This window comes from Bacillus sp. Bwzl_19 (genome assembly GCF_054900515.1).
In genome coordinates this window covers 2,140,483-2,194,603 of record NZ_CM142729.1, presented here as the reverse complement: position 1 = coordinate 2,194,603, position 54,121 = coordinate 2,140,483, and the positions used below count along the sequence as shown (strand labels likewise).

Here is a 54,121-nt window from a genome sequence, read left to right as displayed (position 1 = left end):
TACACGAACCCTTTACTCTATACGTGTAGGACAAATTACACATTAAACGCAGGGGGAATTCAGGAAATGAAAAAAAACAAATGGATGCTTACGCTTCTGATGGCTGCTGTTATGATCGTTGCTGCAGCATGCGGAAATGCAAAGGAAAGCGGCAAGACGGACGGCCAATCTGCAAGTGAGGATAAAAAAGCATCAGGTTCTTTAACCATTTCTGGTTCATCAGCCATGCAGCCGTTAGTACTGGCAGCGGCGGAAAAGTTTATGGAAAAACATCCGGATGCTGATGTGCAGGTACAAGCGGGAGGTTCAGGAACAGGTCTTTCGCAAGTGTCTGAAGGCGCAGTGCAAATCGGCAACTCAGATGTCTTTGCCGAAGAAAAAGAAGGCATTGATGCGAAAGCCCTAAAAGATCACCGTGTAGCGGTAGTAGCGATGGCAGCTGCGGTTAACCCGGGTGCGGGTGTGAAGGATATAACCAAAAAACAGCTGGCAGACGTCTTTACAGGCAAAATCAAAAACTGGAAAGAGCTTGGCGGGAAAGATCAAAAGATTACTCTCGTGAACCGTCCTGATTCATCAGGAACACGCGCTACATTCGTCAAATACGCTCTTGACGGAGCAGAGCCGGCTGAGGGCATCACGGAGGATTCCTCCAATACAGTCAAAAAAATCATTGCGGAAACACCGGGAGCAATCGGTTATCTGGCATTCTCTTATATAAACGATGATAAAGTAACGCCTTTATCGATCGGCGGCATCAAACCGGAAGAGAAAAATGTCGTCACAGGCGAATATCCGATTTGGGCTTACGAGCACTCTTATACGAAAGGTGACGCGTCAGGCCTGGCAAAAACATTTCTTGACTATTTGAACAGTGATGATGTTCAGAAAAGTATCGTAAAAGATCAGGGCTACATTCCGATCTCTGATATGAAAGTCACACGTGACGCAAACGGCAAGCAAAGCTGAGGGGAGGGCGGGCTCCCCGCCTCTTCTTCTTTATAGGAGTGTAAACAAATGATAAATCACAGAGAAAAAGAGTCTGTAAGCGAACGCTTAATAAGCTCAAAACAAAACAGGCAATTGGATGAAGTCCGCGGAAGAGTGATTGTGTCTGTCTGTGCGGCGATTATCATTGCGGCATCAGCGGCGATCACAATCTTTCTCGGCATTAAGGGGCTGCAATCTTTTTTTGTAAATGGTGTAAGCCCGATTGAGTTCTTAACAAGTCTGAATTGGAATCCAACCCAGGCAAAGCCTGAGTTCGGCGCGCTGCCTTTTATTTTCGGATCATTTGCGGTCACGGTTCTTTCCGCTTTGATCGCAGCACCCCTCGGTATCGCGGGTGCTGTGTTTATGACGGAAATTGCGCCGACTTGGGGGAAAAAGGTACTGCAGCCGGTAATTGAGCTGCTTGTCGGCATTCCGTCCGTCGTTTATGGATTCATAGGTCTTACAGTATTGGTTCCGTTTATTGGCTCTTTTAAATCAAGCGGAACGGGTCACAGCCTTCTGGCGGGAACGATCGTGCTATCGGTTATGATTCTGCCGACCATTACGTCGATTTCCGCTGATGCGCTTGCGTCACTTCCGAAACACCTTCGCGACGGTTCATATGCGCTTGGTGCGACGAGATGGCAGACAATCAGGAAGGTGCTCATCCCGGCGGCGTTTCCGACATTGCTGACCGCTGTCGTGCTCGGGATGGCAAGAGCGTTCGGAGAAGCTCTCGCCGTACAGATGGTTATCGGAAATACAAAGCTTCTGCCGGAAAGCTTGCTTGATACGGCGGGAACATTAACGACGATTATCACCTTAAACATGGGCCATACCACATACGGCAGTATTGAAAATAATACGTTATGGTCGATGGGGCTTGTTCTTCTCATTATGTCGTTTCTGTTTATATTGCTCATACGCTACTTGTCATCTAGGAGGAAAGTGTAATGAACCGGAAAATAACGGATAAATTGGCCACCGGTGTATTCGGTTTATGCGCCGCTGTGATCGCGGCGATTTTGGCAGGATTGTTTTTGTATATTCTGATTCACGGCGTCTCTGAAATCACCTTGCATTTTCTTACGTCAAAATCGAGCGCCATCGCGTCCGGCGGCGGGATACGGGATCAGCTTTTTAACTCCTTTTACATTCTGTTTATCACCATGCTGATCACGATACCGCTTGGTGTGGGGGGCGGCGTCTTTATGGCTGAATATGCGCCGCAAAATAAAGTCACAGATTTTATCAGAACGTGTATTGAAGTTCTGTCGTCGCTTCCGTCGATTGTTATCGGGATGTTCGGCATGCTGATGTTTGTGAACCTGACCGGATGGGGCTACACGATTATCGGGGGCGCGCTCGCATTAACGGTCTTTAATCTTCCCGTAATGGTCCGGGTGACAGAAGGCGCGCTCACCGCAGTTCCTAAGGAGCTGAAAGAAGCTTCTCTCGCTTTAGGCGTATCGAGATGGTATACCGTCAAAACCGTGCTGATTCCGAGTGCGATTCCTTCGATTTTAACCGGCGCCATTTTGGCATCAGGAAGAGTATTCGGAGAAGCGGCGGCATTGTTATTTACAGCGGGGCTGACAACGCCGCGGCTGAACTTTACGGATTTGAACCCGTTTTCGGAAGCCTCTCCTTTAAACATTTTCAGGCCGGCTGAAACGCTGGCGGTTCATATATGGAGTGTCAATACGCAGGGAATCATTCCCGATGCAGAAGCGATTGCAAACGGCGGCTCGGCAGTGCTGGTGATCTCGGTGCTCTTGTTTAACCTTTGTGCAAGATGGCTCGGATCTGCCATTTATAAAAAGCTTACGGCAAATTAATCGAAAAGAGGCGAAAACATGATAGATCACATCGTCAGGGAACAATCCGAACAGACAAAGCGATCGCCGGAGTCTTCGATTTTGGAAGTGAATGATTTATCAATTTATTACGGTGACAAACAAGCGGTTAAACATGTAAACATGGATATTGAAAAACATGCGGTGACGGCTCTGATCGGTCCGTCCGGCTGCGGAAAATCAACATTTCTGAGACAGATTAACAGAATGAATGATGCCATCCCTTCTGCGAGAAGCGAGGGGGACATCCTTTATGAAGGACTGAATATTCTGGGAGATGAGATTAATGTCGTGTCTCTCAGAAGGGAGATCGGTATGGTGTTTCAAAAACCGAATCCGTTCCCGAAATCCATTTACAATAACATCACACATGCGCTCAAGTATGCGGGTGAACGCAGAAAAGCCGTTTTGGACGAAGCGGTAGAAGAAAGTTTAACGAAGGCGGCGCTTTGGGATGAAGTCAAAGACCGGCTTCATTCATCGGCTCTTTCGTTATCAGGCGGCCAGCAGCAGCGTCTATGCATCGCCCGTACGCTTGCGATGAAACCCGCCGTGCTTCTTTTAGATGAGCCGGCCTCAGCTCTGGACCCCATTTCAAACGCCAGAATCGAGACGCTGCTGACAGAACTGAAGAAAGATTATTCTATTATTATCGTTACGCATAACATGCAGCAGGCCCTGAGGGTGTCTGACCGCACGGCATTCTTTTTAAACGGAGAAGTAGTGGAATACGGGCAGACAGAACAGATTTTTACGAGTCCCAAGGAGCAAAAGACAGATGACTACATTAACGGAAAGTTCGGATAGGGGGAAGGACCGTGAGCGTTGTGAAAGAAGCGGTGCACACACAGAATTTATTTGATATTCACGGCATGAACGTATGGTACGGGGCTCATCAAGCTTTAAAAGACATCACGATCGGATTTGAGGAGCGGAAAGTAACTGCCATCATCGGTCCGTCCGGCTGCGGTAAATCCACTTTTATTAAAACATTAAACTTAATGCTGCAAATGGCTCCGAATGTCAAAGTGACAGGTGACATGATCTATAACGGACGCAATCTGCTGAAGGAGAAGACGGATGCGGCAGAATTAAGAAAACAGATCGGTATGGTGTTTCAAAAAGGCAATCCGTTTCCGCAGTCCATATTTGAAAATGTCGTCTACGGCCCGAGAATACATGGCGAAAAAAATAAAAAGAAACTGCTTGAAATCGCCGAGGAATCTTTAAAGGCCGCGGCGCTCTGGGATGAAGTGAAGGATCGTCTTCACCAGCAGGCGCTTTCACTGTCGGGCGGCCAGCAGCAGCGGCTGTGCATCGCAAGGGCGCTCGCCACAAAACCGGACGTCCTTCTGATGGATGAACCGACGTCTGCCCTCGACCCCGTGTCCACCCGGAAAATAGAAGAGCTTATTTTGACTTTGAAAGAAAAGTACACGATTGTCATTGTGACGCACAATATGCAGCAGGCTGCAAGGGTCTCTGACCAAACCGCGTTTTTCTATATGGGCGAACTGGTAGAGTGGGGTGATACGGGAAAAATCTTTTCACAGCCGGATCACCAAAAAACGCATGACTATATCAGCGGAAAATTCGGATAAAAAAACGGGCCCGGCCATAGACCGGGTCCGTTTTATATTGCTCATTAAAAAAGCCTGCCGGCCGTATCCATCTGAATGGACGATGCCTGCAAGCTTTTTTAGCGGGTTAATGTTTTGACGATTTTCTTAAAGCTCATATCTGAGTCGACTTTGAAATGGCCGGCACGGATTTCTTTGTGGTAGCCAGCGTCAATTACGTAATCATTAAAGTCCTTCGCTGAAGGAATAATCCCTTCTTTTTCAAGAATGGATGACACATCAGCAGTGCTCATTCCGTCTTTAATCGTCAGTTTATATGTTACCTTTTTCTTTTTGGCGTCTGAGTTTTGATCGTTGCTCAGCGATTTTTCTTTAGAGTCAAGCAGTTTTTGATAGTCATCCCGTTTGACGGAGACTTTTTGCTGGGAGTCGAGGTAGCTGTTTACTTCTTTTTCTGTTAATGCTGTTTTTTCAGTTTTAACGGCAGCTGCCTGGTCATGGTCAGTCAAATAAAAGACAGCGGCGAGGACGGCCGTCGCTAAAATCATGCCTGCTGCAAAAGCCTGAATGCCCCGTTTTGTCATACGAGCACCTTCTCATTATCTTTAATAATGGTATTGACGTCCTCGACAGACACGTGCTCTGCTTTTGCGATGGCTTCGGCAGACATCCCGTTGTTATATTTTGAAATGATTTGTTTGGCGATTTTTTGGTTAATGCCGCTGCTTTTGGCTTTGCGGATCACGAGGTTGGTTTCCAGCAATTCTTCTTCAAGCACCGTCATTTTCTTTTTTAACTTGTAAATTTCCTGCATGGCGGAAAGCTGAAGCGTTTCAAGCTCCTGTTCCACGTCTTTCATCGGATCTCTTTGAGAATATGAGAATGCAATAAGCGCTATACTGACGATAAACAACGCAATAATAGCAATTTCCACGTTTCATCACCTTCTATTATTAATTTGCCCTTCTTTTTTATACCATAAAACGCCGCCATTCTAAAGGAAATAGAGAAAAAAACGGAATTTTGTCGGGAAATCTTGTTTATTCGGGGAGCAAACGGATATTTCTCTATAGATTTCGCATGAGAATGTCCTTTTTTGTCCTGTTTCGTCATATTTTGTATCTGTCTTGCGCAAGCTCATTCAGGCGATCAGAAGCATAAACTGATGTTTTCTGCACTTAAACAACATTTCATGTAAATCAGCTCTAGCATTCCGTCCATTATAGTGGTATTATATATAAGTCTGAATAAGTAAATGATATTTAGTTTGGAGGGAAAATAATGCGCGTTAATATTACTTTGGCTTGCACTGAATGTGGTGAGCGTAACTATATTTCTAAAAAGAACAAACGCAACAATCCGGACCGCGTTGAATTTAAAAAATATTGCCCACGTGATAAAAAATCTACGTTACACCGTGAAACAAAATAAGCTGTTTAAAACGGCGGAAAAAAGCTGGAGCTTTCAATAAAGTTCTGGCTTTTTTGTCTTTCAGGGAGGTTTGAGGAACGTGAAAGCACAAATCAGAACCGATATAAAAGCAAAGCTTTCTGCTATAACAGAAAGTGAATGGGAGGCAAAATGCCGCAGCATGCGTGAAACGCTGTTTTCTTTAAAGGAATGGAAACAAGCCCGCATGATCGCCGTTACCGTCTCGAAACGCTTGGAAATCCCGACACGGCCGATTATTGAACAAGCTTGGAAAGAGGGAAAACAAGTCTGTATCCCGAAATGCTTCCCGAAAACGGGCGCAATGGAGTTCCGTACATTTTCTGGGGATGATCAACTGGAAACCGTATATGCTGGCCTTAGTGAACCGATCGAAAGCCTGACGGAAAAAGTGGCCCAAAAAGACATTGATCTTGTACTTGTGCCAGGTGTAGCTTTTGACCGGGAAGGCTTCAGAATCGGATACGGCGGAGGATATTATGACAGGTTCCTGACCGGCTATGCCGGCCGTACCGTGTCGCTTCTCTTTGACTGCCAGCTGACGGACCGCATTCCCCGCATGCCCCACGATATTCCGGTCGATACGATCGTGACTGAATCTGAAATCATCGCTTAATCGCATAAAAAACGTCTTGCACCGGAATAATTTTCGCTGTTTGACAAACGATAGGGGCAGGAGGGATAAGATGAAAAAATTGTTGATCTACTCACTATGCGCCGTATCTGTTTTAGCCGTTTACCAAAACCGCTACCGTCTGATGAACAGCGTGCTCAGCCAGCCGGGGATCAGACGGTCGTTTATTCATTTCTTTTTAAAAATACCGTTTATCAGAAATAAGTTCATTCAGCAGGCATTTTAAACAAATCCCGTTTCTTCAGCGGGATTTTTTGCATGAAAAAACCTGCCGGGAAAAAGACGGCAGGTGTCTTCGGATTGTCAGTTTTTTTTCAGGAAACCAAGCAGGATTGAGATCATCGGAGAAATGTACAGGAAAAAGGTAAACGGCAGGTAGTCGATGACGGGAACCCCTAATGCGCTTGCCATAAAAGCGCCGCTTACTCCCCATGGAATCAGCGGATTGATCAATGTTCCGCCGTCCTCCAGCGACCGCGCAAGGTGAATCCGCTTAATGCTGAGCCTGTCATATAAAGGTTTATAGGACTGACCAGGAATTAAAATTGACAAGTACTGCTCGCCTGTCGCGAGATTTACGCCTATGCTTGAGAAGACGGTCGCCAAGACAAGACGTCCTTTCGTATGCACACCTTTTATCAATCCTTGAAGCAGCGCTGCGATCAGTCCTGTTTTTTCCATCAGGCCGCCGAGCGCAAAGGCAATCATGATCAGAGAGACGGAACCCATCATGGATTGGAGCCCGCCTCTGTTGATAATGCTGGCTACAGCCTCATCGCCGGTTTTAAATGCCGTGCCGCTTTGCAGGGCAGAAATAAATCCTTGAACGCTGCTGCCAGGAATGAAAAAAGCCGTCAGAATCCCTGCGGAAATAATCCCGGCGGTAAGCACCGGAATAACGGAAACCCGTCTGACCGCCAGAATGATTACCAACAGAGGTGAAAGAAGCGACCAAGGCGTAACGTGTACGGCCTGTTTAATTCCGGAAATGACCGCCTCAATATTTTGCGTTGAAGCGGCATTTATTGAAACGGATGAACCGAGAATATAAAAGAGAACGATTGTAATCAGCAGTGCCGGAACGGTCGTGCCCATCATATGGCGGATATGTTTAAAAATCGGAATTTCGCCGATTCCGGCGGCAAAATTCGTCGTGTCGGACATCGGTGACATTTTATCACCGAAACAAGCCCCGCAAATGACTGCTCCCGCCGTCCATTCGAGCGGAACACCCGCCGCGCTTGCTACCCCTAACAGCGCGACGCCGATTGTACTGACAGTTGTCAGACTTGAGCCGACAAGCGTGCTGATGATCATGCAGGAAAATAATGCGGTCAAAAGAAGCTGGCTCGGCTGTATAATCGATAAAGCGTAAACGGTGACGGCGGGAATGGCACCGCTGTACATCCAGGCGCCGATCAGCACACCGATCAAAGCCAGCACGATAATCGGCTGTACTCCGTTTTTCAAACCGTTGACAATTCCTTTTTCAAGACTGTCCCACGAGAAACCGAGCCACAAACCTGCCAGAGCCAGAATAATGACGCAAAAAAACAGTGGCATATGCGGTTCCGTATGAAAGAAAAACAGGCAGGAAATAATGACTGCTAACATCAAGACAAATAAACTGATGGCTGAGATGAACGTCAGCCTTTTTTCTTGTTTCAAAACAACACCCCATCAAACTTTAATCCTTTTGTGCTTTTGGGCACGAAAGTATTGTAACAGAAAAACGCATAAATGAGAGTTTTTTTACAATTATGAATATACATTTTATCAAAATGCCGCTAGGATATTTTCTCCAATCGTTTTTTGCTTGACTCCCGCTTCAGAGATGAAATACTCTTATACTCATAAGAAGAGTAGAAATGGTGAAGAAGATGAATTCATTTTATGACGTGCAGCAGCTGTTTAAGTCATTCGGCCATATCGTTTATTTCGGTGACAGACAAGCCGAAATTGACTTTATGAAAGATGAATTAAAGGAGATGTACTTGTCAAACGTGATTGAAAGAGAATTATGGCTGAAAGCCGCCGGAGTTCTTCAACAGGAATCAGAGCGGATTAAAGGAAGGTCCAACAGCAGGATTTAATAAGAAAAGGAGATCATTATGGAAGAGACATGGTTTGCGGGGATTGATCTTGGCGGAACAACCATCAAGCTGGCCTTTATCAACATGTACGGTGAAATTCAGCACAAATGGGAGGTTCCGACCGATAAATCAGGAAACACAATTACGGTCACGATCGCTAAAGCACTTGACCAGAAACTCGAAGAATTGAATAAGCCGAAACGGATCGTAAAATGGATCGGCATGGGAGCGCCCGGACCCGTGGAAATGGCGACGGGGATGGTTTATGAGACGACAAATCTGGGGTGGAAAAACTATCCCTTGAAAGACCATCTCGAGGCGGAAACGGGTATTCCGGCCGTCATTGAAAACGATGCCAATATCGCGGCGCTCGGAGAAATGTGGAAAGGTGCAGGCGACGGAGCTAAAGATGTCATTTTAGTGACGCTTGGAACCGGAGTCGGCGGGGGCATCATCGTCAACGGAGAAATCGTTCACGGTAAAAACGGGGCAGGCGGAGAAATCGGTCATATTTGCAGTATCCCGGAAGGCGGGGCTCCGTGCAACTGCGGAAAATCCGGCTGTATTGAAACGATTGCGTCAGCAACCGGCATCGTCCGCATCGCGAAAGAAAAGCTTGCAGCGGTTTCCGACTCTTCGCTCCTGCAAGTGCGCGATCTCACGGCACGTGACGTGTTCGAAGCGGCAAAACAGCAGGATAAGACAGCGCTGGAAGTCGTCGATTATGTCGCAAAACATTTAGGCCTTGTGCTCGGAAACCTGGCAAGCGCCATGAACCCGACTAAAATCGTGCTCGGCGGAGGCGTCTCGAAAGCAGGAGAAATACTGCGGTCAAAAGTGGAAGAGACCTTCAAAATCACCGCGTTCCCGCGTTCTGCGGAAGCGGCCGATATTTCGATTGCGGCACTTGGAAATGACGCCGGAGTCATCGGCGGGGCGTGGATTGCCAAAAATGAATGGCTTAAATATCAAAACTGCTAGAGAAAGTCTGCCTGCCCATATAGCGGGCGGCTTTCTTTTTTTACCTCCCATGTCATATAGTTTTTTAAAAAGGGGGATGAACATGGCGGGAATTCGTGTCACACCTGAAATGAAACAGCATATGAAAGCTGTCGCAAAGGTGCTTTCAATTGATGAAAAACTGTTGAAAGACGCCAATAAAACGGCGAAAAGCGAGGAATTATTTTGTCCCGGCTTTGTCGTGAGCGGGCAGTCAGAGGGTCCGATCGGGACGCTGAGCGGGCTTTCGCAATACATCCGGCGCTGTAAAAGCGTTCTTTCCAGTGATCAATGGGTGAAGGAAGAAAAAGTGTACGGCGCTCAATCGGTTTTTGAAGAAATTGAGAAAATAACGGATGTCTTTCCATTTGTCATGTGCCGTAAAATCGGCAGTTCCGTGTTGGGAAAACCGCTTTATGAGCTGACAATAGGTGAGGATACAGCCGAAAGAAAAGTGCATGTAAACGCCTCTTTTCATGCCAATGAATGGATCACCACCTCGGTTGCGCTAAAATGGTGTAAAGAATATTGCGCGGCGTTATGCAAAAATAAGACGGTTTTTGGGTATTCCGCGCTTGATATATTCAGCCGGACATCACTGTCATTCGTTCCGCTCGTAAATCCCGACGGTGTTGATCTCGTCCTTTACGGATGTGAAGATTTATCAGAAAAAAGTGAATTTCTCAATGAATTAAATGAGTACCGCCCGGATTTCCGCGAATGGAAGGCGAATATAAACGGCGTTGATTTAAATAAACATTTCCCGTCCAATTGGGACATTGAACAGAGGCGCAAACCGAAAGCCCCTTCGTACCGGGATTTTCCGGGCATGGCGCCGCTCACTGAACCGGAAGCGCAGGCGATGCACCGGCTGATAACCGAACAGCCGCCTGACAGGGTGATCGCTCTTCATACGCAGGGACAAGAGATTTATTGGGGATATGAAGGATATGAACCGGAACAATCCGCTCAGGTCATCCGGGAGTTTGAAGAGATAAGCGGAAACCGCTATCAAGGTGTAAAAACCATTGACAGCCATGCCGGTTTTAGGGATTGGTTTATACAGCAATACGGAAAAGAGGGCTATACCGTTGAACTTGGAAAGGGAAAAAACCCTTTGCCTTTTCATCAGTTTGCTGATATTTATCAAGCGACGGAAGGCATTTTGTGGAGGTCGCTCGTTTTTTGAGACATCTGTGAAATTTCTCATTTGTTTACATAAACAAATATGGGACAATAGAAAAGAATGGGGGGAAGGCTGGTGAGATACTTGTTTTGTGTTCTGCTGTCCGCATTCGTTCTGTGTTTAGCGGCCTGTGAACCATCTCATCAGCAGCATGACACAGGCGTTTCGGCAAAATCAGCAGAACAGAAAATCGTTCCGCTCAGTAAAAATGAAGCGGAGAAAGCGGAAGGATGGCTGGATAACAGAACCATTCTGTATACAGCGCATCATCAGCTGATGAAATATGATCTTTTCAGCGGAAAATCCGAACGGCTCTATGAAACAAGGGGCCATATTGTCAATGTAAAGATCAGCCCGAAAAAACAGCTGATTCTCGTTCAGGTGACAAACAGCGGGCAGACGGAGCTTGAGCTTATGAACAAGGAGGGGAAAAGACTTTATCACAAAGCCTTTAACTCTTATGAGCTGGAGACGGCTTGGAATCCGTATGACCCGTATCAAATGATGATTACCGTTTTTACTGAAACATGGGACTTCACAACCTATACGGCCGATATGAAAAACGGCATTTTAAACATGAGTCCGGTTCAGACACCTTTTGTCCATTGGACGTCTTCTGATGAATTTCAATATATCAAGCAAGGGAAAACGGAAGAAGAGGGTCCTTTATATTCTTATGACTTGCAGACGAAAAAAGAAAAAAGAGTGCTTCATCACGTCATCTGGGCCGATTCCCGCCCGGGTATGACGATTGCCGTCAGACAAACTGATCAATCGGACGGCGACGGCGAGTTTTTTTTCCAAAAACCGGCATCCGTGACACACCGCTTTCCTCTTCAAAAAAAGTATGAGAGCTTTGCGCCGATGGAATATGATTACGATCAGACGCACAAGCGGTTTTACATATTTAAGCCGGAGGGCCGTTTATACAGGCTGATCAGCTTTGACTTAGGGGACGAACGGGAGCGGACGGTGCTCACGAATACGGAAATGGAGCCGATTCAGATCTCACCGGACGGGGAATACGCTTTATACGGCTTTACGTATGACCGTCTGATTTCACTGAAAACAGGTATGACAGAACCAATCATAACAAATGAAAAAGGAGTTTGAATCAAATGGCAATTGCAGATGTGACAATTATCCCGATCGGAACAAAAACACCGAGCGTCAGCGAGTATGTAGCGGACGTGCAAAAGATTTTGGAGGGCTACAAAGCTGCCGGCAAAATCAAATTTCAGCTCACACCGATGAACACTTTGATTGAAGGTGAGCTGAGCGACTTGTTTGCAGTCATTCAGGACATTCACGAAGCCCCGTTCCATAAAGGGCTGCACAGAGTGGCGACCAATATCCGCATTGATGACAGACGTGATAAAGAAACGACGCTTGAGAGCAAAATCAAAAGTGTCAGCAAACATTTGCAGCAATAAAAAATAAGCCTGTATCCTAATGGATACAGGCTTTTAATGTGCAGTCGGATAGCCGCTGGTTATAACGGTCATTACGGTAAACCAGCCAAACACGCCGAGCGTGGCGGCGGCTAACAAAAATCCCAGGATATTTCTCTGTCTGACAGCCCGCAGGACTCCTAATACAGCTAATAATGCGACAAGGCCGAAGATTACAACAAGTAACATCATGCTCCCCCTTTGTCATTGGAACCTGAAAATCTTTCCATTTCATTTTAACCGTTTTCATTTTATTTGTCGATAGCGTTTTCCCGGCCGCATTCATTGAATCTTCCGCAGAAAACCTTCATAATAAGGGCATATACATAAAGAGGTGATGAAAGTGAAATGGAGACGAATGCCGGCCGGTCCGATTCAGGCAAACGCGTATTTTCTCGTCAGTGAGGATCAGTCCTGTCTTATTTTTGATCCGGGCGGGGAAGCGGACAAAATCAACAATTACATAAAAGAAAACAATCTGAAGCCGCTTGCCGTCTTGCTGACGCACGCCCATTTTGACCATATCGGCGCGCTTGATGAGGTAAGAGACAGATGGGATGTTCCCGTGTATCTTCACAAAAATGAAGAAAAGTGGCTGGAGGACTCTTCCTTAAACGGATCAGGCATATTGCGGGGCATCGCCGTCACGGCACGGCCCGCTGATCGGCTGATTGAAGGCGACGGCGTTTTGGACATCGGACCGTTCCATTTGGAGACGCTGTTTACGCCGGGTCATTCACCTGGAAGCGTTTCTTATTATGTAAAGGACGCCGATCTTGTGATTTCAGGCGATGTGCTTTTTCAGGGGGGCATCGGCCGCACGGATTTACATGGAGGAAGTCAGGACGTATTGCTTGATTCCATCCATCAAAAATTGCTCACACTGCCCGGGCATACACTTGTGTTAAGCGGGCACGGCCCGGAAACGGACATCCAGACAGAGCAGGAAAGAAACCCGTTTATCAATGGTTTTTCACTGTAAATGAAAAAAGACAGACCGTAATCGGTCTGTCTTTTTTAGTCAGTGGGTTCCGCCGCCCGGTGTCATAATAAAAATAGAGTAATATGTAAATCCGGCGAAAAATACGGTTAAGTAAGCTCCGAAAATATAAATATACATCCGCTCAGTCAGATTCAAATAAGAAAGAAATACGAAAAAGATCGTCTGTCCAAAAAACAAAAGAGATGCGTCCTTCATGCCGCCTAAAAAAAACATTACTGCAAAAATCCCCGTCCAAAATCCTAACACCCGGAACATGCGATTCATTCCTTATCCCCTCCCGAGAGTCTATCTGAAGTTAATTATAATGGATCGGCAGTCGAAATGTAAACATTTTCATGATTATATTTATTGTGGAATTTATGTCTTTCCCCGTGTTTTATATCTTATGCCGCTCTGAACAAAAGATCCGAAAATTTTTTTGAAATACGTTTAGTGAAAAAAAGTTCAGGGTACTTATGTTTACAAAGAGACGGATTATCCGAGGGAGGAATTTTTAAAAATGAAAGAACTTATTTTTTATTCATACCCGAGCTGCACATCATGCCGAAAGACGAAACATTGGTTAAAAGCCCACAACATTGATTTTCATGAGCGCCATTTATTCAGGGAGACACCGACAATTGATGAATTGAAGCAAATCTTATCCTTAACGACCGAAGGAATTGATGAAATATTAGCGACGAGAAGCCAAACATTTAAAAACCTCAACCTGAATCTTGAAGAAATGACTGTAAATGAAGTGCTGAAGCTTCTGACTGAAAAACCGAAGCTGCTGCGGCGTCCGATCCTGATCGATCACAAAAAACTCGTTATCGGATATAATCCCGGAGAATTAATGAAACTGACGAAGAAAAAAACGGTACATCAATCCGTATCATAAGAGAAAAACGAAGATCCGCTGATCAAACATTATCAGCTAATCTTCGTTTTTTGCGGTTACAGGACTGGGCTAGCTGGATTCGAACCAACGATCACGGAGTCAAAGTCCATTGCCTTACCGCTTGGCTATAGCCCATCGGATGTAATTACAGTATGTGCGTCCGGCGGCAATTTATACATACAAAGTAATTTTGATTTGAATGGAGGAAACCCGTGAAACATTTAAATGAAGTGTTATCTGAAGCATTAATTGAAGAATCAGGTGAAATCACACGCCAATGGCTGCTCATACCCGAATCGGGGCGGCCTTCAGATGATCAGAGAGCAGAAACGCAGCACCGCCTGTTAATTGAAATCGTTGCCAGGATTATATCGGAAAAAGACGGTGGGGACGAGGAACTGACAAAGTGGGCGCTGCAGTTCGCAAGAGACCGGGCCGTGCATGAAGTCCCGGTCTATGAAAGCGTCGCGCGCTTTAAAGAATTCCGGAGATTGGTCTGGAATCGCATACAGACATGCAGTGAAACGATGTCCGAGAAGCCCGGGACGCCTGCGGTATTTCAATGGGGAGAGAAGCTGAACAAAGCAATTGACCATATGATTGAAGTCTTTACAGAGGAATATTATAAAGTGACGATTAGGCAATTAAACGCCCAAAAAGAAATGATTAATGAATTAAGCGCGCCGATTATGCCGATTGCCGGTATTGGGATTATGCCGCTTGTCGGCGAAATTGACACATACAGGGCAAAGATCATTTTGGAATCGGTGCTTGACCAATGTTCTTCGCTCCGGCTTTCCTATTTATTTTTAGATATCTCAGGTGTGCCGATTGTAGACACAATGGTCGCTTATCAAATTTTTAAAGTGATTGACAGCACAAAACTTCTTGGCATAGAAACGACAATCTCAGGCATCCGGCCGGAAATCGCGCAAACCGTCGTGAAGCTCGGCATCGACTTTTCTCAAGTGAAAACAGAACAGAGCCTGACGAAGGCGCTGGCGAAAAACGGATTTGTCGTAAAAGAATCATTAAGATGATAAAAAGCTGAATGGCAGAGAGGGATTTCTCCCTCAGCTATTCAGCTTTTTCAGCTTCAATCGTCCTGATATGATGGCTGTCGATTTCTTTTACCGTGAATGTGTATCCTTCAAAATCAATCACGCTCCCTGGCTTTGCATCAATATGCTGAGTCAGAAACCAGCCCCCGAGTGTATCGACTTGATCAGCCGTAATCTCTGTTCCGAGTACATCATTGACGTCACTGATCAGCAATTTGGCGTTTAGGAGATAGCGGCTGTCCCCAAGCTTTTGAACGGAGGGTGTCTCATCCGTGTCAAATTCGTCCCGGATCTCGCCGACGATCTCTTCGATGATGTCTTCCGCCGTTACCAATCCTGCGGTTCCGCCGTACTCATCAATGAGAATGGCCATATGAGCATGTTCCCGCTGCATTTTAACGAACAATTGATAAATCGGGATCGTCTCAATCACATGGATCGCCGGCTGAATGTAAGGACTGAGCTCGTGTTTTGTAAACGGAGCTCCTTCTGATAGGAATCTGAATAAAACTTCTTTTATATTGATAATGCCGACAACATGATCTTTGTCTCCCTTTACTACGGGATACCGGGTATATTTATTTGTTTTGATAATATCCCGGAGCATATTTCCCGATCCGCTGTCCAGCGGCAGGCTCACCATTTCATTCCGGGGCACCATGATTTCTTTTGCAGTGCGCTTATCAAATGTGAAAATGTTATTTACGTAATGAAGCTCGCTTTTTTTGATCATGCCGCTTCGATAGCTTTCGGCCAGGAGCACCCGCAATTCCTCTTCCGTATAGGCCATTTCATGTTCGGAAGCCGGCTTCAAGCCGAACAGGGCTGTAATCAGGCGTGCGGAATGATTAAGCAGCCAGATGAACGGAAACATTAACTTATAAAACAAAATCATCGGTCTGGCAAACAAAAGTGTAATCCGCTCAGCTTTTTGGATAGCAAAACTTTTCGGTGCGAGTTCACCGATGACGACATTCACATATGTAACCAGCAGAAATGCAATGATGAGTGACAGGACATGGGCAACCGCTTCATGAAGTCCGGTTTTTAAAAATAACGGCTGAAGCATTGCTTTGACTGTCGGTTCACCCAGCCAGCCGAGTCCCAAGGCGGTTACGGTGATACCCAATTGGCACGCCGATAAATATTCATCAAGGTGTGTAATGACATGCTTGGCAGCTTTTGCCCCTTTCATCTCTTCCTGAATGAGCTGATTGATGCGGGAGCGCCTTGCTTTAACGATTGAAAACTCTATAGCGACAAAACATGCCGTTAATAAAATAAATAGTACGATGGCAGACAGTTTGATGATATACAATGGAACGCCTTCCGAGAAGGAAGGCTTGCACCTCCCTTTTTTCGGAATAATACCACTCTGGAAAGCTGGTCAAACATCAAACCTGGTTTAGCCCGCTGCAATTACGGTAATTAAAAGAAGAAAGCGATACTGGAGGCTGACAAGAGATGAAGGTACATTCGGGAGCGGACTGGGTTTGGTACCAGCTCGGTCCGCATGAAAAAACAGAAGCGAAAAAAATGATCCGCCACAATCACTGGCCGCAATGTGAAAAGTGGTTTGAACATGAAAACCATATAAACTTTCTGCGCTCAGATACAAATGATCAGAATAATGAAGCGGTTTTCGGTTCTTTAATCTATCATCAAGGATTAGATGATGAAAAAAATCATACCGTATTTCACTTTTATATTACGAGAGACTTCTTTTTTACGATTAATTTTGATTTTTCGCTGCTGCGCGGCATAAAAGAAAAGCACGCCACACAGCAGATCCAAACATGCGAGAATGCGATAGAAGGCTTTTTTGTTCTGCTCGGCGAGCTGATGAATTCCTATCTTATCGGATTAGATGAATTTGAAGTCAAGCAGCGGACGCTGAAATGGCAGATTCATGATGACAACAGTAAAGGAATCTTGGAAAATGTGCATAAACTGCGCCATGAACTGTTCATTTGGAAAGGGCTGACGCTGGGAGCTAAAAAAGTGGAAATGGCTTTAAAAGAAGCTTTTCTCCCGAAAAATGACAAGCAGAAAGATTACCTCAGGGCTCATCAAAAGATGGAAAGAGGCATTACATATATCAATGAATTTGATCAGGAACTGAGCAATCTGCTGCACGCAGAGGAAGTCATTACCTCCCAAAGAGGAAATGAAATTGTGAAAGCATTGACGATCTTTACAACTCTCTTTACACCGATGACGGCGCTCGGAGCTCTCTGGGGGATGAACTTTGATAACATGCCGGAGCTTCATTGGAAATATGCGTATATCGGTTCCATTGTGCTTATAATCGTATCAACCCTGCTGATTTATATTTATCTGCGGCAGAAGGGCTGGACAGGGGATATTCTGAAGGAGAATCAAAAGAAATATCTGCGGAAAGAAAAGAAACGCTAAGCAGAGCAGGCGCACGCCTGCTTTTTTTATGGCCGAAAATTGCTGAATGGAGCCGGGTTTCCTTCAGTAAATCAATATTTAAGCGGCTTATTTTTGCTTTTTTTACGATTTACACTGTGCAAAAAGCATTATTTCTCCTTTGATCACTTTTGTGTATTTGATTTACAATACGTGTCGGAAGGAGGGAAGTCTTATGGAGAATATTGAAACATACAGCAGGAACATCATCAACGAGGCCTATATGGCAAGGGCTTCAGATATACACATTGTGCCGAGGGAAAGGGATGCTTTCATTCATTTTCGCATCGGTCATGCTCTTGTGAAAAAAAGAGTCTTAAAAAAAGAGGAATGCGTAAGGCTTATTTCTCATTTTAAATTTTTATCAGCCATGGATATAGGAGAAAGACGAAAGCCGCAAAACGGATCACTGTCTCTGCCGCTTCCAACGGAAACCGTTCATTTGAGGATGTCAACCTTGCCGACAATGAATGATGAAAGTCTTGTCATCAGGCTATTGCCTAAAAGGCAGATTCCCCCTCTGGATAAACTGTCCTTATTTCCGGGGGCAGGCGCCGCATTATTATCCTTTCTGAAGCATTCGCACGGCCTGCTTCTTTTTACCGGCCCGACCGGATCTGGAAAAACAACCACCCTTTACTCGCTTGTCAACTATGCAAAACGGCATTTCAACCGGCGGATTGTCACGCTGGAAGATCCCGTAGAAACGAGAGATGAAGATGTTTTGCAAGTTCAGGTGAATGAAAAAGCCGGAGTCACATATTCCACCGGTTTAAAAGCGATTTTAAGACATGACCCCGATATGATCATCTTAGGGGAAATCAGAGATGCCGAGACGGCTGAAATCGCAGTCCGCGCGGCCATGACAGGACACCTCGTACTGTCAAGCCTGCATACAAGAGATGCTAAGGGCGCCATATACAGGCTGCTGGAGTTCGGGGTGAACATGACGGAAATTGAACAAACCGTTATTGCCATCGCCGCTCAGCGTCTGGTTGATTTAACGTGTCCGTTTTGCAAAACGGACAACTGTTCCGTGTACTGCAGTCTATACAGGCAGACACGCCGTGCTGGGATTTATGAACTGCTTTACGGAAAAAATCTCACCCAGTGCTTTCAAGAAGCAAAAGGGGAGCACGCCAATTTTCAATATCAGACGCTTCGCAGGCTGATCAGAAAAGGCATCGCGCTCGGTTATGTCACGACTGATAATTATGATCGGTGGGTGTATCATGAAGCGGATTAAAAGAACCTGGCCGTTGAAGGACCAAGCGGCTTTTTTGAAAAGGCTCGGTGAAATGACGGAAAAAGGATACAGCCTGATTGAAGGGCTCAGACTGCTGAAACTCCAGCTGCATAAACGTCAGCTTGCAGAGCTGACGGACGGAATTCGCCGGCTGAGAGAAGGCGATTCGTTTTACCAAGTGCTTGAGGCACTGTCTTTTCATAAAGAAGCCGTCTCGATCTGCTATTTCGCGGAGAAACACGGAGAATTGCCGGGGGCGATGAAACAAAGCGGCGAATTGTTACAGAGAAAGCTCATGCAGACGAATCAAATCAAAAAAATGCTCCGGTATCCGATGTTTTTAATATGTTCCGTCTGCGTCATGTTTTATATCCTGCAAAGTTTGATTATTCCGCAGTTTTCAGGGATTTATCAATCAATGAATATGAATACTTCCGGTGCGACTGCTTTCATCTTTGCGTTTTTTCAGCATTTTCATGAAGCCTGCGCACTGGGGATGTCAGCCGTTCTCAGCTTGTTTTTGTACGTTTGGTTCTTATGTAAGAAAAAATCCCCGCAAGACAAGATGCTTATCGTTGTGAAAATCCCCCTGATAGGAAAAGCGGCCGTTCTTTTTAACAGCTACTTTTTCTCTTTACAGCTCAGCAGTCTTCTGAAATCCGGTCTTTCTATCTATGACAGCTTAACTGCTTTTAAAGAACAATCTTTTCTGCCTTTTTACCGTGAAGAAGCAGAGATGCTCATTACACGTTTGAAGGCCGGTGAAACTATAGAATCTGCTCTTTCCGGCCATCCGTGTTATGAAAAAGATCTTGCGGCTGCAGTCAGTCACGGACAGGCAAACGGCCGGCTTCATCGCGAACTTTATACGTACAGCCAGTTTATGATGGAGCGTCTTGAACAAAATGCGGAGAAGTATACCGGTATTCTCCAGCCTGTCATTTACGGTGTTGTGGCCGGTATGATTTTACTTGTGTATATGTCAATGCTGATGCCGATGTACCAGATGATGAACCAAATGTAAGGGAGTGCTTCGTCTGAAAAATCAAGATGGATTTACTTTAATTGAAATGCTGATCGTTTTATTTATCGTTTCCATTCTGCTTTTAATCACGATTCCTAACGTAACAAAACATAATCAAAGCATTCAGCATAAAGGCTGTGAAGGACTTCAGAATATGGTGAAAGCCCAAGTGACGGCGTACGAAATCGACCATGAAGGAAAAATGCCGGATATGACCGACTTACAATCAGAGGGATATATCAAAAAGAATACAGCCTGCCCGAATGGAAAACAGATTTTAATAAAGGGCGGGGAAGTTACAGTTGAACAATAACCGGCTGACAGAAAACGGATTCACTCTTCTTGAAAGCCTGGTTGTGTTAAGTCTGGCGTCTGTATTGCTGACTGTTTTGTTCACGGCGGTTCCGCCGGTTTATACCCATCTGGCCGTGCGGCAAAAAACAGAACAGCTCCAAAAAGACATTCAGCTTGCTCAGGAAACGGCTATCGCAGAACATAAAAGAACAAAAATCACATTTCTCCCAAAAGAGCATAAATACAAGCTGCAGTCAGCCGGAAGGATTGTTGAGCGTTCCTTTGATTCGCTTCACATTACACTTGTGACTTTACCGGAGAGCCTTGAATTTAACGAAAAAGGCCATCCGAATTCCGGCGGAAAGATTCAATTGAAAAGCGCGGGATTCACTTATGAAATAACAATTTACTTAGGGAGCGGAAATGTCCATGCAGAACGGAAATAAGGGGTTCTCTACTATTGAAACACTATCAGCAATGGCTATTTGGCTGTTCCTTATGATTTCTATCGTTCCGGTCTGGACGGGCATGCTGACAGACAATCTGAAAATAGAAGAACACCAGGAAGTGTACCAGCTTCTTCATAAACATATCAGCGCATATATGATGTCCGGAAAAAAGCAGCCATCTCCCGATGTGACGTGGAAGGAGGATGGTGATTATTACAAAGTCTGTGCAGCTGTCCGCGGCGAAAAAGAAATGTGCCTCAGCATTCTCAAAACAGACTGGCTTTACGCTTCTTAATGTTTTGGTCTCCTTGGCCGTCTGTCTCTTCTTATCAGGCACTCTGAGCCCGATTTTACATTTGTTTTTATCAGGCCGGACCGATAACGGAGGAATAGACAGCCGGGAGCATCATATTGCCGTTCAGCAGATCATGAATGAATGTAAACAGGCTGAGACTGTGGAGCCTGCAGATGGCGGACGGGCGTTAACCTGCAGGAAAACAGGAGGCGAAGAAGTGCGTTTTGAAATCTATCACACGATGATAAGGAAAAGAGTGAACGGAAAAGGCCATGTGCCGATCCTGCATAACGCTGCTTCATTAACGGCTGATGTGAAAAACGGCCTGATTTTAGTGGGAATCACAAGCGTTACAGGTAAAAAGAAGCAGACGGCCATTCCGGTTTACAGCTCTTTAAAAGGTGATTAAAATGTACAAATCTGACGGGTTTATATATCCGGCGGTTCTGTTTGTTTCTGCCGCAGTTTTACTTGTCATCAGCTATACTTCTTCTGATTTCATCACCCGAAAAACATTTGCAAAAGAGGCCGGGGAGTACTGGATCGGTGAGAACCTGCTTCAAAACGGCGCACTGCTGTCAAGCCGTCATATGATACAGGGACAAAAGACTCAGTCGGGCACACAGCGTTTTCCGTACGGAACCGTCTCCTTTTACATCAACGGGAACGATCGCCGGGAAACGGTTCAAGTTACAATAAAGGCGGTAACAGCATCAGGGACGAGACGGGAGGCTCACCTTTTATTCAATCATAAGAAGAAACAGCTGATTCAATGGACAGAAGTATAAAAAAGAGGCGGCGGGACAACACTTCATAATAAAGACAGTATGAGGTGAGAGCCATGAAAACAAACGATTATGTAAAATATATGACTGAGCAATTCGTTAAATATTTCGATACGCCGAAACAGGAACGAAAAGAGCGAAAAGAAGTGCGGAAAGAAAAGAAAATGCCGGCTTCTCAACACTGGTTCGGAATATTGCCGTATGGTTTTAAGCTGTGGATGCAGCGGAAAAAATAAAGTGCAACACCCGAAAGGTCCTCCTGATATAGGAGGGCCTTTATTGGTATTCCTCAATAACCGCAATTTTATTTACCTTTTGGCTGTAGGGATTAAAAGAAATCGTAACAAACACACCAAATTCTTTAGCGCCATCCCGCAATGTCAAGTGATATTGTTTGACTGCTTCATCCGTTCTTTTCCGATCCCACACCTTTTGAATAAATAACGTTTGAGCGAGCGGATATCTTTTTTTAGCTTCTTTTTCTGCGATTTTTTCCCATTTTGATTTATGGTGAACAGCATAATAAGGCACCGTTTCCGCCTGAGCTGTCCCTGAAACTCCGAAACCAAGAATTGAAAGGCAAATCAGACTTTGTTTGATCATCATTCTTCGTCCTTTCGCTGTATATAGTTTCCATTTTGTGTTGGTCACTCCGTTATTTTCTCACATTTTATTAGAAAAAATTCCAAAAAGGTGTGTAATTTGGAGCAAAACGTTGTTTTTAAAGGATATATTCTTAAAAACGAACAATTTGATCGTTTTTGACATTTTCCAATACGATAATCCTTGATTATACTTTGTTCATGCGGTTCTTTAAAGAGAACGAATATCATATTTATAAACAGTTTTACAGGGGGTAAGGCATGTTCCGATTGTTGCGACCGGAAAAAAAGGGCAAGGTGAGATCGAGAATGATGCTGTTTTTACGGCTGTCGTTCATTTTCTGCCTGCCCGTGACGATATGTACTCAGTTTACGGGAGACACAAGTTCCTCCTTTAATGATGTGAAAAGCTTCAGTCTCCCGGTTCAAACGTGCGGAGATTTTCGATATACAGATGACAATTGCCGTTATGACGAACGCTGGGATCAAAGTGATTTACATATCACAAATCAAACTGATACGTCAGGCACCGTGTGTGCGCCGCTTCAACTTTATGCGGAGCTGGAGAACAGGGGGAAAGAGCGGACTGTTTCTGACTGGAAATGGGAGCTCCATAAAATTGCCTCTCAGCAACAGCCTTTACAAAACGGCAATGTCGTGGATAAAGGGCTTATTACTGATAAAAAAAGCAAAACGATTTATAAAATGGAGTCAAAGCGGGCCTTGCAGCCGGGAATTTATGCATTCAAGGTTTACAAGCCTGAAGGATATCCTGCGAACGAAGAAAAATTTGAGTGGTCAAAACCGATGAAGCTTGTTAAGTGCCAAGAACAGGCGACGGCTTCCGATCAGAAGAAAACAGAGAAAAAACCGGCTGAGCCGGCAAAAGAAAGCGGGGAAGAACATGAAAAAAACACTGAAACTGATCAGTAATATTTTGTATGCCGTAATCTTCAGCTTGATTATTGTGCTGACATTGACGGTAATCTCGACCCGGGCTTCCGGCGGTGAGCCGGCCATCTTCGGCTATACGCTGAAATCCGTGCTGTCGGGTTCAATGGACCCGGAATTTAAGACGGGTTCACTCATAGCGGTAAAGAAAATTTCTGATGTGAATGACTTAAAAAAAGGCGATGTCATCACTTTTACACAAGATGACGGGTCAGTCGTAACACACAGAATAATCGGGATCACAAAAAAGGGCGGCCGCCTGTTGTTTGAGACAAAAGGAGACCATAATGCCGCTCCGGATGCCGCACCCGTTCAAGCTGAAAAAGTGGCGGCCCAGTATACGGGATATCAGCTCCCGTATGCGGGATATGTAATACATTTGGCCAGCCAGCCGATCGGAACGGCGATTCTGTTAATCGTTCCCGGCGTCATGCTTTTAATTTACTCAATAACAGTCATTGCAAGCGCTCTCCGCGATATCGAGCGGAAGACGAAAGCGCTGGAGGAACATGAGAGAAACGGGACCATGTCCACATGAATACGGTTGCAACCTGGCGACAGGATTTGATAACAAAAAATGAAAAAGTAAGGGGAGTACAAACATGGGTATGAAAAAGAAATTAAGCTTGGGCGTTGCCTCAGCCGCACTCGGTTTAGCATTAGTAGGAGGAGGCACATGGGCCGCATTTAATGATGTGAAGTCCACGGACGCCACATTTGCGTCAGGAACACTTGATTTATCGGCTAAAGAACAATCAGCCAATGTCAATTTGTCAAACTTAAAACCAGGCGACAAATTGACAAAAGATTTTGAATTCAGAAACAACGGTTCACTTGCCATTAAAGAAGTGCTGATGGCTTTGAACTTTACTGACTTCAAAGGAGCAAAGAAAGGAAACGAATCTGCGGAGGATTTCCTCAGCCAGTTTGAAATTACGGTTCTGACAGTCGGTAAAGAAGGGGGCAACGGCTACCCTAAAAATATCATTTTGAAGGCGGCCAGCCTGAAAGACTTATACTTAATGTCTGCAAAGCAGGATAAAGCAGCGGCTGAAGCGATCAGCAAGCATATTGATCCGAAGTTCTTGAGTGAGAGCGGAAAAGTCAATGTAGCAACCATTAACGGCAAAACAGCGCCTGAGTACGACGGAGTTCCGAAAACGCCTGTTGATTATGATCAAGTGCGGATGGAAATCCGATTTAAAAATGATACCGCAAAAGACGCAAACGGTCTGAGTGTCCAAAACAAATTCCAGGGCAATGCGATTTCTCTTCAATTCTCATTTGAAGCAACGCAATGGAACGGATTGACCATTACGAAAGACCATACGGATAAAGACGGTTACGTGAAGGAAAATGAAAAGGCTCATAGTGAGGATAAAAACTGATCCGAATGCCGGACAGATAAAAGAGGAGTTGTGCACATATGGCGGCACTACTCCTCTTTTTGCGCTTTTCTCCATTTTTGATATTCTAAAAATTCACGAAATTGTTTTTTTGATACCCCGGATGTCATCGCATCGCGAACTAATTTCTCCCATTCACTATCTAATTGACCATCGTATTCGGTTTCATGTTTTTCATCAAGTAATGTATGAACCGAGACGTCCAGAACAGCGGAGACTTTTTCTAGAAATTGAATGGAGGGGTTCGTCTGTAAATTTCGTTCTATTGAGCTTAAATAAGACTTCGCTACCCCAGCTTTTTCAGCTAGTTCTGATAGTGAGTAGCCTTTTTCTTTTCGGTATTGTTTAATACGCTGGCCAATCAATGTCATCACCTTCCTTGTGATATTATAGCACATTCAGAAAGGATTTACGGTATGACTTCTGGCGGCCTGGATATGTTGAGAAGACTTTTTATGCGAATGCAGGTATTTGCGTATCTCTTCTAGGCTGATATTTGCTTTTTGGGCTTCTAATATCAGTTCAACCCATTCCTTATCTAATTGCGAAAACTCTGTTTTTGCATTTTTCATGCATTTTCTCCTCCTAAAATACTTGTTTATGTATTTCAGCCAATCCGGCCATGACCTTATCTTTATTTCATGTCTGGAAGTGATTCATCGCATGCGAAACGCCAGAAATTTTTTCTATATATAGAATTTCTAAAAAAAACGGGAAAGCTGTCGAATGGATAACTCTTATCCAGAAAAATTACTTTGCAGGAAAAATAAACCGCCGTTCTCAATCTGAATGTGAATTTTCGGCTGATATAAGGCTTTCAGCGCTTGTTTTTCCAATTGGTATTCCTCAGGTTTTTCCTCTGTCTGCTCATAAAACTGATCGAGAAGCCTGAGGTCCTTCTTCCATCTGGCGATCGCGTTGTCAGCCCAGTCTGACGGCTCTTTGGCGGCAGCGTTTTTCAAATAATGCTCCATCCTCTTAATCCCGCTTTCCGGCTTAATCATCGGCGATATGGTAAAGCAATAGTCTGATATTTGTGATGTCAGCGGAAGCGGTGCAAGCTTCTGCTGAAATCCTTCTATAATTGTTCCAGATACAAGATGCAGGCCTAAAGACAAAAGTCTGTCTTTTTTCATGTCGGATTGGTATGAAATCACTACATTTAATCCAAGCCAGGGCTGAAGCGGCACTCTGGCTCCGGCTGATACAATTTTCTCATATATTCTTGTAAATCTCCCATTTTGTTTAACTGCTTGAAAGATTTGAAAGAGCCGCGGGGCTCCGAAGTAAATAAATTCTCCGTCCATATCATCCGGAGCCGTTTCTTTATCAGTGATGAAAGTGATCTTCATCGGGTTCGGTTCTCCGCCCGTTTTTTCACGCCAATGCCAATAAAACGGCCGGTTCATAATTTGTTTGTCCATCTCGACCGTCAATTGAACCGTCATAAAACCCGGCCCGTGATCAGTAATCGGGCAGTGGTTCGCTTCAAAAAAGCGCAGTAAAAATTCGTGAACCTCCTGCTGTCTCATGTCGCGCTTCCTCCTTTAGATTAAGAGCCTTTTTTTCTGGCCGGCTTTTCCGTACCGTACGATAGAAAAGAGGTAAGATTGTCCATTTTGATTCGCATTTCTTCCTCTGTCAGCGAGTGGCATAAAATATCATGTAAGTGGTCTTCAAAATTGTTCACTTTGATTTTTGTTAATATGTCATCTAATTCTCCGACGACATTTTCGAATAAATGAATTTTGTCATACAGAAGTTTTAAGATATGCTCTTCTACCGTATGTTTTGTCGCCATGTTGTAAATGTGGACATCTCTTTCCTGACCGAGTCTGTGTATCCTTCCGATTCTTTGTTCAAGCCGCATCGGGTTCCACGGGAGATCATAGTTGATAATATGATTACAGAATTGCAGGTTGATCCCTTCGCCGCCGGCTTCCGTAGCGATCAGCACTTGCACTTTCCCCCGGAAGAGATCCTTCATCCAGTCTTTTTTCCCACGCTTAAATCCGCCTCTGAACGGAACAGAGCTTATGCCGTTCTGCTGAAGAAACCATTGCAGGTAAATCTGTGTCGCCCGGTACTCAGTAAAAATAATGACCTTGTCATTAATCTTTTGGATCAAGTCAACCACTTGGATCGCTTTTGAGTTTTGCGTGACTTGATTGATGCGGTCCATTAAATTCGCAATCGTCTGTTCATCGAATGCGGGCGCTTTTTGCTCCTTTTGATCAAGCATTTTTTTAAGCGTCATATACACGGCTTCCCGGCTTGAACAGCACTCTCTTTGCAGCGTCATAATGGAAAATGCGCTTGTCGGCTTTTCCGTGCCGTTTTTCAGTGCGGCAATGTCATCGTAAAGCGCCTGTTCCGTCGGTGAAAAGGTGATCGGCACTGTTTCGACGTGGCGCTTCGTCCATGTAAGCCCCGTGTCGCTCCGTGTGTTTCGGATCATCACCTTATTGACGAGCTCTTTCAAATGCTCATGAGCGTCAATTCCGTCCTTTTGATTGAAGGTTTCTTGAAATCCGCTTTCATTTCCCAAGTGGCCGGGCTTTAACAGTGACACTAAATTAAAAATTTCTTCGATCCGGTTTTGGATCGGGGTTGCCGTCAGAAGCAGGCAGTACTTCTTCACAAGACTTCTCGCAAATTCATAATTTTTCGTTTTGCTGTTTTTGAGCTTGTGCGCCTCGTCAATAATGACGAGATCATACGGAATAGAAAGCACAATTTCCTTGTGAGGCGAGCGTTTGGCCGTATCAATCGAAGAAACGACGATATCGCACTGTTCCCACACATAGCTTTTCTTCTGTTCAACAGCCGGTATTAAAAACTTCTCCTGAAGCTCTTTCACCCATTGGGAAACGAGTGATGCCGGCACAAGAATCAGGATTTTTTTTGCCAGCCCGCGAATCATGTATTCTTTTAAAATCAGGCCCGCTTCCACCGTTTTTCCGAGCCCCACTTCATCAGCCAAAATCGCCTTGCCGTTCATTTTTTCAACGACTTTCTGGGCAACTTCAAGCTGATGGGGAAGCGGAGTGAAATCGGGCAGGTATAAAGGAGCCCTCAACCCTTCAAATTCAGGAATGGCAAGAGTCTGCTGGACTTCAGCCGACAGTTTGTACAACTCCCAATTTGACCAGGGACCGTCCGTTTTCAGCCGCTCAGAAAACTCTCCCGGCCAGTTTGCATCAAATATGATCTCTGCTGTCATATGTAACAAAACCGCCTTTCTTTTAAAAAACTGATTTATCATAATTTTTGTTGCCGGACGTAAGTGAGGGTGGTAGGATATAAGTAATGATTTCACCCAAGATATTGCTTTAGTATGTCCATAACAATTGGTAAATATGAGCGAATGACAGCAAGGGGAGAGACTCGGAAGAAAGATGTGCATCCGGGCGCCGAAGGAGCAAACTGCGGAGTGAATCTCTCAGGCAAAAGAACTCTTGCTCGACGCAACTCTGGAGAGTGTCTGCGAGCAGAAAAGGCAGACCACCAAAGGGGACGTCTTTATGATGTTTTCATAAAGTAAACTTTCAGGTGCCGGGACAGAGAAACCTTCATTTTCATGAGGTGTTTCTCTGTCCTTTTTTATATGTCTTTACAATGCGCCAATGACTGAAGGGGGAAGATGATGCTGAAACGAACACCGCTTTATGACGTATATAAAGAATACGGCGGAAAAACGATTGATTTTGGAGGATGGGAGCTGCCTGTTCAATTTTCTTCTATTAAAGAGGAGCATGAAGCCGTCCGCACAAAAGCGGGCCTGTTTGATGTGTCCCATATGGGAGAAGTCGAAGTATCCGGGCAAGACGCCCTGTCTTTTCTGCAAAAAATGATGACAAATGACGTTGCCGACTTAAAGCCGAAAAGCGCGCTTTATACCGCCATGTGTTATCCCGACGGAGGCACGGTCGATGACTTGCTGATCTATCAGAAAAGCGAAACCTGCTATCTGCTCGTAATCAATGCGTCTAATATTGAAAAAGACCTCGCTTGGCTGAAGGAACATGCAAAAGGGGATGTCACATTAACGAATCAGTCTGACGAGATTTCACTGCTTGCCGTTCAGGGACCGAATGCTCAGACGGTTCTTTCGAAGCTGACTGAATGTGATTTGGCTTCCTTAAAGCCGTTTACGTTTATTGATGAGGCGGACGTTGCCGGACGCCAAGTCCTGCTTTCAAGAACGGGATATACCGGTGAAGACGGGTTTGAGCTTTATTGCCGCAACGGAGACGCGGTTCATCTTTTTAAAGAGATTCTTGCAGCGGGAGAGAATGAAGGGCTCGTTCCGTGCGGTCTCGGCGCCCGTGATACGCTGAGATTTGAAGCGAAGCTCGCTTTATACGGTCAGGAATTGACGAAAGACATTACGCCGATCGAAGCCGGAATCGGATTTGCCGTAAAGCACAAGAAAGATTCCGATTTTTTTGGGAAGTCTGTATTGAGTGAACAGAAAGAAAAAGGAGCTCCGCGTAAGCTGGTCGGGCTTGAGATGATTGAAAAAGGGATTCCGAGACACGGATACGCCGTAAAAAAAGACGGTGTTGCAATCGGTGAAGTCACGACAGGCACACAATCTCCGACTTTAAAGAAAAATATCGGCCTTGCCTTAATCAAAACGGAATTCAGTGAAATCGGAACGGAAGTAGAAGTGGAAATCCGCAAAAAAACGGTAAAAGCGAAGATTGTCCGCACACCGTTTTATAAACGTCCAAAACAGAGCTGAAAAAGGAGAGTCATATGAAGCATCGATATTTGCCCGCGACAGAACAGGATAAAAAAGAAATGCTGAAAGCCATCGGCGCAGAAACAATTGATGAACTGTTTGCCGATATCCCGGAAGATGTGAGGTTTCAAAAAGACTACCAAATTAAAAAAGCAAAATCAGAAACAGAGCTGACGAGAGAGCTGACAAAGCTTGCAGCGAAAAATAAGGACGCTGTTACATATGCATCTTTTCTGGGCGCAGGTGTGTACGATCACTATCAGCCGGTTATCGTCGACCATGTGATTTCCCGGTCAGAGTTTTACACGGCATATACGCCTTACCAGCCTGAAATTTCACAAGGAGAGCTGCAGGCGATTTTTGAATTTCAAACGATGATCTGTGAGTTAACGGGGATGGATATCGCAAACTCCTCCATGTACGATGGGGGGACGGCGTTGGCGGAAGCGGCGATGCTTGCGTCGGGCCATACGAAAAAGAAAAAAATCGTCATTTCCGCGGCCGTTCATCCGGAATCACGGGATGTCCTGAAAACATACGCAAAAGGCCAATATATCGAGGTAGTAGAGGTGCCCGCGAAAAACGGCGTCACAGACCTTGAAGCATTAGAGGATGCCGTTTGCGATGAAACGGCCGCCGTGATCGTCCAGTATCCGAACTTCTTCGGACAAATTGAGCCGTTAAAGGACATTGAGCCGCTCGCACATAAAGGAAACAGCCAGCTGATTGTTTCTTCAAACCCGCTCGCTCTCGGTATTTTGACACCGCCCGGGGCATACGGAGCTGACATCGTCGTCGGGGACGCGCAGCCATTCGGCATACCTGCGGCGTTCGGCGGCCCGCACTGCGGCTATTTTGCAGTAACGAAAAAACTGATGAGGAAGGTGCCGGGCCGTCTTGTCGGCCAAACGGAGGATGAAAACGGCCGAAGAGGCTTTGTTCTCACCCTTCAGGCGCGCGAACAGCATATCAGAAGAGACAAAGCCACCTCCAACATTTGCTCAAACCAGGCGCTGAACGCTTTAGCGGCTTCAGTTGCGATGACGGCGCTCGGAAAAAACGGCGTCAAAGACATAGCCCGCCAAAATATACTGAAAGCTGATTACGCGAGACGCCAAGCGGAAAAAGCCGGCTTGCACATAGCGTTTGACGGCCCGATGTTTAATGAGTTTGCAGTCAGGCTGAATGAGCCAGTCAAGGAAGCAAACCGGAGGCTCTTACAACAAGGCATAATCGGCGGATATGATTTAGGCCTAGCGTATCCGGAACTGAAGCAGCATATGCTCATTGCCGTCACAGAGCTGAGAACAAAAGAAGAGATCGATTCGCTTATTGCGGGATTGGGGGATCAACATGAATAATCAAGATCAGACGCTTATTTTTGAAATGTCCCGCGAAGGGCGTGTCGGTTACAGCCTTCCGGAGCTTGATGTACCGGAAACGGAGCTTGAAAGCCTTCTTCCGGGTGATTATATCCGCAATGAAGACGCAAAGCTTCCGGAAGTATCAGAGCTTGATATTATGCGGCATTATACCGCACTTTCTAAGAGAAACCACGGGGTTGATTCAGGTTTTTATCCGCTCGGCTCCTGTACGATGAAATACAATCCGAAATTAAATGAAAAAATTGCCCGGTTCCCAGGCTTTTCAGCCATTCACCCGCTTCAGGACGAGGACACGGTTCAGGGAGCGCTTGAGCTTTTATACGATTTAAGCGGACACTTGGAGGAAATTACGGGTATGGACGAGGTGACGCTGCAGCCTGCGGCGGGCGCTCACGGCGAATGGACCGGCCTGATGATGATCCGCGCTTATCATGAAGCACGGGGAGACTTCGGACGGACGAAGGTGATTGTTCCCGATTCTGCCCACGGGACGAATCCGGCATCCGCCACGGTCGCCGGCTTTGAAACGATTACCGTCAAGTCAAATGAACACGGGCTGGTTGACATTGAAGATTTGAAAAGAGCGGTAAATGAAGAAACAGCGGCGCTGATGCTGACGAATCCGAACACCCTCGGCTTATTTGAGGAAAATATTACAGAAATGGCTGATATCGTCCATCAGGCCGGCGGAAAGCTTTATTATGACGGAGCGAATTTAAACGCCGTTTTAAGTAAAGCAAGACCGGGAGATATGGGATTTGACGTCGTTCATCTTAATCTGCATAAAACATTTACCGGGCCGCACGGCGGAGGAGGACCAGGCTCGGGCCCGGTCGGAGTAAAGAAAGAATTCATTCCGTACCTGCCGAAACCCGTCCTCACGAAAAAAGAGGGCCGTTTGACTTTTGACTATGACCGTCCGCAATCGATCGGGCGCGTAAAGCCTTATTACGGAAACTTCGGCATTAATGTCAGAGCCTACACGTATATCCGCTCCATGGGGCCTGACGGCTTAAAAGCTGTGACCGAAAACGCGGTTTTAAATGCAAATTATATGATGAGAAGACTCGCGCCTTATTATGATCTGCCGTATGCCCGTCATTGCAAGCATGAATTTGTGTTATCGGGAAGAAGACAGAAAAAGCTCGGCGTAAGAACGCTTGATATTGCCAAACGGCTTTTAGATTTCGGCTATCACCCGCCGACTGTGTATTTCCCTCTCAATGTGGAAGAAAGCATCATGATCGAACCGACGGAAACGGAATCGAAGGAAACGCTTGATGCCTTTATAGATGCCATGATTCAAATTGCGCGGGAAGCGGAGGAATCACCTGAGACCGTTCAGGAGGCGCCGCATACCACGGTTGTCAAAAGAATGGATGAAACCAAGGCCGCAAGAAAGCCGGTTTTAAAATACGAACATACATCTGCCGGCAGCCGCTGACGGGTATAAAAAAAGAGCTTCCGTATAAAACGGAGAGCTCTTTTTTATTATTGGTTCTTTGCTTTAATTTTTCCGCCCCATTTTTTAAATCCGCCTTTCAGGTTGTAAATATCCTTGCAGCCGTGTTTGCGGAGCGTCTGTGCCGCGCGTCCGCTGCGGACATTGTTTTGGCAGTACAGATAAACGGGTTTATCAGGACGGATTTCGCTTTTGCGCTGCTTCAGCTGTGACAGCGGAATGTTACGCGCGCCGAGAATATGGCCGCCTTCAAATTCATTCGGCTCACGGACGTCAATCAGCTGCGCTTTTCTGTAGCCCGCGCGGAATTCCTCTTCCGTAAGTGTTTTCATTAAACGCTGCTGGTAAAAATACGACACGATCATATAAACGATAAACGCCGCAACAATAATTAAAGCAATCATATTAGACAATGCGATTCTACTCCTTTAGCTTATAAAATCAAAAACCCTGCTTGTGAAAACAAGGCTTACCGGACGTTTTGGGACAAATACTATTATAGTAAAGCATGAAGCGATTGTCATCCTTAATGAAACGAAATATTTTTCATTTTCACGTCAGTTTGTTAAACTGATTTTATTAAAACGATAAAGAAGGGTTCAGTGTATGGAAAAAGAAACATGGCGGTTTATTGACTCAGGGAATGAAAGCCCGGCATTTAACATGGCGCTGGATGAAGCGCTTTTATATTGGCACAGCCAAAAAAAAATTCCTCCGGTGATCCGTTTTTACGGCTGGAATCCGGCAACGCTGTCTGTCGGGTATTTTCAAAATATTAAGAAGGAAATTAACTTTGACGCAGTACATAAACACGGCCTCGGGTTTGTCAGAAGACCGACAGGCGGACGGGGTGTTCTACATGATAAAGAATTGACATACAGCGTAATCGTTTCAGAGGATCATCCGGAAATGCCGGCCACGGTGACAGAGGCATACCGGGTGATTTCAGAAGGCATTCTGCAGGGGTTCAGAAACCTTGGGCTTGATGCTTACTTTGCGATTCCGCGTACGGAAAAGGAAAAAGAAAGCCTGAAAAATCCGCGCTCGTCCGTCTGCTTTGATGCGCCTTCGTGGTATGAGCTGGTCGTCGAAGGGCGGAAAGTGGCGGGAAGCGCGCAGACACGCCAAAAAGGCGTTATTCTTCAGCACGGCTCCATCCTGCTTGACATTGATGAGGACAAGCTGTTTGATCTGTTTTTATATCCGAGCGACAGAGTCCGTGAGCGCATGCAGCGGAATTTCAAAAACAAAGCGGTAGCCATCAACGCCTTAGCGCAAAAACCGGTAACGATGGATGAAGCCAGAATCGCTTTTAAAGCCGGTTTTGAGGAAGGCCTGAACATTCATCTTGAGCCTTACACACTCACGCCGGAAGAGCTTGCGTTTGTCAATGAGCTGGCCGAGACGAAATACGCGTCTGACGAATGGAATTATAAGCGCTGATTAAGGCTTGACAGACCGGAAGCATCCTTGTTTTTTCATGACCGTTAGTGTAAACTTGTAATGGTTTATAAAGTTAAGGTGCTTTTTGGGAGGGGTACGATGACAACACCAAGTATGGAAGATTATATTGAACAGATTTATATGCTGATAGAAGAAAAAGGATATGCACGGGTTTCTGATATCGCGGAAGCTTTGGCAGTCCATCCCTCCTCTGTAACGAAAATGGTTCAAAAACTAGATAAAGACGAGTACTTGATTTATGAAAAATATCGCGGGCTCGTATTGACGTCAAAAGGCAAAAAGATCGGCAAACGCCTCGTATACAGACACGAATTGCTTGAGCAGTTTTTAAGAATCATTGGTGTTGATGAAGAGAAGATTTACAATGATGTAGAAGGAATCGAACATCATCTGAGCTGGAACAGCATTGACCGCATCGGCGATCTCGTTCAGTATTTTGAAGATGACGACAGCCGGAAAAAAGAATTGAAATCCGTACAGAAAAAAACCGAAAATCCCGGTGAATAAAGGGCAGCCCGAAATAGGGCGCCCTTTTTTTAATGTCTTCATTCTTTGGTCTATTTCACCAAGCCGTTTCTTAAAATAATAATACACCTTGGATGGAAGGGAGAGGGCGCGTATGCAGATTGACGGCGTATTTTCGGGCGGGGGGATAAAAGGGGTGGCGCTTGCCGGCGCGTATGAAGCGCTTGAAGAAAAGGGCTATTGTTTTGAAAGACTCGCCGGAACAAGCGCCGGCGCGATTATTGCCGCATTTATCGCTGCGGGCTACACGAGCAGAGAGGTTCATTCCATCATAGATGAGGTGGACGGAAGACAATTGCTTGATCAGAGATATTCCTTCCTCCCGCTGAATATCCTGCAGTGGGTGTCGATATATTGGCGCCTTGGATTATACAAAGGCGATACGCTGGAAAAATGGATTGCGGATAAATTAAAAGCGAAGGGCATCATCGCGTTCGGCGATATGAAAAAAGGATCGCTCCGTCTGATCGCTTCAGATCTGACGAACGGAACGATGATCGTGCTTCCTGACGACCTTCCCCGCTACGGATTAAATCCGGAGATGTTCCCAGTTGCCAGAGCTGTCAGAATGAGCTGCAGCATCCCTTATTTTTTTGAGCCGATTAAACTGAAGACTGATAAAGGCACCTCAACGGTCGTTGACGGCGGCGTGCTAAGCAATTTCCCGATTTGGCTGTTTTCCAAAGAGCGCAGGCGGCCGGTCATCGGAATTTCGCTTTCGCCTAACGAAAAAGAGCGCCCGAAAAACTCAATCCGCAACGCTTTTGAGCTGTTCGGCGCTTTGTTTGAAACGATGAAAGACGCTCATGATGCCAGGCATATCGCGACGAAGTACGAACAGAATATTATTTTTATTCCGGTGGAAAATGTGATGGCGACGGAGTTTCATCTCACACCGCAAAAAAAACTAGCTCTCATTGAGCTAGGAAAAAGCAGAACAGAGCAATTTTTGAAGCAATGGAGCTATTAAAAAAGCGCTCTGTTTTTCTTTTTATTCTTTTTACCTTCTATGACGGTAAGCTGGGTCTGGCTTTTTTTCTTAAGAATCATCGGCTTCGGTCTGCTGCTGCTCGGCACGCTCCGCAAATGGCTGACCCGCCCTCTGTGAGCGGCGCGATGCTTCGCTTTTTGCTCCTTCATTCGGAGCCGCGATTGTTTGGCCGCTTTTTTGAAAGCGGTTCCGTCACGGTCGGCGCGGCGGTTCAGAACCGATCTCACGATAAAATAAATGATGACGCCTGCGATAATGACGGTAATCGCTCTTGAGATCATCTGCCCGGGGTTTGTTACCGCCGCATAAATGAAACCAAATGCACCAAGCGCTATTAATACAGCAAAAAAAGGTTGTACACGATGATTCATAACTGCCCACCTCCGAAAATAATAACAGGTAACGGTTCAGATTACGTTGTCAGACGGCTTTTCGCTCTGTTCTGAAATGTCTTCCAGTCTGAGAAGCTCGTTAAAGCTTTCTATGGCAACCTCGACCTGGTCATCTTCCGGTTCCTTTGTCGTTAAAAGCTGCAGCCACAGGCCGGGATAACCGAGCACCTTCAAAACAGGGATATTCCGCACCTTGTTCGTCAGCTGGAGCACTTCAAAGGAGATGCCGAGGACGACGGGTATAAGCGCAATCCTGTCTAAAATCCGCACCCAAAGCGGATCTGTCGGAACGAGTAAATAGACGAACATGCCGACAATGATCGTAAATAAGATAAAGCTTGAACCGCAACGGTAATGAAGCCGTGACTGTTTCTGAACATTTTTTATTGTAATTGGCAAATTCTGTTCATAACAGTTTATGACCTTATGTTCGGCTCCATGATATTGAAACACTCTTTTAATTAACGGCGTCATTGATAAAAAATAAATGTAGCCGAGAAGCAGGATAAGCTTAAACACGCTTTCTATTCCGATCTGCGCGGCGTCTGAGGAAAAAACGGGCCTTACAAGCTCCGCTAAAAAGACCGGGACGAGCGTAAAAACGAATTTGCTGAACAAAAACGATAGAACGCCGATCACCGCCAGGCTGAAAAACATTGATAAGCCCGAACCCTTCTTATCTTCCTGTTCCAGCTTGGCGTCATCCTGAGGATCAAGCCCGTAACGTTCGCTGGAAAAGTTTAAATGTTATGTGCCGTTGGCGCTTGCCTCAATAATTGCGATGATTCCCCGCAAAAAAGGAATCTTCTTTAAAGCCGAAAGCTTGGAATTCGGCACTCTCGGAAGCTTAAAAAAATCAATGCTTCCGTCATTCCTGCGGATGGCGGTAACATAATTTTTTCTGCCGCCGAACATTACCCCTTCAACGACAGCCTGACCGCCGTATGCGGGCGGCGTTTTTTGTGTGGACATTGTTTATCAACCTGCCTGTTTTCTTAGGATTTACTAACCATTTCCTTTCACTCTATTGTACAGGAAACAGCGGTAAACCTCTAGTTAGACAGCCGGAAAATCAATGCTTTTTCTACAAGCAGTATACCCTGTTTTCTAAGATTTTACTCATTGATTGAAAATATGGCGGAACTTTTTATGACTTTTCAATTTTGGGGCATTCTATGACTGGAGGTGCCATGATGACCAGCGAAAAACATTCAGAACAGGAAGAAAAAAACAAGCAGGATGAAGATCAGCAGCCTGTATCATTTACCGGCAGAATTTGCGGTATCGGATTTGCCGGGGGTGTATTTTGGAGTTTGATCGGCTATCTCGGGTATCTCTTTCATTTTTCAGAGATCAGCCCCAACATGATTCTTCAGCCGTTTATGATCGGAGAATGGAAAAAACAATGGCTCGGCACGATGGTCAGCATCGTTGTCATCGGGTTAATTTCGATTGCCGGAGCTTTTATTTATTTCGTCTGCCTGAAGCGTTTTAAAACCATGTGGCCGGGGATGGTGTACGGCGTCATTTTATGGTGCGCGGTTTTTTTCTTATTCAATCCGATTTTCCAAGATGTGAAGTCTGTCACTGAATTGAAATCAGATACAATCGTGACGACGCTTTGCCTTTATATTCTGTATGGTTTGTTTGTCGGCTACTCGATTTCCTTCGCCTACAATGAACTTACGTCAGACAAGCTTGCCAGGGCGCTCGGCAACAAGTGAATAAGTGTATAATCCCTGTCCGGTATGGTAAAATGTTCACGAGAAGTGAACATTTTTTATGCTGAAAACCGGGCGGGGATGCTCCCGGTGTCAGGCGGCAGTCAAGAATCGGCGAGGAGGAGAAAGGGAATGAAACTTGAGAAATTGCGAAATCTTTTCGGTCAGCTCGATATAGACGGAATCTTGGTGACAAGCTCCGCCAATCTGCAGTATATGACGGGATTTACGGGTTCGTCAGGCTTGGCGGTCATATCGAAAGAACGTGCGGCATTTATTACGGATTTCCGTTACACCGAGCAGGCGAAGGCGCAAGTGAAGGGCTTTGAAATTATCGAGCACGGCGGAAGCTTAATCCAAACGGCTGCGGACACGATTCTTGAGTACGGCATTAAAAAACTCGGCTTCGAACAAAACAGCCTGACGTACGGAACATATGCATCCTACCAAGCGGTGCTGCAAGAAGCGGAGATGGTTCCCGTCGCGGATTCCGTTGAAAAGTTGCGCTTGATTAAGTCAAGTGAAGAGATTAAGATATTAGAGGAAGCTGCGAAGATTGCGGATGATGCGTTTGAACATATTCTGACGTTTATCAAACCTGGCATCTCAGAGATTTCAGTCGCAAACGAGCTTGAATTTTATATGAGACGTCAAGGAGCAGATGGCTCTTCCTTTGATATGATCGTCGCCTCAGGAGTCAGATCCAGCCTTCCGCACGGAGTGGCAAGCGGCAAATTGATTGAAAAGGGAGACTTGGTCACGCTCGATTTCGGCGCTTATTATAAAGGCTATTGTTCTGATATCACACGCACCGTCGCGGTCGGAGAGCCAAGTGATAAACTGAAAGAAATTTATCAGGTCGTATACGATGCCCAGGCGCTCGGTGTTTCGCATATTAAACCCGGCATGACGGGAAAAGAAGCGGATGCCCTGACGAGGGATCACATCACCGCAAAAGGCTACGGACAGTATTTCGGCCATTCAACAGGACACGGGTTCGGAATGGAAGTCCATGAATCCCCGGGACTGTCTTTCAGGTCATCGGCCGTTCTTGAGCCGGGCATGGCGGTAACGGTTGAGCCGGGCATATACATACCGGAAGTTGGGGGCGTCAGAATCGAAGATGATATCATCATCACTGAGGACGGCAACCGGACAATTACGCATTCCCCTAAAGAATTAATTATTTTGTGATTGGAATATAGGAGGACATCAAACATGATTTCAGTTAACGATTTTCGTACAGGACTAACGATTGAAGTAGACGGCGGCATTTGGCGCGTCGTTGACTTCCAGCACGTAAAGCCGGGAAAAGGAGCGGCATTTGTCCGTTCTAAATTGCGTAATCTGCGTACGGGCGCTATTCAGGAGAAAACATTCCGTGCGGGTGAAAAAGTGGCGAAAGCGCAAATCGAAACAAAAACGATGCAGTATCTTTATGCCAACGGAGATCAGCACGTGTTCATGGATACAAGCTCGTATGAACAGCTTGAATTGAATGCAAACCAAATCGAAGAAGAATTAAAATATCTTCTGGAAAATATGTCTGTACACATCATGATGTATCAATCTGAAACGCTCGGTATTGAACTGCCGAACACAGTTGAACTGAAAGTTGTTGAAACAGAGCCGGGAATTAAAGGCGATACGGCGTCAGGCGGCACAAAACCTGCCAAAACGGAAACAGGTCTTGTCGTAAACGTACCGTTCTTCGTGAACGAAGGCGATACGCTTGTTGTAAATACATCAGACGGCTCTTACGTGTCAAGAGCGTAGTCAAAGGAATTCGGAGTCTGCTCCTTTTACGGGGCAGGCTTTTTTTGCGTTTTAAAACAGAATCTTTCTTCTATATGAAAATAGTGAGACTACTTCCGTCAGCTAGAGCATATAGTGTAACAAAATGCTTGAAGTTGGGGGATTGCAATGAAATTCTTGTTTGGTTCAATCAATTCTACTGTTTTAACGATGGCCGGTTTACGAGTTTTGTCCTCTCTCATTGAATTATCGGCCGCCATTATTATGATTATCACAAACGACATCAGAAAAGCGGTTGTGGTTAATAGTATTTTGGCGATCGTCGGTCCGCTGATTTTTATCATTACGATGACGATCGGCATTTATCAGATTGCCGGACAGCTCTCATATGCTAAATTGATTTTGATTTTTGCGGGGGTGGTGCTGATTTTAGCGGGTGTGCATAAATAGAGGCCCGGGTGTCATAAAGTCTGTCCCGGATCATACATTTTAAAGAAGCCAATCGGTAAAAAAGGAGGAGACTCTATTGAATGAAATTACAGAGGTTCTCCCTGAATTATTGAGACATGCCATCTCCGCCGTACCAGAAGAAACATGGCGGGATACAGAAGAAATCAGGATACGGGTCGACAGGCCGGTTGAACTGATCCGGAAAGGACAACCTTTGTTTTTGTCATATATCTGTACGGCCGGCGACGCACAGCTGATCCTCAGCCGGCTCAGCAATTACAGTATGTACACGCTGGAAGAAGAGCTGAAAAAAGGATATATCACAATCAGAGGAGGCCATCGGGTGGGGCTGGCCGGAAGAGTCATCGTCGAAAACGGAGCCGTCAAAGGGCTCCGGGATATTACGTCTTTTAATATTCGAATCGCCCGGGAGAAGCTTGGAATCGCAGAACCGCTTATTCCTTTCTTATGGAAAGAAAACTGGCTGAACACACTCATCATCGGCCCTCCGCAAACAGGAAAAACGACCTTGCTTCGTGATTTGGCCCGGCTTTCCAGCACCGGATCGAAACGCATTCCGGCGAAAAAGACCGGTATCATTGATGAGCGGTCGGAAATTGCCGGCTGCCTGCGGGGCATTCCCCAGCACAGTTTCGGCCGCAGAGTTGATGTCCTTGATGCCTGTCCGAAGGCAGAAGGGCTGATGATGATGATCCGCTCTATGAGTCCTGATGTCATGATCGTGGATGAGATCGGGAGAATAGAAGACTCTGAAGCGCTGATGGAAGCGCTCCATGCGGGTGTATCGGTTATCGTATCTGCGCACGGATGGAATATGAAAGATTTGGTGAAAAGACCGTCGCTGAAAATGCTTTGGGAGGAAAAAGTGTTTGACCGGTATGTTGAACTGTCAAGGCGCCGCGGTCCCGGCACGATCAGCAGGATGTACGGAAAGGACGGGGAGCAGCTGCCGCATGCTGAAAGCGTGATGACATGCTGAAGCTTTTGGGGGCCGTGTTCATTCTGACGGCGACGACATGGACGGGATTTGAGATCGCCAAAATCTATATTGAAAGGCCGAGGCAGATCCGTCAGCTGCGTGCGGCGCTGCAATCGCTTGAAGCGGAAATTATGTACGGACATACGCCGCTGCACACCGCCTCGGGACACATCGCCAGACAGCTTTCCAAACCTGTGTCACTATTGTTTCAAGCTTTCAGCCAAAGGCTTGAACAGGGAAGCGATTCCGCCAAAACGGCCTGGGAACAGAGCCTGAAGCATAACTGGCCTTCCATGGCGATGAAAAAAAGCGAATATGATGTGCTGAAGCAATTCGGAGAGACGCTCGGGCTTCATGACCGGGTTTCTCAGCAGAAACATATCAAGCTTGCGCTTACACATTTGGAAGCGGCGGAAGCGGATGCCGGACGGGCGCAGGCGAAAAATGAAAAAATGGTGAAAAGTTTAGGATTTTTAGCCGGACTGTTACTCATTCTTCTATTGATGTAAACATGAGGGGAGCAAACATAAAATGGGAGTCGACGTAAATGTCATTTTTCAAATCGCCGGAGTCGGTATCGTGGTTGCGTTTCTGCATACCATACTGGACCAAATGGGGAAAAAAGAATATGCCCAATGGGTGACGCTGCTTGGCTTTATCTATATTTTATTTATGGTGGCGACGATTGTCGATGACCTGTTTAAAAAGATTAAAGCTGTGTTTCTATTCCAAGGATAGGGGGGCTTACAGATTGAGATTGTTCAAATTGTAGGTTTAGGCCTGATCGCCACATTTCTCTCCCTGATCGTAAAAGAACAGAAACCGACTTTCGCGTTTATGATTGTCGTCTTCAGCGGCTGCGTGATCTTTCTTTATCTCGTTGACCAGATTTATGACATTATCAGAATGATAGAAAAAATAGCCGTCAATGCAAACGTCAATATGGTCTATGTGGAAACCATTTTAAAAATTATCGGCATTGCCTACATCGCTGAATTCGGAGCGCAGCTTACAAAAGATGCGGGCCAGGGAGCGATTGCTTCGAAAATAGAGCTGGCCGGGAAGATTTTGATTCTGGTGATGGCTGTGCCGATACTGACTGTTATTATTGAAACGATTCTCGGACTTATTCCTTCTTGATCATAAATGGAAAGGGGGCACAAAAAATGAAGCGCTTTCGGTGGGCGGGGGCTTTTTTGTTTATCCTCTTATTTTTTCAGACTGAATGTGTACAAGCTGCCGGAACGGACGGTGCGGCGCGGGAAACCGCAATTCATCAAGAATCGGCTGATGAAGTGGCGAAAAAGCAGGCCGAAGCGCTGAAAACAGAAGGTATCGGAAAGTTTTGGGACGATATTATGACAGAATACGGCGGTCTTCTTCCTGAAAGCCAAAAGGGAAGCATCATCGACTTTATTAACGGAGAAAAAACGTTCTCGCCGGAGGCGTGGCTGAAGGCCTTATTTTCCTACCTGTTTCATGAAGTGCTCGCAAACGGAAAACTTCTGGGAACTTTGATCCTTCTCACCATTTTTTGTGTCATTCTGCAGCTTCTGCAAAATGCATTTCAGCAGAGCACCGTCAGCAAAGTGGCGTATGCGATCGTTTATATGGTGCTGATTATTCTCGCTTTAAACAGCTTTCATGTTGCCGTCAATTATGCCAGTGAAGCGATTCAGACGATGACCAGCTTCATTCTCGCGCTGATCCCGCTTCTGCTCGCGCTTTTGGCTTCTTCCGGGGGAGCCGTCTCCGCTGCTTTTTTTCACCCCGTTATATTATTCCTGATGAATACGAGTGGCCTTCTCATTCAAAACATCGTCATGCCGCTGATCTTTCTGTCAGCGATTTTAAGCATCGTCAGCACGGTGACGGATCAATACAAAGTCACGCAGCTTGCCAATCTGCTCAGAAATATCGCGATCGGCGCGCTTGCCGTATTCCTCACCGTATTTCTCGGCGTCATCTCCGTACAGGGAGCTTCGGCTGCCGTGACGGACGGGATTACGCTCAGGACTGCAAAATTTATAACGGGCAATTTTATTCCCGTGCTCGGCCGGATGTTTACGGATGCGACCGATACGGTAATCAGCGCCTCACTCCTATTAAAAAACACTGTGGGAATCCTCGGTGTCGGAATTTTAATCTGCATCTCCGCGTTTCCGGCAATTAAAGTGCTCTCTCTCGCTTTTATTTATAAGCTCGCGGCCGCCATTTTGCAGCCGCTCGGAGGCGGGCCCGTCATTACGTGTCTCGGCGTCATCAGCAGAAGCGTGCTGTATATTTTCGCGGCGCTCGCCATCGTCTCACTCATGTTTTTCCTTAGCATTACAGTCATTATTACAGCAGGCAACCTCACCATGATGATGAAATAAAGGAGGCCCATTAGATATGAGCTTTTTAACAGAATGGCTGACAAGCATTATTTTGTTTATCTTATTTGCCATCGTCATCGACATGCTGCTGCCCAGCTCCAGTATGCAAAAATACGCAAAGATGGTTGTCAGCCTGCTGTTAATCATTGTCATGCTCAACCCGATATTCAAACTTTTCAAAACAGACCCGGAAATCATCTTCGATTATTTGACAAAACAAGAGCAATTTCAATCCGCTGACATAAAAAATCAAATCAAATCAGAAAAAAAAGAAATACAAGCATCAAACCGCTCATATGTTTTAGAAGAAATGGCTGTCCAACTAAAAAAGAAAGCGGAGGAGATGTTCAGTCATGACGAATACAAAATAGATGACATCCGCCTTACAGCGGAAGAACAGGTTCGTTCAGAAGAAGATGTAAAAACGATCAGCGTGTATATGGCCCCATCTTCTGAAAAAACCGTGCAAACCGTCGCACCGATCGACATCCGCACAGACCGCAAATACGAACCGGAAGGCGCAGCCGACAAAAAGGAGGCTGCACACATCAAAGAAAAACTTGCGGATATATGGGAAATCGGCAGTGAGAAAATTACGGTTTATATGGAAGGCGGGGAGAAAAACGGCCATGAATAAAAACGGACTATGGAACATACTCAAAAAACAGCTGATGATCGGACAGGCGAAAGACGGAGAAAAACCAAAACTGACAAAATATCATTACTTTCTGTTCGTGTTTGTGCTCGGGGTATCTTTTATGCTGGTCAGCCAGATGTTCTCTTCACCTGAGAAAACCGGGAAGGACCAAACGGCGCAGACTGTCATGTCCGGCCAAACGGAAGACAAGAGCGGGCAAAAAAGCGCACCCGTTTTTAAGGCGTCAAAAGACAGCAGCGCCAAAAACACGATCGATGATTACGAGAGAGATTATGAAAACCAGCTGAAAGAAATCCTTGAAACGATTATCGGCGTGGAGGATGTATCGATTGTCGTAAACGTAGACGCGACATCGTTAAAAGTGTTTGAAAAAAATAAAACGAAAAAAGACACCACTACTGAAGAAACCGATAAAGAAGGCGGCAAAAGAAGCGTAACCGATCAAACCTCTGAAGAACAAATTGTCATGATCCGAAACGGGGACCAGGAAACCCCGGTCGTCGTTCAGACGAAAAAGCCTGATATCCGCGGTGTACTCGTTGTCGCTCAGGGAGTGGACAACGTTCAAATAAAAAAAACCATCATTGATGCCGTCACAAGGGTGCTTGATGTTCCGAGCTACCGTGTAGCGGTTGCCCCTAAAAAAATCAAGGAGGATTCATAAATTATGCTGAAAAAACAAACGGTTTGGCTTTTAACAATGCTCAGTCTCGTCGTGGTATTAAGTGTTTATTATATTACGTCGCCGGAAAGCAAAAATGCCGTGCAGATGAAAAGCGAAAAAAATAGCGGAGAAATCGCCACAGAAAAAACGCCGGCTCCTGCTCCTGAAACGAAAGAAAAGACCGAAGGCGGCACAGAAAAAGAAGACGGAACAAAAGGCACTAAAGATTCTAAAGGCGCAAAAGAGGATAAAGAAACATCAGCAGAAGCGTCCGACAAAGACGGATCGGTCGCCACAGAAACAGCTGACGAAAATTTATTTACCACATACCGCATGGAACTTGAAGACGCGAGAAGCAAAGAACGGGAACAGTTAAACAGCATTGTTTCAAGCGATGATGCGACAGCAAAGGAAAAAAGCGAAGCCTACGATAAAATGACGGCGCTCAGTAATGCTGAAGGGACAGAAAAACAGCTGGAAACACTCATTAAAACACAAGGCTACAAAGATGCGCTCGTGGATGCTGAAGGAGACAAAATCAACATTACGGTCATGTCTGACAAACATTCAAACGCAAAAGCTTCCGCCATCATTGACCTGGTGCAAAAAGAAATTAAGAATATGAAAGACGTCGCCGTGACGTTTGAACCGACAAAATAATAGGCCTGAAAAGCCCGCACCCGCTGCGGGCTTTTCTGATGTCATTTTAGATCAGTGTTGAATTTACACAACCGCTCCTGTAAGATAAACATAGTATGTACTTTTAGTAGCAACCCATAAATTTCTATTTTTCATACATAGGAGTGGAACTGATGTTAAAAATCAACGAAATTCATGAACTGATAAAAAGAATCGATGAATCATCCATTGATGAATTTGTTTACGAAATTGAAGGCGTAAGCCTGAAGCTGAAAAAAAATGAAGCGCCGGCCGTGAATGTAACGGGACAAGCTCAAGCTGTTCCTGCTGCTTTCGCACCTGCTCCGCAGGCTGCAAAACCGGAAGCGGGTGAAGCCGCTCCTGTTCAGGAAGCGCCGAAACAAGACGAAAACCTTCACAAAATTACGTCTCCGATGGTCGGAACGTTTTATGCTTCTTCATCGCCTGAAGCCGGCCCTTACGTAAATCAAGGATCAAAAGTGAGCGAAAATACAGTGGTTTGTATCGTGGAAGCAATGAAACTCTTTAACGAGATTGAAGCGGAAGTAAAAGGAGAAATCGTTGAAGTGTTAGTTGAAAACGGCCAGCTGGTCGAATACGGACAACCTCTATTTCTTGTAAAAGCTGAGTAAGGAGACCTGCTATTATGATTAAAAAGCTATTGATCGCCAACCGAGGAGAAATTGCCGTCAGAATCATCCGGGCCTGCAAGGAGCTTGGCATTGAAACTGTAGCCGTTTATTCTGAGGCAGATAAAGACGCCCTGCATGTCCAAATGGCCGATGAGGCTTTTTGTATCGGGCCGAAAACATCAAAAGAAAGCTATTTAAACGTAACGAATATCGTCAGCGTCGCAAAGCTGACCGGCACGGATGCGATTCATCCGGGATACGGATTTTTAGCTGAAAACGCCGACTTTGCCGAGCTGTGCGAGGAAGTAAACGTGACGTTTGTCGGCCCTACGGCAGACGCCATTTCAAAAATGGGGACAAAAGATATCGCCCGTGAGACGATGCAACTGGCGGGCGTGCCGATTGTGCCCGGTTCAAAAGGAATTATAAAAAATACGGAAGAAGCGGTTTCACTTGCACGTGAAATTGGGTATCCTGTCATTATAAAAGCCACTGCGGGCGGAGGCGGAAAAGGCATCCGGGTCGCGCGCACAGAAGAAGAAATGATTAAAGGCATTGAAATCACCCAGCAGGAAGCCGCTACGGCATTCGGAAATCCGGGTGTGTACATCGAGAAGTACATAGAAGATTTCCGCCATGTTGAAATTCAGGTGCTTGCGGATAATTACGGAAACACGATCCATCTTGGAGAGCGTGACTGTTCTATCCAAAGACGTCTGCAAAAACTTCTTGAAGAGTCGCCGTCACCTGCGCTTGATTCTGAAATCAGGGAGCAGATGGGCGAAGCAGCGGTAAAAGCAGCGAAGGCCGTCGGTTACACGGGAGCGGGCACTGTAGAGTTCATTTATGACTACAGAGAGCAGCGCTACTACTTCATGGAGATGAACACGCGTATTCAAGTGGAGCACCCTGTCACTGAAATGGTGACGGGAACCGATCTGATCAAAGAACAGATCAAAGTGGCATCCGGACAGGAGCTCTCGCTCAGACAGGAAGACGTAGAATTTAACGGCTGGGCGATTGAATGCCGTATCAACGCTGAAAATCCTGCGAAAAACTTCATGCCTTCACCTGGTAAAATTAACATGTACCTGCCGCCGGGCGGACTCGGCGTGCGTGTGGATTCAGCCGCATATCCGGGCTATTCGATCCCGCCGTACTATGACAGTATGATTGCCAAAGTCATCACATACGGAACAACACGTGATGAGGCGGTCGCACGGATGAAACGCGCGCTGAGCGAATTCGTGATCGAAGGTATTGAAACAACGATTCCGTTCCATCTGAAACTGCTTGAACACGAAACATTTGTCAGCGGAGAGTTTAATACAAAGTTTTTAGAAACATATGATGTAATGGGCTCATAATTTTTGCGGGAGGTGAATTGAATGGAAGACAACAGTGTGCTTAAAATGGATCATGATGAGTCTCATTTAGGCAAGGTTGAAATTGCTCCTGAGGTCATTGAAGTCATTGCCGGCATCGCCGCTTCCGAGGTTGAAGGAATTGCTGAAATGCGCGGCAATTTCGCCACGGGCGTCGTAGAACGTTTCGGCAAAATCAATCACGGCAAAGGCGTAAAGGTCGATTTAGCCGATGACGGGATTACTATCGACGTCTATTGCGTCGTTCAATTCGGGGTTTCGATCCCGAAAGTGGCAGCAAGCGTTCAGGAGAATATCCGCCAAACTTTATTAAACATGACGTCTCTGACCATTAATGAAATCAATATTCATATCGTCGGCATTCAATTTGACACGAAGGCCCAAGAAGTCGAAATCGACGAAGAAATGTAATGAGCGTATAAAAACCAAGGGGATGGGCAGCCCTTTGGTTTTTTATACGTTTCCCTTCATTTCAGGCATGAAGAAAGCCGGCTTACAAACGGCAGCCGAGTTTCTTCATGCTGTGAAATCCGAATGAAATCAAAAGGGTTTGTAAAAATATTCGGCATTAGGGTGAAAAAACCTAAATTTCGACATGCGATTGGGAAAAAAATATGTTATGATCTCTTTAAGCTTAACGACAAGCGGATAAAGCGGATCTGAAGGAGAAAGAAAATGAAAAGAAGAACAGCTAGAGAAAAAGCTTTGCAGGCACTTTTTCAGATTGATGTCAGCGATATTGCACCGAACGAGGCCATTGAGCACGCGCTTGATGGTGAGAAAACAGATGCCTTCTTTGAACAGCTGGTGTACGGAGTGATCGAATATCAGGTACAGCTTGATGAAATGATTTCCGGCCATCTTGTCAATTGGAAGCTTGACCGGATTGCAAACGTAGACCGCGCGATCCTGCGTCTGGCGGTGTATGAAATGGTTTATACTGACGACATTCCTGCTAACGTGTCATTAAACGAAGCAATCGAGCTGGCAAAACGGTTCGGCGACGATAAAGCTGCAAAATTCGTAAACGGGGTTCTTTCTAACATTAAAACTGATATCGAATCGTAGGAGGAAAGAAAATGACTGCAACAATCATCGACGGAAAAGAAACGGCTAAAGAAAAACGCGAACAATTGGCAAAAGAAGTAGAAGAGCTGAAAGCACAAGGCGTAGTGCCGGGCTTGGCGGTCATTTTAATCGGCGACGATCCCGCTTCTGTTTCCTATGTGACAGGCAAGAAAAAAGCCGCAGAAACAATGGGAATGAAGTTTAAGCTTGACCGTTTTGACTCAAGCTTAACCGAGGCGGAGCTTTTAAAAGTGATTGATCAGTACAATCAAAATCCGGAATTCCACGGCATTCTCGTCCAGCTGCCGCTGCCGGATCATATTTCTGAAAAAGCCGTAATCGAGCGGATCTCCCCTGATAAGGATGTTGACGGTTTCCACCCTCTCAACGTCGGGAAAATGCTGCTTGGCGAAGATACATTTCTTCCATGCACGCCGCACGGAATTGTCGAGTTATTGAAAAAGACGAACGTAGATCTTTCCGGCAAAGAAGTTGTTGTAGTCGGACGAAGCAATATTGTCGGTAAACCGGTCGGCCAGCTGCTGCTGAACGAAAATGCGACCGTCACATATTGCCATTCCCGTACAAAAAATATGTCTGAGCATACGAAAAAAGCAGATATTCTTGTGGTTGCGGTCGGTAAAGCGAACTTTATCAAAGCCGATCAAATTAAAGAGGGCGCCATTGTCATCGATGTCGGCGTCAACCGTCTTGAAAGCGGAAAACTCTGCGGAGACGTTCAGTTTGATGAAGCGAAAGAAAAAGCATCTTTCATTACGCCGGTGCCGGGCGGAGTAGGTCCGATGACCATCACAATGCTTGCGCATAATACTGTTAAATCTGCCAGACGTACGTTATCATAGATAACCGGAGACAGTCACAAAAAGTGTGACAATGAGCACGATACCCGCTTCTTAAGGCTCCTTTCAGCCAGAGCGGGTTTTCTTAGTTTAGGGCAAAAAGCCTTTATGAAAGGAGTGCAGGATGTGAGTGAAGCGGCATATGTCACGGTTTCCGCACTGACCAAATATATTAAACGAAAATTTGATGTGGACCCTCATCTTGAAGACATTTGGATTAAGGGTGAGCTGTCCAACGTTAAAATCCATACGAGAGGCCACATCTATTTTACATTAAAAGACGAACATGCCCGCATGCAGGCCGTCATGTTTCAAAGACAAAGTTCAAGGCTTGCGTTTAAGCCCGAGGACGGAATGAAGGTCATCGTAAGAGGCGGCATTTCCGTCTATGAACCGAGCGGAAGCTATCAGCTATACGCAAAAGAAATGCAGCCGGACGGTGTGGGTGCGCTTTATTTAGCATATGAAGAATTAAAGAAAAAACTTGCCGGCGAAGGGTTGTTTGATGACCGGCATAAGCAGGCCATCCCCGCTTTTCCAGCCACGATCGGGGTTGTCACGTCACCGACGGGAGCGGCCGTCAGAGATGTCATTACCACACTCAAAAGAAGATACCCCTTGGTGAAAGTCATTGTCCTTCCCGCGCTCGTTCAGGGCGAGAATGCCAGCAGATCGATTGTAAAGCGCATTGAAGAAGCCAATGCACAAAAGATGTGCGACGTCCTGATCGTCGGAAGGGGAGGGGGCTCGATAGAAGAATTGTGGGCATTTAACGAAGAAATCGTAGCCCGGGCGATCTTTGCTTCCGCCATTCCGGTTATTTCGGCCGTCGGACACGAAACAGATTTTACAATCAGTGATTTTGTCGCAGATATCCGGGCTGCAACACCGACGGGAGCGGCAGAAATCGCCGTTCCCCACACGACGGACTTAATGGAACGGACAAAAACGGCGGAAGTCCGTCTGACAAGAGCGATGCAGCAGCATATCAGCAAGAAAAAAGAACGGGTGCAAGCGCTCCAGTCATCCTACGCATTCCGTTTTCCGAAACGATTGTATACTCAAAAAGAACAGCAGTTTGATCTTTTGTATCAGCAATTCCAATCACAGCTTACAGGGCTTACGGACCGGAAGCAAAGGCAGCTGGAGCGGAATACGTACAGATTAACGGCCCTTCACCCAGAAAACCAGCTGAAACAGGCAAAAAAACGGTACGAAGAGCGCTCAAATCAGCTGGAGCGGAGCATGAATGTCCAGCTGAAGCAGCTTCATTCGCAGTTTCAGACGGTTCTTGGTAAACTGAATGCATTAAGTCCCCTTCAAGTTATGGAGAGAGGATACAGTCTGGCCTATAAAGACAAAGAGCTGATCAAAAGCGTTGATCAAGTAGAACAAAATGACACGCTTGAAGTAAAGATGACAGACGGCGTTCTGACGTGTGAAGTATTGCAAAAGAGAGGCGAACGATAATGAAAGAAACCAAAAAAAGTGAAGAGCTGACATTTGAAGAGGCGATGAAAGGCCTTGAAGGCATTGTGGCAAAGCTTGAAGAAGGCGACGTGCCGCTGGAGCAGGCGATTAACTATTTTCAGGAAGGGATGGCCCTTTCAAAAATGTGCCATGAAAAGCTTCAGCATGTCGAAAAACAAATGGACTTTATTCTAAAAGATAACGGAGAACTTGCACCTTTCAGCGTTCAGGAGGAAGACGAAGGTGACAAATAAACTGGACGCATTTTTAGCATCACGCAAACAAATGATTGAACAGCAGCTTTCTTTGTATACAGAACGGCTGGACATGCCCGAATCCCTCAAAAAATCCATGCTGTATTCTTTGGAAGCGGGCGGGAAAAGGCTGCGCCCTCTCGTTGTTTTGGCCGTTTTGAATGCTTACGGAAAAGATGAAAAAGACGGGATTCCGGTCGGATGCGCTGTCGAAATGATTCATACGTATTCCTTAATCCATGATGATCTTCCTTGCATGGACGATGATGATTTGCGCCGGGGGAAGCCGACAAATCATAAAGTCTTCGGAGAAGCGGCAGCCGTACTTGCCGGCGACGGGCTTCTGACAGAAAGCTTTAAATTGATCACATCTCACGTGTCTGAGGAGGTTTCAGCTGAGAAACGGCTCCGTCTCGTCGATGAACTGATCAGCGCGGCAGGAACGGAAGGGATGGTCGGAGGACAGGCTGCCGACATGGAAGCGGAGCAAAAGCAGGTAACGCTGAAAGAGCTGGAATCCATTCATGAGCGGAAAACGGCCAAGCTCCTCGGTTTTTCCGTGACGGCGGGCGCCATTTTGGCAGATGCGCCGGAGGATGAAATCGAGAAGCTGCGCTTGTTCAGCAGCCATATCGGCATCGGGTTTCAAATCAGAGACGACATCCTTGATATCGAAGGTCATGAGGAGAAGATCGGCAAACCGGTCGGTTCAGACACGACGAATGAAAAGTCAACGTATCCGTCGCTTTTAACGCTCGAAGGCGCGAAAGAGAAGCTTGCGCATCATATCAGCGAGGCGAAACAGATCGTAAGCGGCCTTTCTCTTGAGAAAGAATTGCTGCATGATCTCTGCGACTTAATTGCGGCAAGAGATCATTAAAACGATCCCGATTTGAAGGGGCTGCCGCTCCTATGGTAAAATGTAAGCAGTTTCGATGAAAATACAAGGAGAGTCTTTTTCTTTTTTCAAAAAGACACTGTTTAATTTGCAGAAATTCATGCTGAAAGTGAGTTGATCCGCTTTGGATCTTTTATCAATACAGGACCCGTCATTTCTTAAAAAGATGTCAATTGAACAGCTGGAAGAGCTGAGTGAGGAGATCCGCAATTTTCTCATTACATCGCTGTCTGCCTCAGGGGGCCATATCGGGCCGAACCTCGGGGTTGTCGAGCTGACAATTGCGCTTCACAAAGAATTTGACAGTCCGAAGGATAAATTTTTATGGGATGTCGGACATCAGTCCTATGTTCACAAACTGTTAACCGGACGCGGCAAGGAGTTTGAAACCTTGCGCCAATATAAAGGGCTTTGCGGTTTCCCGAAACGCAGCGAAAGCGAACACGACGTATGGGAAACAGGCCACAGCTCAACATCGCTCTCAGGGGCGATGGGAATGGCTGCCGCCCGTGATATTAAAGGGACGAAAGAATATATCATCCCGATTATCGGAGACGGGGCTTTAACCGGAGGAATGGCGCTTGAAGCGCTGAACCATATCGGCGATGAGAAAAAAGACATGATCGTCATCCTGAATGATAATGAGATGAGCATTGCGCCGAATGTCGGGGCGATTCATTCTATGCTGGGCAGGCTTCGCACGGCCGGCAAATACCAATGGGTAAAAGACGAGCTTGAATATTTATTTAAGCGCATCCCGGCCGTCGGCGGAAAATTGGCCGCCACAGCGGAACGGATAAAAGACAGCTTAAAATATATGCTTGTGTCAGGCATGTTTTTTGAAGAGCTGGGCTTTACGTATTTAGGCCCGGTTGACGGTCATTCCTATCACGAACTGATTGAAAACCTGCAATACGCCAAAAAAACGAAAGGTCCTGTCCTTTTACATGTCATCACGAAAAAGGGCAAAGGCTATAAACCGGCTGAAACCGACACGATCGGCACATGGCACGGGACGGGTCCGTACAAAATCAATACGGGCGATTTCGTCAAACCGAAAGCCGCGGCGCCTTCATGGAGCGGGCTTGTCAGCGGCACCGTGCAGGAGCTGGCGCGTGAGGATGACAGAATTGTCGCGATTACACCGGCCATGCCTGTCGGCTCTAAGCTGGAAGGGTTTGCGAAAGAATTTCCTGAGCGCATGTTTGACGTCGGAATCGCAGAACAGCATGCGGCGACAATGGCCGCGGGAATGGCGCTTCAGGGCATGAAGCCGTTTCTTGCGATTTATTCGACCTTTTTGCAGCGGGCCTACGATCAGGTCGTCCATGACATCTGCCGTCAAAACGCGAATGTATTTATCGGCATTGACCGGGCCGGTTTGGTCGGTGCTGACGGGGAGACGCATCAAGGCGTCTTTGATATTGCCTTTTTGCGTCATATACCAAACCTCGTTTTGATGATGCCGAAAGATGAAAATGAAGGCCGCCATATGGTCAATACAGCCCTTAGCTATGAAGAAGGTCCGATTGCGATGCGCTTCCCGCGCGGAAACGGACTCGGCGTAAAGATGGATAAAGAGCTGAAAAGCATTCCGATCGGAACATGGGAAGTGCTCCGTCCCGGAAAAGACGCGGTTATTTTAACATTCGGAACAACGATTGAGATGGCGCTTGAAGCAGCTGAAGAACTGCAAAAAGAAGGCCTGTCCGTGCGTGTCGTCAATGCGCGGTTCATAAAACCGATTGATAAACAAATGATGAAGGCGATTCTTAATGAAGGTCTTCCGATTTTAACGATTGAAGAAGCCGTGCTTGAAGGCGGATTCGGAAGCACGATTCTTGAATTCGCTCATGACCTCGGCATGTATCATACGCCGATTGACAGAATGGGCATCCCTGACCGGTTTATTGAGCACGGAAGCGTAACCGCCCTGCTTGAAGAAATCGGTCTCACGAAGGCTGAGGTTATGAACCGGATTAAACTGCTGATGCCGCCGAAGACACATAAAGGAATTGGATCATGACAGCAAAAAAAGAACGATTAGATGTACTTCTTGTAGAAAAAGGACTTGCGGAGACGCGGGAAAAAGCGAAACGCGCCATTATGGCGGGGATCGTGTACTCAAATGAAAACCGATTGGACAAGCCGGGTGAAAAAATCGCCCGGGATCTTCCGTTAACGGTAAAAGGAAACCCTCTTAAATACGTCAGCAGGGGCGGATTAAAGCTTGAAAAAGCTCTTGAGGTGTTCCCTGTCTCAGTAACAGGCAAAACGATGATTGACATCGGCTCGTCGACAGGAGGATTTACAGATTGCGCCCTCCAAAACGGCGCCGAGCGGTCATACGCAGTAGATGTCGGCTATAATCAGCTTGCTTGGAGGCTGAGGCAGGACGAGAGGGTCGTCGTAATGGAACGGACGAATTTCCGCTATTCCGAGCCTTCTGATTTCACAGAGGGTTTGCCGGAATTTGCGACGATCGATGTGTCTTTCATCTCACTCCGCCTCATTCTGCCGGTTTTAAAAACGCTGCTTGTACCGGGAAGCGATTGTATCGCTCTGGTGAAGCCGCAATTTGAAGCCGGACGGGAATCAGTCGGAAAAAAAGGCATTGTCAGAGATCCCGGCGTTC

Annotated in this window: 69 protein-coding genes, 1 tRNA gene, 1 pseudogene and 1 riboswitch (1 of these 72 cut by a window edge); of the genes and pseudogenes, 56 read left to right on the top strand and 15 right to left on the bottom strand. The window is 45.9% G+C overall.

From position 1 onward, the window contains the following. Positions 1-66: 66 nt before the first annotated feature. From ACW5MY_RS11680 to pstB (ACW5MY_RS11660), 5 genes are read left to right on the top strand one after another with little or no spacing between them, the layout of a single operon-like run. Positions 67-969, top strand: coding sequence for a phosphate ABC transporter substrate-binding protein (locus tag ACW5MY_RS11680; RefSeq protein ID WP_013352891.1), 903 nt, complete (start codon positions 67-69; stop codon positions 967-969). Between the two features lie 48 nt (positions 970-1,017). Continuing rightward, positions 1,018-1,947 (top strand): phosphate ABC transporter permease subunit PstC, encoded by a 930-nt coding sequence (pstC, locus tag ACW5MY_RS11675; RefSeq protein WP_013352890.1) that lies wholly within the window; start codon positions 1,018-1,020, stop codon positions 1,945-1,947. Further along, positions 1,947-2,831 (top strand): phosphate ABC transporter permease PstA, encoded by an 885-nt coding sequence (gene pstA, locus ACW5MY_RS11670; RefSeq protein ID WP_013352889.1) that lies wholly within the window; start codon positions 1,947-1,949, stop codon positions 2,829-2,831. The genes pstC and pstA overlap by 1 nt, the downstream gene beginning before the upstream one ends. Before the next feature lie 18 nt (positions 2,832-2,849). After that, positions 2,850-3,656 (top strand): phosphate ABC transporter ATP-binding protein PstB, encoded by an 807-nt coding sequence (gene pstB / locus ACW5MY_RS11665; RefSeq protein WP_013352888.1) that lies wholly within the window; start codon positions 2,850-2,852, stop codon positions 3,654-3,656. Positions 3,657-3,667: 11 nt separating this feature from the next. Next, a complete protein-coding gene (pstB, locus tag ACW5MY_RS11660; protein WP_013352887.1) occupies positions 3,668-4,450 on the top strand; it encodes a phosphate ABC transporter ATP-binding protein PstB in 783 nt (260 codons plus the stop codon). A 98-nt stretch (positions 4,451-4,548) separates the two neighbouring features. Here the strand turns inward: pstB (ACW5MY_RS11660) and ACW5MY_RS11655 are convergent, their stop codons facing one another. Beyond that, a complete protein-coding gene (locus ACW5MY_RS11655) occupies positions 4,549-5,013 on the bottom strand; it encodes an endolytic transglycosylase MltG (protein ID WP_013352886.1) in 465 nt (154 codons plus the stop codon). Continuing rightward, entirely contained in the window at positions 5,010-5,363 is a 354-nt protein-coding gene (locus ACW5MY_RS11650; protein ID WP_003153047.1) for a hypothetical protein, read from the bottom strand. Before ACW5MY_RS11650 ends, ACW5MY_RS11655 begins: the two co-directional genes overlap by 4 nt. Before the next feature lie 347 nt (positions 5,364-5,710). Between ACW5MY_RS11650 and rpmG the strand changes: the two genes are divergently transcribed. From rpmG to ACW5MY_RS11635, 3 genes are all read left to right on the top strand, one after another. Continuing rightward, complete coding sequence (rpmG, locus tag ACW5MY_RS11645) at positions 5,711-5,860, top strand: 50S ribosomal protein L33 (RefSeq protein WP_003153056.1); 150 nt, start codon at positions 5,711-5,713, stop codon at positions 5,858-5,860. 79 nt (positions 5,861-5,939) lie between these two features. Then, positions 5,940-6,494 carry a 5-formyltetrahydrofolate cyclo-ligase gene (locus ACW5MY_RS11640; protein ID WP_014470667.1) on the top strand — a complete coding sequence of 185 codons (555 nt, stop codon included), beginning with the start codon at positions 5,940-5,942 and terminating at the stop codon, positions 6,492-6,494. 70 nt (positions 6,495-6,564) lie between these two features. Further along, positions 6,565-6,738: a hypothetical protein gene (locus ACW5MY_RS11635; protein ID WP_007408311.1), complete on the top strand. Its 174-nt coding sequence runs from the start codon at positions 6,565-6,567 to the stop codon at positions 6,736-6,738. A 77-nt stretch (positions 6,739-6,815) separates the two neighbouring features. Here the strand turns inward: ACW5MY_RS11635 and nhaC are convergent, their stop codons facing one another. Continuing rightward, positions 6,816-8,180, bottom strand: a complete 1,365-nt coding sequence (gene nhaC, locus ACW5MY_RS11630; RefSeq protein WP_013352884.1) for a Na+/H+ antiporter NhaC — start codon at positions 8,178-8,180, stop codon at positions 6,816-6,818. Between the two features lie 200 nt (positions 8,181-8,380). Between nhaC and ACW5MY_RS11625 the strand changes: the two genes are divergently transcribed. The 5 genes from ACW5MY_RS11625 to ACW5MY_RS11605 all read left to right on the top strand — a co-directional run bounded on the left by ACW5MY_RS11625 (position 8,381) and on the right by ACW5MY_RS11605 (position 12,223). Continuing rightward, entirely contained in the window at positions 8,381-8,605 is a 225-nt protein-coding gene (locus ACW5MY_RS11625; protein WP_014470666.1) for a YqgQ family protein, read from the top strand. Positions 8,606-8,623: 18 nt separating this feature from the next. Next, positions 8,624-9,586: a glucose kinase GlcK gene (gene glcK, locus ACW5MY_RS11620; protein ID WP_013352882.1), complete on the top strand. Its 963-nt coding sequence runs from the start codon at positions 8,624-8,626 to the stop codon at positions 9,584-9,586. Between the two features lie 82 nt (positions 9,587-9,668). Then, positions 9,669-10,793: a M14 family metallopeptidase gene (locus ACW5MY_RS11615; RefSeq protein ID WP_013352881.1), complete on the top strand. Its 1,125-nt coding sequence runs from the start codon at positions 9,669-9,671 to the stop codon at positions 10,791-10,793. 72 nt (positions 10,794-10,865) lie between these two features. Beyond that, entirely contained in the window at positions 10,866-11,903 is a 1,038-nt protein-coding gene (locus ACW5MY_RS11610) for a YqgU-like beta propeller domain-containing protein (protein WP_014472106.1), read from the top strand. A gap of 5 nt (positions 11,904-11,908) precedes the next feature. Then, positions 11,909-12,223 carry an MTH1187 family thiamine-binding protein gene (locus ACW5MY_RS11605; protein ID WP_013352879.1) on the top strand — a complete coding sequence of 105 codons (315 nt, stop codon included), beginning with the start codon at positions 11,909-11,911 and terminating at the stop codon, positions 12,221-12,223. A gap of 33 nt (positions 12,224-12,256) precedes the next feature. On the opposite strand, the gene ACW5MY_RS11600 is transcribed toward ACW5MY_RS11605, so the two are convergent. Further along, positions 12,257-12,430 (bottom strand): DUF2759 domain-containing protein, encoded by a 174-nt coding sequence (locus tag ACW5MY_RS11600; protein ID WP_013352878.1) that lies wholly within the window; start codon positions 12,428-12,430, stop codon positions 12,257-12,259. Positions 12,431-12,584: 154 nt separating this feature from the next. On the opposite strand from ACW5MY_RS11600, the gene ACW5MY_RS11595 reads away from it, so the two are divergent. Continuing rightward, a complete protein-coding gene (locus ACW5MY_RS11595; protein ID WP_014470665.1) occupies positions 12,585-13,223 on the top strand; it encodes an MBL fold metallo-hydrolase in 639 nt (212 codons plus the stop codon). Between the two features lie 39 nt (positions 13,224-13,262). Here ACW5MY_RS11595 and ACW5MY_RS11590 read toward each other — a convergent pair whose 3' ends face one another. Continuing rightward, positions 13,263-13,508 carry a DUF2626 domain-containing protein gene (locus ACW5MY_RS11590; protein ID WP_003153078.1) on the bottom strand — a complete coding sequence of 82 codons (246 nt, stop codon included), beginning with the start codon at positions 13,506-13,508 and terminating at the stop codon, positions 13,263-13,265. A gap of 235 nt (positions 13,509-13,743) precedes the next feature. Here ACW5MY_RS11590 and ACW5MY_RS11585 point away from each other — a divergent pair, with 235 nt between their 5' ends. Then, complete coding sequence (locus ACW5MY_RS11585) at positions 13,744-14,124, top strand: Spx/MgsR family RNA polymerase-binding regulatory protein (protein ID WP_013352876.1); 381 nt, start codon at positions 13,744-13,746, stop codon at positions 14,122-14,124. Positions 14,125-14,188: 64 nt separating this feature from the next. Here ACW5MY_RS11585 and ACW5MY_RS11580 read toward each other — a convergent pair. Beyond that, a tRNA-Gln gene (locus ACW5MY_RS11580) sits at positions 14,189-14,259 on the bottom strand. A 77-nt stretch (positions 14,260-14,336) separates the two neighbouring features. On the opposite strand from ACW5MY_RS11580, the gene ACW5MY_RS11575 reads away from it, so the two are divergent. Beyond that, entirely contained in the window at positions 14,337-15,164 is an 828-nt protein-coding gene (locus ACW5MY_RS11575) for an STAS domain-containing protein (protein ID WP_013352875.1), read from the top strand. 37 nt (positions 15,165-15,201) lie between these two features. Here ACW5MY_RS11575 and ACW5MY_RS11570 read toward each other — a convergent pair whose 3' ends face one another. After that, on the bottom strand, positions 15,202-16,503 hold the full coding sequence (locus ACW5MY_RS11570; protein ID WP_013352874.1) for a hemolysin family protein: 1,302 nt from the start codon (positions 16,501-16,503) through the stop codon (positions 15,202-15,204). 146 nt (positions 16,504-16,649) lie between these two features. On the opposite strand from ACW5MY_RS11570, the gene ACW5MY_RS11565 reads away from it, so the two are divergent. The 9 genes from ACW5MY_RS11565 (at position 16,650) to ACW5MY_RS11525 (ending at position 21,947) form a co-directional block, all read left to right on the top strand. After that, positions 16,650-17,600, top strand: coding sequence for a magnesium transporter CorA family protein (locus tag ACW5MY_RS11565; RefSeq protein WP_013352873.1), 951 nt, complete (start codon positions 16,650-16,652; stop codon positions 17,598-17,600). Positions 17,601-17,793: 193 nt separating this feature from the next. Next, positions 17,794-18,864, top strand: a complete 1,071-nt coding sequence (gene comGA, locus ACW5MY_RS11560; RefSeq protein ID WP_013352872.1) for a competence type IV pilus ATPase ComGA — start codon at positions 17,794-17,796, stop codon at positions 18,862-18,864. After that, entirely contained in the window at positions 18,851-19,888 is a 1,038-nt protein-coding gene (gene comGB, locus ACW5MY_RS11555; RefSeq protein WP_013352871.1) for a competence type IV pilus assembly protein ComGB, read from the top strand. The genes comGA and comGB overlap by 14 nt, the downstream gene beginning before the upstream one ends. A gap of 4 nt (positions 19,889-19,892) precedes the next feature. Continuing rightward, positions 19,893-20,201: a competence type IV pilus major pilin ComGC gene (gene comGC, locus ACW5MY_RS11550; protein ID WP_013352870.1), complete on the top strand. Its 309-nt coding sequence runs from the start codon at positions 19,893-19,895 to the stop codon at positions 20,199-20,201. Beyond that, complete coding sequence (comGD, locus tag ACW5MY_RS11545) at positions 20,191-20,628, top strand: competence type IV pilus minor pilin ComGD (RefSeq protein WP_013352869.1); 438 nt, start codon at positions 20,191-20,193, stop codon at positions 20,626-20,628. Before comGC ends, comGD begins: the two co-directional genes overlap by 11 nt. Further along, the gene (gene comGE / locus ACW5MY_RS11540; RefSeq protein ID WP_014470662.1) at positions 20,612-20,926 is read left to right on the top strand and encodes a competence type IV pilus minor pilin ComGE; all 315 of its coding nucleotides are present in this window, start codon (positions 20,612-20,614) and stop codon (positions 20,924-20,926) included. Before comGD ends, comGE begins: the two co-directional genes overlap by 17 nt. Next, positions 20,835-21,335: a competence type IV pilus minor pilin ComGF gene (gene comGF, locus ACW5MY_RS11535; RefSeq protein WP_013352868.1), complete on the top strand. Its 501-nt coding sequence runs from the start codon at positions 20,835-20,837 to the stop codon at positions 21,333-21,335. Before comGE ends, comGF begins: the two co-directional genes overlap by 92 nt. 1 nt (position 21,336) lies before the next feature. Beyond that, a complete protein-coding gene (comGG, locus tag ACW5MY_RS11530) occupies positions 21,337-21,714 on the top strand; it encodes a competence type IV pilus minor pilin ComGG (RefSeq protein ID WP_013352867.1) in 378 nt (125 codons plus the stop codon). Positions 21,715-21,767: 53 nt separating this feature from the next. Then, positions 21,768-21,947 (top strand): YqzE family protein, encoded by a 180-nt coding sequence (locus ACW5MY_RS11525; RefSeq protein ID WP_013352866.1) that lies wholly within the window; start codon positions 21,768-21,770, stop codon positions 21,945-21,947. Between the two features lie 40 nt (positions 21,948-21,987). Here the strand turns inward: ACW5MY_RS11525 and ACW5MY_RS11520 are convergent, their stop codons facing one another. Then, positions 21,988-22,317 carry a DUF3889 domain-containing protein gene (locus ACW5MY_RS11520; RefSeq protein ID WP_013352865.1) on the bottom strand — a complete coding sequence of 110 codons (330 nt, stop codon included), beginning with the start codon at positions 22,315-22,317 and terminating at the stop codon, positions 21,988-21,990. A 257-nt stretch (positions 22,318-22,574) separates the two neighbouring features. On the opposite strand from ACW5MY_RS11520, the gene tapA reads away from it, so the two are divergent. The 3 genes from tapA to tasA all read left to right on the top strand — a co-directional run bounded on the left by tapA (position 22,575) and on the right by tasA (position 24,652). After that, positions 22,575-23,246, top strand: a complete 672-nt coding sequence (gene tapA / locus ACW5MY_RS11515) for an amyloid fiber anchoring/assembly protein TapA (protein ID WP_013352864.1) — start codon at positions 22,575-22,577, stop codon at positions 23,244-23,246. After that, the gene (sipW, locus tag ACW5MY_RS11510) at positions 23,218-23,802 is read left to right on the top strand and encodes a signal peptidase I SipW (RefSeq protein WP_013352863.1); all 585 of its coding nucleotides are present in this window, start codon (positions 23,218-23,220) and stop codon (positions 23,800-23,802) included. The genes tapA and sipW overlap by 29 nt, the downstream gene beginning before the upstream one ends. Positions 23,803-23,866: 64 nt before the next feature. After that, positions 23,867-24,652 carry a biofilm matrix protein TasA gene (gene tasA / locus ACW5MY_RS11505; RefSeq protein ID WP_013352862.1) on the top strand — a complete coding sequence of 262 codons (786 nt, stop codon included), beginning with the start codon at positions 23,867-23,869 and terminating at the stop codon, positions 24,650-24,652. 47 nt (positions 24,653-24,699) lie between these two features. Here tasA and sinR read toward each other — a convergent pair whose 3' ends face one another. The 4 genes from sinR to ACW5MY_RS11485 form a co-directional block, all read right to left on the bottom strand. Next, on the bottom strand, positions 24,700-25,035 hold the full coding sequence (gene sinR / locus ACW5MY_RS11500) for a transcriptional regulator SinR (RefSeq protein WP_014470659.1): 336 nt from the start codon (positions 25,033-25,035) through the stop codon (positions 24,700-24,702). Between the two features lie 33 nt (positions 25,036-25,068). Continuing rightward, on the bottom strand, positions 25,069-25,242 hold the full coding sequence (gene sinI / locus ACW5MY_RS11495; protein WP_013352860.1) for an anti-repressor SinI: 174 nt from the start codon (positions 25,240-25,242) through the stop codon (positions 25,069-25,071). Positions 25,243-25,407: 165 nt separating this feature from the next. After that, a complete protein-coding gene (locus tag ACW5MY_RS11490) occupies positions 25,408-26,202 on the bottom strand; it encodes a YqhG family protein (protein ID WP_013352859.1) in 795 nt (264 codons plus the stop codon). 20 nt (positions 26,203-26,222) lie between these two features. After that, positions 26,223-27,893 (bottom strand): DEAD/DEAH box helicase, encoded by a 1,671-nt coding sequence (locus ACW5MY_RS11485; protein ID WP_014470658.1) that lies wholly within the window; start codon positions 27,891-27,893, stop codon positions 26,223-26,225. Between the two features lie 144 nt (positions 27,894-28,037). After that, positions 28,038-28,138: riboswitch (glycine riboswitch) on the top strand. A 178-nt stretch (positions 28,139-28,316) separates the two neighbouring features. Between ACW5MY_RS11485 and gcvT the strand changes: the two genes are divergently transcribed. Genes gcvT through gcvPB form a run of 3 tightly spaced genes read left to right on the top strand, consistent with a single transcriptional unit; the run spans position 28,317 to position 32,246 of the window. Next, positions 28,317-29,417, top strand: a complete 1,101-nt coding sequence (gene gcvT / locus ACW5MY_RS11480) for a glycine cleavage system aminomethyltransferase GcvT (RefSeq protein ID WP_013352857.1) — start codon at positions 28,317-28,319, stop codon at positions 29,415-29,417. A 14-nt stretch (positions 29,418-29,431) separates the two neighbouring features. Further along, positions 29,432-30,778 carry an aminomethyl-transferring glycine dehydrogenase subunit GcvPA gene (gcvPA, locus tag ACW5MY_RS11475; RefSeq protein WP_013352856.1) on the top strand — a complete coding sequence of 449 codons (1,347 nt, stop codon included), beginning with the start codon at positions 29,432-29,434 and terminating at the stop codon, positions 30,776-30,778. After that, positions 30,771-32,246: an aminomethyl-transferring glycine dehydrogenase subunit GcvPB gene (gene gcvPB, locus ACW5MY_RS11470; protein ID WP_013352855.1), complete on the top strand. Its 1,476-nt coding sequence runs from the start codon at positions 30,771-30,773 to the stop codon at positions 32,244-32,246. The genes gcvPA and gcvPB overlap by 8 nt, the downstream gene beginning before the upstream one ends. Positions 32,247-32,293: 47 nt before the next feature. Here the strand turns inward: gcvPB and ACW5MY_RS11465 are convergent, their stop codons facing one another. After that, complete coding sequence (locus tag ACW5MY_RS11465) at positions 32,294-32,677, bottom strand: rhodanese-like domain-containing protein (RefSeq protein WP_013352854.1); 384 nt, start codon at positions 32,675-32,677, stop codon at positions 32,294-32,296. Positions 32,678-32,870: 193 nt separating this feature from the next. On the opposite strand from ACW5MY_RS11465, the gene ACW5MY_RS11460 reads away from it, so the two are divergent. From ACW5MY_RS11460 to ACW5MY_RS11450, 3 genes are all read left to right on the top strand, one after another. Continuing rightward, positions 32,871-33,707, top strand: coding sequence for a lipoate--protein ligase family protein (locus ACW5MY_RS11460; protein WP_013352853.1), 837 nt, complete (start codon positions 32,871-32,873; stop codon positions 33,705-33,707). A 99-nt stretch (positions 33,708-33,806) separates the two neighbouring features. After that, positions 33,807-34,235: a transcriptional regulator MntR gene (gene mntR, locus ACW5MY_RS11455; RefSeq protein ID WP_013352852.1), complete on the top strand. Its 429-nt coding sequence runs from the start codon at positions 33,807-33,809 to the stop codon at positions 34,233-34,235. Positions 34,236-34,347: 112 nt separating this feature from the next. After that, positions 34,348-35,223 (top strand): patatin-like phospholipase family protein, encoded by an 876-nt coding sequence (locus ACW5MY_RS11450; RefSeq protein ID WP_013352851.1) that lies wholly within the window; start codon positions 34,348-34,350, stop codon positions 35,221-35,223. Here the strand turns inward: ACW5MY_RS11450 and ACW5MY_RS11445 are convergent. Then, entirely contained in the window at positions 35,220-35,615 is a 396-nt protein-coding gene (locus ACW5MY_RS11445) for an SA1362 family protein (RefSeq protein ID WP_289393727.1), read from the bottom strand. The two genes, ACW5MY_RS11450 and ACW5MY_RS11445, sit on opposite strands and share 4 nt — an antisense overlap. Positions 35,616-35,651: 36 nt before the next feature. After that, positions 35,652-36,608 (bottom strand): annotated as a pseudogene (locus ACW5MY_RS11440) (DUF1385 domain-containing protein). A gap of 221 nt (positions 36,609-36,829) precedes the next feature. Between ACW5MY_RS11440 and ACW5MY_RS11435 the strand changes: the two are divergent. The 22 genes from ACW5MY_RS11435 to ACW5MY_RS11330 form a co-directional block, all read left to right on the top strand. Continuing rightward, positions 36,830-37,360: a YqhR family membrane protein gene (locus ACW5MY_RS11435; protein WP_013352848.1), complete on the top strand. Its 531-nt coding sequence runs from the start codon at positions 36,830-36,832 to the stop codon at positions 37,358-37,360. A gap of 129 nt (positions 37,361-37,489) precedes the next feature. Further along, positions 37,490-38,551, top strand: coding sequence for a M24 family metallopeptidase (locus tag ACW5MY_RS11430; RefSeq protein WP_013352847.1), 1,062 nt, complete (start codon positions 37,490-37,492; stop codon positions 38,549-38,551). A 24-nt stretch (positions 38,552-38,575) separates the two neighbouring features. Then, on the top strand, positions 38,576-39,133 hold the full coding sequence (gene efp / locus ACW5MY_RS11425) for an elongation factor P (protein ID WP_013352846.1): 558 nt from the start codon (positions 38,576-38,578) through the stop codon (positions 39,131-39,133). Between the two features lie 147 nt (positions 39,134-39,280). Continuing rightward, a complete protein-coding gene (locus tag ACW5MY_RS11420; protein ID WP_013352845.1) occupies positions 39,281-39,562 on the top strand; it encodes a YqhV family protein in 282 nt (93 codons plus the stop codon). Positions 39,563-39,638: 76 nt separating this feature from the next. Continuing rightward, on the top strand, positions 39,639-40,562 hold the full coding sequence (gene spoIIIAA / locus ACW5MY_RS11415; RefSeq protein WP_013352844.1) for a stage III sporulation protein AA: 924 nt from the start codon (positions 39,639-39,641) through the stop codon (positions 40,560-40,562). Next, complete coding sequence (gene spoIIIAB / locus ACW5MY_RS11410; protein WP_013352843.1) at positions 40,556-41,071, top strand: stage III sporulation protein SpoIIIAB; 516 nt, start codon at positions 40,556-40,558, stop codon at positions 41,069-41,071. The genes spoIIIAA and spoIIIAB overlap by 7 nt, the downstream gene beginning before the upstream one ends. A gap of 22 nt (positions 41,072-41,093) precedes the next feature. Next, positions 41,094-41,300: a stage III sporulation protein AC gene (gene spoIIIAC, locus ACW5MY_RS11405; RefSeq protein WP_003153142.1), complete on the top strand. Its 207-nt coding sequence runs from the start codon at positions 41,094-41,096 to the stop codon at positions 41,298-41,300. A 12-nt stretch (positions 41,301-41,312) separates the two neighbouring features. Next, positions 41,313-41,702 (top strand): stage III sporulation protein AD, encoded by a 390-nt coding sequence (spoIIIAD, locus tag ACW5MY_RS11400; protein ID WP_076982559.1) that lies wholly within the window; start codon positions 41,313-41,315, stop codon positions 41,700-41,702. 26 nt (positions 41,703-41,728) lie between these two features. Continuing rightward, positions 41,729-42,937, top strand: coding sequence for a stage III sporulation protein AE (spoIIIAE, locus tag ACW5MY_RS11395; protein WP_289393726.1), 1,209 nt, complete (start codon positions 41,729-41,731; stop codon positions 42,935-42,937). A gap of 16 nt (positions 42,938-42,953) precedes the next feature. After that, positions 42,954-43,574, top strand: coding sequence for a stage III sporulation protein AF (spoIIIAF, locus tag ACW5MY_RS11390; RefSeq protein WP_061573782.1), 621 nt, complete (start codon positions 42,954-42,956; stop codon positions 43,572-43,574). Then, positions 43,567-44,259: a stage III sporulation protein AG gene (gene spoIIIAG, locus ACW5MY_RS11385; protein WP_014470655.1), complete on the top strand. Its 693-nt coding sequence runs from the start codon at positions 43,567-43,569 to the stop codon at positions 44,257-44,259. The genes spoIIIAF and spoIIIAG overlap by 8 nt, the downstream gene beginning before the upstream one ends. A 3-nt stretch (positions 44,260-44,262) precedes the next feature. Then, positions 44,263-44,919 (top strand): SpoIIIAH-like family protein, encoded by a 657-nt coding sequence (locus ACW5MY_RS11380; RefSeq protein ID WP_289393725.1) that lies wholly within the window; start codon positions 44,263-44,265, stop codon positions 44,917-44,919. Positions 44,920-45,071: 152 nt separating this feature from the next. Beyond that, positions 45,072-45,551 carry an acetyl-CoA carboxylase biotin carboxyl carrier protein gene (gene accB, locus ACW5MY_RS11375; RefSeq protein WP_013352837.1) on the top strand — a complete coding sequence of 160 codons (480 nt, stop codon included), beginning with the start codon at positions 45,072-45,074 and terminating at the stop codon, positions 45,549-45,551. 14 nt (positions 45,552-45,565) lie between these two features. Beyond that, positions 45,566-46,918, top strand: a complete 1,353-nt coding sequence (accC, locus tag ACW5MY_RS11370) for an acetyl-CoA carboxylase biotin carboxylase subunit (protein ID WP_013352836.1) — start codon at positions 45,566-45,568, stop codon at positions 46,916-46,918. Positions 46,919-46,939: 21 nt separating this feature from the next. Continuing rightward, a complete protein-coding gene (locus ACW5MY_RS11365) occupies positions 46,940-47,347 on the top strand; it encodes an Asp23/Gls24 family envelope stress response protein (protein ID WP_013352835.1) in 408 nt (135 codons plus the stop codon). A 264-nt stretch (positions 47,348-47,611) separates the two neighbouring features. After that, on the top strand, positions 47,612-48,004 hold the full coding sequence (nusB, locus tag ACW5MY_RS11360; RefSeq protein WP_289393723.1) for a transcription antitermination factor NusB: 393 nt from the start codon (positions 47,612-47,614) through the stop codon (positions 48,002-48,004). A gap of 11 nt (positions 48,005-48,015) precedes the next feature. After that, positions 48,016-48,867 (top strand): bifunctional methylenetetrahydrofolate dehydrogenase/methenyltetrahydrofolate cyclohydrolase FolD, encoded by an 852-nt coding sequence (gene folD, locus ACW5MY_RS11355; protein WP_013352834.1) that lies wholly within the window; start codon positions 48,016-48,018, stop codon positions 48,865-48,867. A gap of 123 nt (positions 48,868-48,990) precedes the next feature. After that, positions 48,991-50,334: an exodeoxyribonuclease VII large subunit gene (gene xseA / locus ACW5MY_RS11350; RefSeq protein ID WP_014470653.1), complete on the top strand. Its 1,344-nt coding sequence runs from the start codon at positions 48,991-48,993 to the stop codon at positions 50,332-50,334. Continuing rightward, entirely contained in the window at positions 50,334-50,588 is a 255-nt protein-coding gene (locus tag ACW5MY_RS11345; RefSeq protein ID WP_013352832.1) for an exodeoxyribonuclease VII small subunit, read from the top strand. The genes xseA and ACW5MY_RS11345 overlap by 1 nt, the downstream gene beginning before the upstream one ends. Further along, the gene (locus ACW5MY_RS11340) at positions 50,578-51,468 is read left to right on the top strand and encodes a polyprenyl synthetase family protein (protein ID WP_013352831.1); all 891 of its coding nucleotides are present in this window, start codon (positions 50,578-50,580) and stop codon (positions 51,466-51,468) included. The genes ACW5MY_RS11345 and ACW5MY_RS11340 overlap by 11 nt, the downstream gene beginning before the upstream one ends. A gap of 142 nt (positions 51,469-51,610) precedes the next feature. Then, the gene (gene dxs / locus ACW5MY_RS11335) at positions 51,611-53,512 is read left to right on the top strand and encodes a 1-deoxy-D-xylulose-5-phosphate synthase (protein WP_013352830.1); all 1,902 of its coding nucleotides are present in this window, start codon (positions 51,611-51,613) and stop codon (positions 53,510-53,512) included. Further along, on the top strand, positions 53,509-54,121 hold the 5' portion of the coding sequence (locus ACW5MY_RS11330) for a TlyA family RNA methyltransferase (protein WP_462061611.1). 233 nt of this gene lie beyond the right edge of the window; 613 of the gene's 846 nt are visible here — the first part of the coding sequence; the start codon lies at positions 53,509-53,511; its stop codon lies beyond the right edge, outside the window. The genes dxs and ACW5MY_RS11330 overlap by 4 nt, the downstream gene beginning before the upstream one ends.

What these genes read in the sequence shown, in the direction of transcription:
- ACW5MY_RS11680 (WP_013352891.1), top strand. Translation starts at nt 67, where the DNA reads ATGAAAAAAAACAAATGGATGCTTACGCTTCTGATGGCTGCTGTTATG.
- pstC (WP_013352890.1), top strand. Translation starts at nt 1,018, where the DNA reads ATGATAAATCACAGAGAAAAAGAGTCTGTAAGCGAACGCTTAATAAGC.
- pstA (WP_013352889.1), top strand. Translation starts at nt 1,947, where the DNA reads ATGAACCGGAAAATAACGGATAAATTGGCCACCGGTGTATTCGGTTTA.
- pstB (WP_013352888.1), top strand. Translation starts at nt 2,850, where the DNA reads ATGATAGATCACATCGTCAGGGAACAATCCGAACAGACAAAGCGATCG.
- ACW5MY_RS11655 (WP_013352886.1), bottom strand. Translation starts at nt 5,013, where the DNA reads ATGACAAAACGGGGCATTCAGGCTTTTGCAGCAGGCATGATTTTAGCG.
- rpmG (WP_003153056.1), top strand. Translation starts at nt 5,711, where the DNA reads ATGCGCGTTAATATTACTTTGGCTTGCACTGAATGTGGTGAGCGTAAC.
- ACW5MY_RS11635 (WP_007408311.1), top strand. Translation starts at nt 6,565, where the DNA reads ATGAAAAAATTGTTGATCTACTCACTATGCGCCGTATCTGTTTTAGCC.
- ACW5MY_RS11625 (WP_014470666.1), top strand. Translation starts at nt 8,381, where the DNA reads ATGGTGAAGAAGATGAATTCATTTTATGACGTGCAGCAGCTGTTTAAG.
- glcK (WP_013352882.1), top strand. Translation starts at nt 8,624, where the DNA reads ATGGAAGAGACATGGTTTGCGGGGATTGATCTTGGCGGAACAACCATC.
- ACW5MY_RS11615 (WP_013352881.1), top strand. Translation starts at nt 9,669, where the DNA reads ATGGCGGGAATTCGTGTCACACCTGAAATGAAACAGCATATGAAAGCT.
- ACW5MY_RS11605 (WP_013352879.1), top strand. Translation starts at nt 11,909, where the DNA reads ATGGCAATTGCAGATGTGACAATTATCCCGATCGGAACAAAAACACCG.
- ACW5MY_RS11600 (WP_013352878.1), bottom strand. Translation starts at nt 12,430, where the DNA reads ATGTTACTTGTTGTAATCTTCGGCCTTGTCGCATTATTAGCTGTATTA.
- ACW5MY_RS11590 (WP_003153078.1), bottom strand. Translation starts at nt 13,508, where the DNA reads ATGAATCGCATGTTCCGGGTGTTAGGATTTTGGACGGGGATTTTTGCA.
- ACW5MY_RS11585 (WP_013352876.1), top strand. Translation starts at nt 13,744, where the DNA reads ATGAAAGAACTTATTTTTTATTCATACCCGAGCTGCACATCATGCCGA.
- ACW5MY_RS11565 (WP_013352873.1), top strand. Translation starts at nt 16,650, where the DNA reads ATGAAGGTACATTCGGGAGCGGACTGGGTTTGGTACCAGCTCGGTCCG.
- comGA (WP_013352872.1), top strand. Translation starts at nt 17,794, where the DNA reads ATGGAGAATATTGAAACATACAGCAGGAACATCATCAACGAGGCCTAT.
- comGB (WP_013352871.1), top strand. Translation starts at nt 18,851, where the DNA reads ATGAAGCGGATTAAAAGAACCTGGCCGTTGAAGGACCAAGCGGCTTTT.
- comGE (WP_014470662.1), top strand. Translation starts at nt 20,612, where the DNA reads ATGCAGAACGGAAATAAGGGGTTCTCTACTATTGAAACACTATCAGCA.
- comGF (WP_013352868.1), top strand. Translation starts at nt 20,835, where the DNA reads ATGGTGATTATTACAAAGTCTGTGCAGCTGTCCGCGGCGAAAAAGAAA.
- comGG (WP_013352867.1), top strand. Translation starts at nt 21,337, where the DNA reads ATGTACAAATCTGACGGGTTTATATATCCGGCGGTTCTGTTTGTTTCT.
- ACW5MY_RS11525 (WP_013352866.1), top strand. Translation starts at nt 21,768, where the DNA reads ATGAAAACAAACGATTATGTAAAATATATGACTGAGCAATTCGTTAAA.
- ACW5MY_RS11520 (WP_013352865.1), bottom strand. Translation starts at nt 22,317, where the DNA reads ATGATGATCAAACAAAGTCTGATTTGCCTTTCAATTCTTGGTTTCGGA.
- tapA (WP_013352864.1), top strand. Translation starts at nt 22,575, where the DNA reads ATGTTCCGATTGTTGCGACCGGAAAAAAAGGGCAAGGTGAGATCGAGA.
- sipW (WP_013352863.1), top strand. Translation starts at nt 23,218, where the DNA reads ATGAAAAAAACACTGAAACTGATCAGTAATATTTTGTATGCCGTAATC.
- tasA (WP_013352862.1), top strand. Translation starts at nt 23,867, where the DNA reads ATGGGTATGAAAAAGAAATTAAGCTTGGGCGTTGCCTCAGCCGCACTC.
- sinI (WP_013352860.1), bottom strand. Translation starts at nt 25,242, where the DNA reads ATGAAAAATGCAAAAACAGAGTTTTCGCAATTAGATAAGGAATGGGTT.
- ACW5MY_RS11490 (WP_013352859.1), bottom strand. Translation starts at nt 26,202, where the DNA reads ATGAGACAGCAGGAGGTTCACGAATTTTTACTGCGCTTTTTTGAAGCG.
- ACW5MY_RS11485 (WP_014470658.1), bottom strand. Translation starts at nt 27,893, where the DNA reads ATGACAGCAGAGATCATATTTGATGCAAACTGGCCGGGAGAGTTTTCT.
- gcvT (WP_013352857.1), top strand. Translation starts at nt 28,317, where the DNA reads ATGCTGAAACGAACACCGCTTTATGACGTATATAAAGAATACGGCGGA.
- gcvPA (WP_013352856.1), top strand. Translation starts at nt 29,432, where the DNA reads ATGAAGCATCGATATTTGCCCGCGACAGAACAGGATAAAAAAGAAATG.
- gcvPB (WP_013352855.1), top strand. Translation starts at nt 30,771, where the DNA reads ATGAATAATCAAGATCAGACGCTTATTTTTGAAATGTCCCGCGAAGGG.
- ACW5MY_RS11460 (WP_013352853.1), top strand. Translation starts at nt 32,871, where the DNA reads ATGGAAAAAGAAACATGGCGGTTTATTGACTCAGGGAATGAAAGCCCG.
- mntR (WP_013352852.1), top strand. Translation starts at nt 33,807, where the DNA reads ATGACAACACCAAGTATGGAAGATTATATTGAACAGATTTATATGCTG.
- ACW5MY_RS11450 (WP_013352851.1), top strand. Translation starts at nt 34,348, where the DNA reads ATGCAGATTGACGGCGTATTTTCGGGCGGGGGGATAAAAGGGGTGGCG.
- ACW5MY_RS11445 (WP_289393727.1), bottom strand. Translation starts at nt 35,615, where the DNA reads ATGAATCATCGTGTACAACCTTTTTTTGCTGTATTAATAGCGCTTGGT.
- ACW5MY_RS11435 (WP_013352848.1), top strand. Translation starts at nt 36,830, where the DNA reads ATGACCAGCGAAAAACATTCAGAACAGGAAGAAAAAAACAAGCAGGAT.
- ACW5MY_RS11430 (WP_013352847.1), top strand. Translation starts at nt 37,490, where the DNA reads ATGAAACTTGAGAAATTGCGAAATCTTTTCGGTCAGCTCGATATAGAC.
- efp (WP_013352846.1), top strand. Translation starts at nt 38,576, where the DNA reads ATGATTTCAGTTAACGATTTTCGTACAGGACTAACGATTGAAGTAGAC.
- ACW5MY_RS11420 (WP_013352845.1), top strand. Translation starts at nt 39,281, where the DNA reads ATGAAATTCTTGTTTGGTTCAATCAATTCTACTGTTTTAACGATGGCC.
- spoIIIAB (WP_013352843.1), top strand. Translation starts at nt 40,556, where the DNA reads ATGCTGAAGCTTTTGGGGGCCGTGTTCATTCTGACGGCGACGACATGG.
- spoIIIAC (WP_003153142.1), top strand. Translation starts at nt 41,094, where the DNA reads ATGGGAGTCGACGTAAATGTCATTTTTCAAATCGCCGGAGTCGGTATC.
- spoIIIAE (WP_289393726.1), top strand. Translation starts at nt 41,729, where the DNA reads ATGAAGCGCTTTCGGTGGGCGGGGGCTTTTTTGTTTATCCTCTTATTT.
- spoIIIAF (WP_061573782.1), top strand. Translation starts at nt 42,954, where the DNA reads ATGAGCTTTTTAACAGAATGGCTGACAAGCATTATTTTGTTTATCTTA.
- spoIIIAG (WP_014470655.1), top strand. Translation starts at nt 43,567, where the DNA reads ATGAATAAAAACGGACTATGGAACATACTCAAAAAACAGCTGATGATC.
- ACW5MY_RS11380 (WP_289393725.1), top strand. Translation starts at nt 44,263, where the DNA reads ATGCTGAAAAAACAAACGGTTTGGCTTTTAACAATGCTCAGTCTCGTC.
- accB (WP_013352837.1), top strand. Translation starts at nt 45,072, where the DNA reads ATGTTAAAAATCAACGAAATTCATGAACTGATAAAAAGAATCGATGAA.
- accC (WP_013352836.1), top strand. Translation starts at nt 45,566, where the DNA reads ATGATTAAAAAGCTATTGATCGCCAACCGAGGAGAAATTGCCGTCAGA.
- ACW5MY_RS11365 (WP_013352835.1), top strand. Translation starts at nt 46,940, where the DNA reads ATGGAAGACAACAGTGTGCTTAAAATGGATCATGATGAGTCTCATTTA.
- nusB (WP_289393723.1), top strand. Translation starts at nt 47,612, where the DNA reads ATGAAAAGAAGAACAGCTAGAGAAAAAGCTTTGCAGGCACTTTTTCAG.
- folD (WP_013352834.1), top strand. Translation starts at nt 48,016, where the DNA reads ATGACTGCAACAATCATCGACGGAAAAGAAACGGCTAAAGAAAAACGC.
- ACW5MY_RS11345 (WP_013352832.1), top strand. Translation starts at nt 50,334, where the DNA reads ATGAAAGAAACCAAAAAAAGTGAAGAGCTGACATTTGAAGAGGCGATG.